Genomic DNA, 57,671 nt, shown 5'->3' with positions numbered 1-57,671 from the left:
TTGACTGGCGAAGCTTGGGCGAAGGATTTGGTAGAAGCATCGAAAGCGCAAATAACACGTGACGGCAAGCTGCTTGGCATGCCGATGAACCTTGAAGCTTATGGCTTCACGTACAATAAGGATCTATTTGCAAAAGCAGGCATCACAGAGCTTCCGCAAACGTTGGATGAACTTGAAGCTGCTGCTAAGAAGCTTAAGGACGCAGGCATCATTCCATTCGCACTTACTTCCGAGTGGTGGTCGATGGGCATTCATACGCTAAATATCGCATTCGCTAATCAAGCTGATCCTGCGGCATTTATCGAGGATGTGAAAGCAGGCAAAGTGAAGCTGAAAGATGATCCGATCATGAAGCAATGGATTCGCCTTGTGGACATTATGTTTGCGAACGGCCAAGACAACGCAATGACAACGGATTACAATACGCAGGTAGCTGAGTTCGCAGCAGGCAAATATGCGATGATTCAACACGGCAACTGGATTCAAGGTATGATTGACGAGATTGATCCAGCGCTTAACCTTGGCATGATGGCTGTACCTCTTCAAGGCAAGCCTAACGTATTTACCGGCGTACCGAACAACTGGATCGTCAACAGCAAATCCGACCAAGTGGAGGAAGCGAAAGCGTTCTTGAACTGGATGGTTACATCGGAAACAGGCAAAAAATTTATCTCAACTGACTTCAAATTTGTACCGGCATTGTCCTCTATCGAGCCGAATCCAGAAGCAGTAGGCAAAATCGGCGGCGACTTCGCGACCTTCGCGAATGCTAATCCTGAGCAAGTGAAAAGCTGGAACTGGGATCGTTTCCCTGACGGCATTACACAGCAATGGGGTGCAGCAATGCAAGAATACCTCGGCAAGCAAATTACTAGCGATCAGCTGCTTGAGAAATTCGATAAAGCGGTACAGGACATTGTGAAGAAATAAGACGTTGATTCTGTTGTTGTAAAAAAGAAGGCAGTCCTTAAGGTTATTCACCTTAGGGGCTGCCTTCTTTAGACTATACGAGGTCTCTATCCATAGCCTCAGCATCCGTATTAACGATGGATTCGGCATAAATCGCTGCCAAAGCAAATAAAAATGTAGATGATGAGCGACAGGCTGAGGCGAGGCGGGGATAGGATGATGAGAAAATGGATAAGCAGATGTACGGCTTGTGTGTTATTGCTGCTAGTAGCGGCGTATGTCGGAGTAGAGGTTATTCCCGATGTGCAGCTAGATAAGATATGGACCAAGCAGCAAGGCGAGTATATTGAAACGGTACTCATCGTCGGGATGATCGGCTTTGGAGCATTATTGATCGTATTAAGTGTATATGGTTTGCCAGATAACGACAAACGAAAGAGTGATCGCGGGGATAAAGAGCCCCCTTCCATCGAGCAGATTATAGGGGCTGCGAAAGAGGAAGGCGAATCGAACGATGCTAACCAAAGTACTGACACTGCAATGAGAGTCATCACCGGTCATGCGCAGCATATTGGTGAGCGCGAGGAGCAGCAGGATGCTTATGCTTTCTCACCGCTAGAGGATTTGGAAGCGATTAACCGGCACGGCGTGCTTGCCGTGCTTGCTGATGGAATGGGCGGATACGATATGGGGAAGGAGGCTGGACAGCTTGCGGTTCAAGTGATGCTGGGCGAATATACGAGGAAATCAGCAGAGGATTCCATACCGCGTGCTTTGGAACAGTCGCTGCATCTTGCTAACAAAGCGGTATATGAACTGGCACTGATCAACGGGCTGGAATGGAGTGTGGGAACGACGCTTATTTCCGCGGTGGTTCATCAAGGGCAGCTGTACTGGATATCGGCGGGCGACAGCCGAATTTATTTGTACCGAGGCGGCGCATTGATCCCGTTGACGCGGGATCATGTATATGCGAATCGCTTGAATGAGCAGGTATTGGCGGGCATGCTCACACAGGAAGAAGCGGATTCGCATCCGGAACGTCATTTATTGACCAGCTATTTGGGGATACCTCGTATAACCGAAATCAATGCTAACCACATCCCTCTGCCCCTTGTGACTGGCGATTTGGTAATACTTTGCAGCGATGGGCTCTATGACGATTTATCGGAGAAGCTGCTGGAGGAAGCGTCGTGTCTATACCCTCCACTCGCCGCATCGTTTATTTTGCAGCATGTCCTCGCTCAGCAGAGGCCTTATCAGGATAATGCAACCATATCGATAATAGCTTGCGTTTAGCTTTTTTGGTTAGAAACACCCAGATTGTGGGTACTATAGGGTAGATAGGATGAAGGAGGTTTTTGACATGAATAACGTTGATGATCACGATAGGCGGCATGCTGACAGTTTAGTGACAGAAAAGGATATTGATCCTGGTTTTGGTTTATTTGCTGATGATGCGCGCGAGGATGCAGTCCCTTATGCGGCGGAGCAGCTGGAGAAGCAGTACCCGCATGAGAATGCGCATGTACATGAATCTCATCTTCCTGCTGCGTTTGATTCCCGGATTGGTCTGGACGATGAGGTTGATACGGCAGAGGAAATCTCCGAGGAGCTGGCCGCTGTTCCCGATGCGGATGTAATTGCGAAGGATAGTCCAATTGATCCCGCATCTCCCGGAGAGGAATTTCATGGAACTGACTTATTGAACGGCGTCGGAAACCACCCGGAGGATGAGACGGAAGAGCTCTAATCGATCCGCATAAAAAAGCAAAATGGCAGGGGCTGTCCCAAAAGGGGTAAACTTTTTAAGTTAATTACGATTGAGTCGCCTTGAACAACTGATCCATGATATATTCGATGTACATAAGAAACCTCTCTTTATTTAGAAATGGTTGATGGTACTTCCATTCTAACTAGGGCAGGTTTCTTTTGCTTTTAAAATTTACAAGGTTCAACCAAACGGAGCAGGTCGAATGATTCTGGAGAAGCGCCAGCGGTCGCCTTTGTTCGCGGATTCCTACCTCGGCCAATTCATTCCAGGAATCCGCGAACAACAGCGATCGGAAGAACATTCGACTTCGTAGTGAATTTGGGAACCACATTTGTTCTGAATAGAAAGGTGCTATCCCATCGTCATCTTTGATGACTTTTGGGACAACCCCATTTCCCTTTAAACGACCAATTCTACACCAATAGATCTAGAAACTAGATCTATTATGCTGCCCATTCCGCCAATGCGCCTCTAAAGCGCCGGATTATCAGTAATAGGTCTAGAAACTAGACCTATTTCCCTGAAAACGCTCAATTCTACGCAAATAGATCTAGAAACTAGATCTATTACGCTGCCCATTCCGCCAATGCGCCTCTAAAGCGCCGGATTATCGGAAATAGGTCTAGAAACTAGACCTATTTCCCTGAAAACGACCAATTCTAAACAAATAGATCCAGAAACTAGATCTATCATGCTGCCTATTCTGCCAATGCGCCTCTAAAGAGCCGGATTATCAGTTATCTCCACTTTAGGGACATCTATTTTTTTGACGAGTATATGTACGGTTAGGTGGGGGCTTGTGATACAATTGAAGAACAAATGTTCTTTATGGGAGCGGTAGAAAGAATATATGTTAATGAATGATACGGTCACGATATCGGTGAGGAACTTAGTCGAATACGTATTTTTGAGCGGTAGCATCGACGTAAGACTAAATACAATCGATACGATGCATGAGGGTACGAAAGCGCATCAGAGAGTGCAGCTTACGTATGGGGAACAGGACCTCAAGGAGGTCTATGTAAAAGCGGACATCCAGATAGATGATCTGCTTTTTGTCGTGGATGGACGCTGTGACGGATTGCTTGGAACAGAGCCGATGCTGACCGTAGATGAAATCAAGTCGACAGGCGGCGACTTAGATCGGATAACGGAGGACGGTTATCCAGTCCACTGGGCGCAAGCGCTGTTCTATGCCTATATGTATGCCAAAGAGCATGAGCAGGCGGCGATGCGCGTGCAGCTTACCTATGTGCAGACGCAAACGGAAGAGGAGCGGCGGTTTGCACGGGATGTTACCTTCGCAGAGCTGGAGCAATATGTGCATGAGATTACAGCGCGATATGCACCTTATGTGCAGCAGCTTCGCAAGCATGAGAGGCTTAGGAATGAGAGCATCGGCGGACTCGCCTTTCCGTTTGAGACGTACCGAGCGGGACAGCGCAAGCTGGCAGGAGCAGTCTACAAATCGATAGACGAAGGCGTTCGTTTATTCGCGAAAGCGCCGACTGGCATAGGCAAGACGATATCTACTACTTATCCGGCTATCAAAGCTATGGGAGCAGGCATGCTTCAACGTTTTTATTATTTGACGGCACGCACGACTACGAGAGCGGCGGCTGAGGATGCTCTACTATTTATGCAAAAGAAAGGGCTGCACCTTCATGCCGTCACGATAACGGCTAAGGATAAAATATGCTTTCAAGAGGAAGTTCGCTGCGAGAAGGAGCACTGCCCCTATGCAGACGGCTACTATGATCGGATCAATGGAGCGGTGCTTGATATATTGGAGCAGGAGACGGTCATGACGCGGCCTGTCATTGAAGCCTATGCTCATAAGCACAAGGTATGCCCGTTCGAGTTTTCGCTTGATTTGGCCTATGCTGCGGATGCAGTTGTGTGTGATTACAATTATATTTTTGACCCGCGTATTTCGTTTAAGCGTCAGTATGCAGAGATGAAGAAGCGAACGGCATTGCTTGTTGATGAGGCGCATAACCTCGTCGACCGAGCGAGGGAGATGTTCTCGGCGGAGCTTACGAAGGCTCCATTCCTAGCGCTGCAGCGTGAATTGAAAGGTGTGCACAACGAGGGCTATCGCACAGCCAAAGCCATCAATGATTATTTTATCGCGCTCCGCAAAAGCAGTGACGGCGCGCCGCATCTCATACAGCGGCAGCTGCCGGAGGAGCTGGTGGTACTGGCAGATGCATTCGCTTCGGCTGCCGAACAAGCGCTGGCACTCGGGGTCAGCGGGAGCGGAGCACTTCTGGATTCTTATTTTGCAGCGCAAAATTTTGTTCGGACAGCTAAGCTGTTTGATGAGCGTTATGTCGTGTATATTGAGCTCTCGAAGAGTGATGTTCGACTTAAGCTGTTTTGTCTTGATCCGTCGCAATTGCTTCAACAGATCGGCAAAGGCTATCGCTCGCATATTTATTTCTCTGCGACCCTCTCGCCGGTCTCGTATTATATGGACATGCTTGGAGCGGGAGAAGATGATTACACGCTCGCGGTGCCGTCGCCTTTCTCGAAGGAACAGCTTGATGTGGTGGTAAAGCCACTTTCAACAAGATACCATGACCGTGATGAGTCAAAGCTGCCGATAGCGAAGCTCATCATGGAGCTGATGACAGAGCGTCCGGGCAATTACTTTGTGTTTTTTCCTTCCTATGCCTATATGAACGCGGTCTATGAGACCTATATGGAGCTTAGAGAGTGGTCCACACCTATAGGTACAGCCTCGGATGCAGAAGTACTGCTGCAAAGGCCCGATATGGCAGAAGAGGAACGGGATCGTTTTCTTGATACGTTTCAGGCGGGCAGTGAAAAGTCCTTGATTGGCTTCGCGGTAATGGGCGGCGTGTTCTCAGAGGGCGTTGATTTGGCGGGAGACCGGTTGGTAGGGGTGATCGTTGTTGGCGTAGGATTACCGCAGCTCGGGGTAGAGCGGAACATGTTGAAGGATTATTTTAACGAGCAGGGTAAGAGCGGTTATGATTATGCGTACGTTTTTCCGGGAATGAACAAGGTATTGCAAGCTGGCGGACGTTTAATCCGCTCAGAAACCGATCGCGGGACACTGGTGCTCATAGACGATCGGTATTTGCAGCCCCAATATCAACGGCTTCTGCCGGAAGAGTGGAAGACATAATTAATTGACGGATTCGGATTCTGTTTTGGTCGTTCTATTGAAAAATAACGGCAGCGATTCGAGTCGTCTCTCGACGTAAGCGGCAGCCGATAAGGTCAGCAGTAAGCCAAGGAGCGAACCGCATACGGACAAGGGAATAACCCAAAATTGCGTCGGTTGGGTGAAAAAAGGTATAAGCGCAACGGCTAGAATGGGAGGCGCATTCCATTTAAATTGATTGATGCAAAAAATGACGATGAGCAAGGTGAGAAGCAGCGATAATACCCCTGGATTCAAATAGTTTAGTATCGAGCCGATAAGTGAGGAACAGACGGCGCCAAGAGCGATTTTGCGAAGTTGTGAGTTCTCGAATGGGCGTGATATGAAGAGCAAGCTGAAAGCGCCCAAAGTAGGGAAGAACAAGGAATGCATATACGGAATATGTAACGAAATCCAGTAAATCATGATGATATATAAGCAGATTGCATAAGTTCTAATACGCATGCTGTGAGCTCGCCTTCTTTCCAAGTGGATTGCAACGGTTAACTTTACGCAGCATGTTATATTTTACTCTTACCATTCTTGTACCGTCAATCGCTAATATTTATCAATTCGAATGACAGCGTTCACTCTGTTGCAGTGAGACATTAAAATAAGCCCAACCATAAAATCGGCTGGGCTTGCTGATAAGGAGAATACGATGCAGCTGCATAAAGGACAGACGTTGTTCAATCAAGGAGAAAGCGGGTCGCTGTTTCACTTAAAGAGCGGTTTGTTGAAAATTGTTCGTGTTCATGAAGACGGCCATCCGGTTCTAGTTAATATCATCGTACCGAACGAGATCATTCCTCATCATTCATTAATTAGTCCTTTGCCTTATCACGGCACAGCGATTGCGCTTGTTGCTTGTGAGATCGAACTCGTATCGCCGAAGCTTTGGTACGACGAGCTGAAGCAGAATCCGGAGAAAAGCCTTGAAGTCGCAAAGCTCCTTCAAAGTAAGCTGAGAATGATGCAGCAGCGAATCGATCAATTAACACAAGTGACGCCTGCCGATAAGCTAAGGAAGCTGCAGGAATGGTTTGCGGCATATATTGGACCGACAGCGATAACCGATGTACTGACACAGGATGAGATCGGTCAGCTCATCGGCCTTCGCCGCGAAACGGTCAATCGGCTGCTGCGTGCGCAGCCGAGATAGGAGCAAGCTAGCTTATCGCTGCAAGCTCAAGGCTGGCTGCGGGACCGAAAAATTCATAGTGAATATCCGAATCGGCCACTCCCATTTGCTGAAGAGATTGATTAATTGCCGCCATGAATGGAGTCGGGCCGCAGAAATAAAAGGCAGCGTCAGTATCTGTAATAATGGATTGCAGCCAAGGCAGATCAATATAGCCTTCCTTATGGAAAAGCTGCTCTTTCTGGTCTCTTTCTGTCGGCTTCTCGTAGCAATAGTAGACAGAGACCTGAGGGTGTTCACTCGCAAGCAGATTCACTTGCTCCCTCATGGCATGGACATCACCGTTCTGTGCGGAATGTATAAAGGTTACCTGACGCTTCGGATCATGTTCGGTTAGTGTATTTAGCATGCTGAGCATTGGCGTCAATCCGACACCTCCGCTTATCAATACGACGGGACGCTCATCCGTCCTATTTAGAATAAAGTCTCCAGCAGGAGCGGATAACGATAAAGTTTCGCCCTCAACAATATGCTGGTGAAGGTAAGACGATACTTCGCCGGCGGAGCGGTCTAGATAAGCATCCTCGCGTTTAACCGTGATTCGATAGTAAGGCTTTCCAGGAGCGTCGGATAAGCTATATTGTCGTAATTGCGTATGTTCGGCGCCTTCCTTTTTGATCTTCACGGTTACGTATTGACCAGGTTCGTAGCTTGCAATGGGCTGGCCATCTTCTGGAACCAAGTAGAAAGAAGTGATTACATTGCTCTCCTGCACCTTTCGCTCCACTCGAAAAGCACGGAAGCCCTCCCAGCCGCCCGCCTGCGAGTGTGTATTCTCGTACATTTCTTGCTCTATGCTTATAAAAGCATCCGCAATTATGCCGTAAGCCTCCGCCCATGCATTCAATATTTCATCCGTAGCTGCTTCTCCAAGCACATCTTTAATCGCCATCAGCAAATATTTGCCGACAATCGGATAGTGCTCTGGCTTTACTCCTAAGCTGCGATGCTTATGTCCAATTTGCTTCACAACCGGAATAATAGCTGCAAGGTTCTCGATATGCAGCGCTGCTGCATAAACGACGTTGGCAAGCGCGGCCTGTTGTCTGCCTTGTTTTTGGTTAGCATGATTGAATATGTTGAGGAGCTCAGGGTGATTGGTGAACATAAGCTGATAGAAGCGTTTTGTAATCGTCACGCCGTGAACCTCTAATACAGGAACCGTAGATTTAATAATTTGAATACATTGCGTACTTAACATGAGTAACCCCTCCAATAACTATTCACATCTAATATGTTCAAGTATAGACCTTAGGATGCACCAAACTATGTGATTAAGATCACAGAAATTTTCAACGATTTGTGACATTTAGTATGTTCAACACAGAGAGTTATATTATTTTGTTTTTAAGCAATCACTATTGACAGTAATTTCATCGAATGGTAAAGTGACTAATATATTTTATCGAGAGGAGGATTGCGTTCCATGAACATTCATATGCACATTAATTTTATTGCAGCAAAGAACTATCGTTTGAACATGAATAACGTAATCCATCCGCGCGTTGTTTCACTTTGATTAAGGGTAACCCCCATCATCAGAGGCGCATGATTACGTAACCGTAATCATGCGCCTTTTCTATGCCCTCGCGAGACATGACTGTGTTCTAAGTCGCGTTTTTTTGAGGGAGGGAAGCGTGTCGTTACGGCGACACGCTTTTTTGTGTTCTCGAGAGTATATCGAAGGTAAACGAAGCTTGGATGGATAGCGGAAGGTGTGGTAGAGAAGGATGTTTAGTGTACTCAAGAAATTAAGCTGGTTTTTCAAATTGAATTGGAAGCGATACACAGTCGCTATTTCACTTCTAGTTCTAACGGGAATTATTGATGTTATTCCACCGTGGCTTATCGGCTACACGATCGATGGCATTCATCAGGATCTGCTTGGTCAAGCTGATTTTGATCGTATCCTTTACGGCTGGATCGCACTTACGGTAGTGGGCTATATCATAACGTACATATGGCACTATCAGCTGTTTGGCGGAGCATTTGTGCTGGAGAAGCGGCTAAGGTCCCGGTTGATGGGACATTTCATGCGAATGACTCCAACCTTTTATGAGCGTAACCGGACGGGTGATCTTATGGCGCGTTCGACAAATGACTTAGGAGCGGTTGCACAGACGGCAGGGTTTGGTATTTTGACGTTAATCGATTCGACTCTATTTATGATTACGATCTTGATTGTTATGGCAGGTTTAATCAGTGTGAAGCTCACCCTTGCTGCATTGCTGCCGCTGCCGCTTATGGCACTTGCGATGAAGCATTACGGCAAAAAACTTCACGAGCGGTTCATGGATGCGCAGGACGCATTCGGTGATCTCAACGATGAAGTGCTTGAATCGGTATCCGGTGTTCGTGTCGTTAGAGCCTTCGTACAGGAGGAAGCGAGCGAGGCGCGTTTCAGTGCCAAAACGAATGAAGTGCTTAACAAAAATATTGCTGTTGCGCGCATCGATGCGTTATTCGAGCCGACAATGAAAATTCTCGTCGGAATGAGTTATTTGATCGGTCTTTGCTACGGTGGTTTTCTAGTATTCCAAAACGAAATAACACTTGGGGAGCTGGTTTCCTTCAACGTGTTTCTTGGGATGCTGATCTGGCCGATGTTCGCCATCGGTGAACTGATTAACATCATGCAGCGCGGTAATGCATCACTCGATCGTGTAAGTGAGACGCTTGGTTATAAACCGGACGTTGTCGATGCAGCTGTGCCTGTTAAGGTAGAGGAGCCATCCTCACTGCAATTCCAAAATGTCACATTCCGTTATCCGTCCTCTCAAGTTGATAATTTAGTTAATATGTCCTTTAAGTTATCGCAGGGACAAACGCTAGGTATCGTGGGAAGAACAGGGAGCGGCAAGACAACTTTGCTCAAGCAGCTGCTTCGTGAGTATCCGCTTGGGAAGGGCACCATCCGTATATCAGGCGAGCCGCTTAGCAGCTTGAAGATTGATGACATGCTTGGGTGGATCGGTTATGTGCCGCAGCAGCCTATTCTATTCTCGAGAACCATCCGTGAAAATATTTTCTACGGTTTGAAAGAAGGAACGGACGAGGATTTGCAGCGTGCTCTGGAGAGGGCATCGTTCGCAAAGGATATTAAGTTTTTACCGGATGGTCTTGAAACGCTGGTTGGCGAGCGAGGCGTTGCACTGTCCGGCGGCCAGAAGCAGCGTGTCAGTATTGCGCGAGCGCTCATTGCCGATCCAGAAATATTGCTAATGGACGATGCTCTCTCAGCGGTGGACGGGAAAACGGAGTCCGAGATTATTGAGGGAATTCGTACCGAAAGAGCGGGAAAAACGACGCTTATCACGACGCATCGCTTATCTGCGGTGCAGCATGCTGACTGGATTATCGTCCTCGATGAAGGACGAATTGTACAGGAAGGCACGCATGAGCAGCTGCTCGAGAGCGGCGGCTGGTATCGGGAGCAATATGATCGTCAGCAGTTGGAAGCAATTATTGAAACGTAATAAATTGGAGGCGTGAAGGGCAATGGGTAACACAGGAAAACGATTGTTTCAATACGCCATGCTTTATAAAAAAACGATCCTGATAGCACTTCTCCTGCTCGTGCTTGCTGTATGCGCAGAGCTGGCTGGACCGCTAATTGCCAAACGAATGATTGACCAAAACATTCTCGGCATCGAGAAGAAATGGCATGAAGTCGAGGCTAAGCAGGACTTTACAGTTCTTTATAAAGATAAATGGTATAAGCGCGAGGATCATTTTGCCGCTGCAGAGCAGAAGGGCAAGGAGGTTCGCGTGCTGCAGGTTGGGCGCAATTTCTATTGGCTGGATGATGCGCTTGCGTTCGATCAGGGTAAGCGTGTCATAGAAGGAAACAGCCTTATCGTAACAAACAAGACGACGAACGAAAGCGTCACGTACCCCGTGACTAAGCTTACTTCAGAAGAGCTATACTCCTTCTATAAGCCGGAATTCCCAGCGATCATGAAGCTGGCGGTTATGTACTTTGGATTTTTATTGTTAGTTGCCGTCTTTACCTATGGACAGCGACTCATGCTACAAACCTCAGCGAATCGTATCGTACGTAAGATGCGTACAGATATTTTTGCTCATACGCAGCGGCTGCCCGTCAATTATTACGATAATTTATCAGCAGGGCAGGTTGTGTCGCGGGTGACGAACGATACAGAAGCCATTCGTGAGTTGTATGTCGCAGTTCTGGCGAATTTTTTCACAGGCATTATTTATATGGTGGCGATCTATGGAGCGTTATTTTTATTGGATGTTCGTTTAGCGCTTGTGGCGCTGCCTTTAATACCTATTCTTATCATTTGGATTATCGTTTACCGTAAATTCGCCGCCCGTTATAACCGCGTTATTCGTTCGAAGCTGAGCGAGATCAACGGCATGATTAATGAATCCATACAAGGAATGACGATTATTCAGGCGTTCCGTCGTCAGAAGGAAACGGCGAAGGAATTTGAGGACATGAATGAGCATTATTACAAGTATCAGAACAAGCTGCTCAGTCTTAACTCGCTTACGTCGCATAATCTTGTTAACGTCGTACGCAACACCTTGTTTCTTATTGTGCTTATTATGTTCTGGGGTGATTCGCTTCGCGGAGCGGTATCGGTTGGCGTGCTTTATGCATTCATCGATTACATGCACCGGATGTTTGCCCCGATTGTCGGTATCGTGAATCAGTTATCGAATCTAGAGACGGCTCGTGTATCCGCAGAACGTGTATTTAAGCTGATGGATGAGGAAGGAATAGACGTCGTTTCCGGCAAGATGGAGCGGTATAAGGGAGACGTGAAGTTCGAGGACGTATCCTTCGCTTATAAGAAGGATGAGTATGTACTGAAGAACATTTCCTTCCACGCTCAGCAAGGACAGACGGTAGCGTTGGTTGGACATACGGGCTCGGGCAAAAGCTCCATTCTAAATCTGTTGTTCCGTTTCTATGATTCGAATAAAGGCAAGATTATTGTGGATGGTACCGATGTACAGGAAATACCGAAGCAGCTGCTTCGCCAGCATATGGGCATCGTACTCCAAGACCCGTTCCTCTTTACTGGAACCATTGCATCGAACATTAGTCTGGATAACCCTGAAATCAGCAGAGAGAAGATCGTTCAGTCGCTCCGTGACGTTGGAGCATACGACATGTTCAGTCAGTTCCAGGGCGGCATTGATGCGCCGGTTATTGAGAAGGGAAGCACACTATCGGCCGGTCAGCGTCAGTTGATTTCATTCGCTAGAGCACTGGCCTATGATCCAGCCATTCTTATTCTTGATGAGGCGACAGCCAGTATTGATACGGAGACGGAAGCGATCATTCAAGAGGCGCTTGATGTCCTTAAGAAAGGCCGCACGACATTTGTTATTGCGCATCGTCTGTCGACGATTCGGAATGCAAACCAAATTCTCGTACTCGATCGTGGGGTCATTGTAGAGCGCGGCAGTCATGAGGAGCTTATGGAGCATCAAGGCAAGTATTATGCGATGTATCAGCTGCAATTCGGAGCGGCATCAGCATAAGGAATAATGCGAAAAACGGCTAAGCGGAATCAATCCCGCTTAGCCGTTTTTTTGTCATTAGGTTTTGAAACGGCCAATGGCCTCGTTCAAGCTGGCTGCTAAATTACGCAGCTGTTCGGAGGAGCTTGCGACCTCCTGCATGGACGCAAGCTGCTCTTCCGAGGACGCAGCGACACGTTGTGAATTTCCTGCTGTGATGGCTGTTATGCCTGAGAGTTCATCTAACGAAACAGCAATTTGCTCGCTGCCAGCTGACATTTGCTCCGAAGCGGCAGATACTTCCTGCACTTGATTGGAAACGTCGCGTATAGAAGTCACGATAGAACGGAAGGATTCGCCAGCCTGTGTCGAAATGGTCGAACCAAAGCGTGCGGCCTCCACCGATTGCTCCATGGATGATACAGCTGAAGTCGCATAGCTTCCAATGCTATGCAAAATCACACCGATTTGCTGAGATGATTCCTTGGAACGCTCAGCCAGCTTCCGAATTTCATGAGCAACGACAGCAAAGCCTTTACCATGCTCACCAGCGCGTGCTGCTTCAATTGAAGCATTAAGCGCAAGCAAGTTCGTTTGATTGGCCACATCGCCGATCAACGCAAGTATATTGCCAATCTTGTCGCTTTGCTCTTTGAGCTCATGCAAGGTGGTTACCGTAGCAACTACATTGGACTCGATGGTGTTCATTTGATGCAAGGTTTGATCAATGACCGTCTCACCTTTCGTAGCGAGTGCAGAAGTGTCAGCAGCCAGCTCGGATACAGAAGACGTGGATTCAGCAATTCTCTGAATGCCAATGGTCATCTCTGTCATAGCGCGTTGGCATTCTTGCAGGCTTTGCAGCTGCGAGTCGGTGCCGAAAGCAACCTCTTGGATAGCTTCGGTTACTTCTTCTGTCGCCCTGGACGTCTGCTCAGCGCTTTGCTGCATGTTAGCGGCCGATCCTGCCACCTCATCGGATGTGGTTCGAATGTTGCTCGTAAGCAGGCGGAGGCTTGCGATCATTTCATTAAAAGCTATGGAGACCTGGGCAATCTCTTTGCCGCCTTTGACGGGAACAGCAAGCGTTAAGTCGCCTTTTGCAGCTAATGAGGATACTTTCGCCAACCGATTGAGCGGCTTCAGTGCGATCCGAATAAGTACAACAATTATAGCAATGGCGATGACGGAAAGAAGAGCAGCGATCGCTATACTTTTCCATAACATAATCCTTAAATCATCATTGATTTTTTTGAAATCAAAATCGACACCGAATAAACCAATGACTTTTCCGTTCGGGTCTTTGAGCCTAGCGAAATAAGAAACCCACTGACCATACTCATCCGTAAAGACGTCAGACACTGCATGCCCGTTTTCCAGAGCGTTGCTCATACCTGCTTCCGCTACAGAATCCAGTTCATATTCCGCTCCGGGTCCAAGGCCAGTGGCAAAGAGAGCTTCGTTGCTTTGCATCATTCGTATATATTTTTTGCCATCGCGATCAATAATCTCTGGCATAAACACATAAGCATTGGCAACTATATCATTTTTGATCATGACATCAAGCTGCAGTTTGAGCAGCTCAAAGTTGTCATTGTTGGTATCGCGGCCAGCAGACAGCTCATTAAAGCCAAACGTAATCAGATTATGCCCAGCTTCTATTTGATAGCTGAGTGTTTCCCCGATTCGTTTAATTTCATTTAAGTATGATTTTTTCTGAGAGCTGTAAGATAAATACTCCGTGACGCTAATGACCATTACCAAAAGAAGGGCTAGTACGATGGAGCTGGTAACGACTAAACTTTTGTCTTTTATACGCAGCATCTAATCAATCACACCTTATAATAGAATATAAACTAAGATAAGATATCGTCGAAATATGTCGGAAAATGAATAGATCATTAACATCCATTTTATTACATTAGATAGAGCGATATTCGTATTCAGAATAACAAAATTCTATAAAAATGATGAATTGAAAGAGAGGACGGTCCATGAGAAAGGTTCCAATGGAAAAAACGATTGCGGCGATTAAGAGTCCAGGCCAATAGCCGAATATGCGTAAGCCGAGAAGGATAAAAAGACTCGTAAGGGAAAAGGTAATGCCGTATAAAAATTGAAAATGATTCGAATCTGCTGCTAACGCAAGAAGTGTGACACGATCTTTTACTTCAAAACAAAAGGGTGCCGAAGCACCCTATGTACGGAACGTTAATAATAAATTTTTTAATTTACCTATAATTATACAAATTTTCCTGAAATACTTCTTGCTTCAGGAGGAAGCTTCTACGCTTTTAGAATATCATGATCCACATACCGCTCGCCGTTAAGCTCACTTATAATGTTAATAGCTGCTTTTGCGCCGTCCCCTGCAGTGACGATCGCGTGAACGCTAACGCCTGCTACAGTTCCTGCTGCCCAAATATTATCGATATTCGTTTTTCCTACCGCATCAACTGAAATAATGGTTTTAATACGAGGCTCGGTACCTGGTTTCGTGATGAGTCCAATATGCTCTGCAAGGTCGATTGAAACACCTGTCGCAATAAGCACATGTTTAGCTTCATAACTGCCGCCTTCGGTTTCTACTCGTAGACCGTCATTGATGGCAACGATATTTTGCACCGTTTCCTCTTTGATCTCCGCGCCGAATTTCTCCGCCTGTCGTTTACCTGTATCGACAAAGTCAGGACCGCCGATTTCCATAACTCCGTAATAATTCTCGAACCAGGCACGCTTTGTCATGCCCTTGTTGTTTTCAAACACGAGCGTTTTTTTGCCTGCTTTGGCAGTGAAAATGGCTGCGCTTGCCCCTGCGGGACCAGCACCAATAATAACGATATCGTACATACGACAAACCTCCAATAATTAATATTTGATTACTATAATAGTATATAAATGGATGTTGATAAAAAGCAAATAGCTTGTCTGCTTTTCACTTCCTTTCGTTCACAATTTGTTCTAAATTAAGGAATTGCTTTACATATATTCCTTTGATATAGTTCTACTGTCGAACTATTGCATAATAGAATTAATTTCATGACTATTTTCAGCTGCATAGAAAGGAGGACATCGGTGTGGATCGAGCGTCACTAAAACAAATAATCGATCGATACGAGGCGGCAAATTTTCTCGTAAACCGTCGGTTAAATGCGATGATCCGCGAGTTAATGCCGGAGGATCTAACGGTGGACCAGTTTGCTACGCTGCGTTATTTGCGGTCGAGGGAAATGAGCACGTCTTCCGAATTAGCGGATATATTCTGCGTGGGCAAAAGCTCAATAACAGCAATCATTACGCGATTATTTGATAAGAATCTCATTCAAAGACTGCCTGACGAGAAGGATCGGCGCGTCATCTACTTAGCGCTGACCGAGGAGGGCAAGCAAGTTTGTGATCATATGGAAGATAAGATTCATGTACTTTTAGCAAAGTATATCAATCGTTTTGAAGAGCAGGAGGCATACTGTTTTATTGAAACCTTCGAGAAGCTTGCAAAGGAAATGATGGATTCTTAGTTCTATTTTATTTGGAGGGAGAACAGTGATGAGAACTGTATTGAAATTCAGATGGCTGGTATTGATGGTGTGGCTTGCTGCCGCGGTTGGCCTAATGCTTAGCGCGCCAAATATGGAAGAGCTCGTTCGTACGAAAGGGCAGATTAATGTACCTGATGGTTATTCTTCTTCAGTTGCTAGCGAATTGGAGGAGGCTATTGGGGGAAGCGACGGTGCCAGCACGAGCAGCGGAATGGCGACTGTGCTTGTCTTTCATAAGGATGGCGGTTTATCAGACGCTGATTTCGTGGAGGTAAAGCGCGGAATCGATAAGCTGAAGAGCGAAGCGGAGGCAATCGGGGTACTATCTGTCACGACTCACTTTGATACTAAAGAGCTGGAAGAGCAAATGCTGTCCAAAGATGGAAGCACTATTCTTGCGCTCGTCAATGTTGAAGCTGGTGACCGGGAGCTTTCGGAGTTGAGAGACGGACTTTATGAGACGATCTCTGATGTGGAGGTGGAGCATTATTACACCGGCAACTGGCTGATCTCGGAGGATGTTGTACAAAGCTCGCAGGAAGGGCTTAAGAAAACAGAATTCATTACACTTGGTTTTATTTTGATTATATTATTCGTCGTATTCCGTTCGGCGGTTGCGCCGCTCGTACCGCTTGTAGCGGTTGGCTTTACTTATTTAATATCACAATCAGTCATCGCATACTTAGTTAAATACTTTGATTTTCCGCTTTCTAACTTCACGCAAATTTTCTTGGTTGCCGTATTATTTGGAATCGGTACCGACTACTGTATTTTACTCATTAGCCGCTTCAAGGAACAATTAACACATAACGGCGGAGATAAGACAGAAGCCATTGTGCAGACTTACCGGACTGCGGGAAGAACGGTATTATTTTCTGGATTAGCTGTTCTCGTAGGCTTCTCCGCAATCGGATTCTCGACGTTTATGCTTTACCGCTCGGCGGTTGCCGTTGCAGTCGGAGTAGCTGTTCTGCTTATCGCATTGTTCACGATCGTACCGTTTTTTATGGCGGTACTGGGCACGAAGCTGTTTTGGCCGGCGAAAGGATCACTGGAGCATAAGCCGAGCAAGCTGTGGGGTACGGTAGGTAAGTTTTCATTAAAAAGGCCTTTATGGGCGCTCGTTATTTTGGCGGTTATCATCGTACCTTTCCTTACAGCGTACAAAGGCACGATCTCCTTTAACTCGCTTGATGAGATTGGCGACAAATATGATTCGGTTAAAGCTTTCAATATTATTTCGGATAGTTTTGGGCCTGGTGATTCGTTGCCTACAACGGTTATTGTCAAAGCTGATAAGCCTCTCGATACACCTGAAGGGCTCGCTGTACTAGAGCAAGTCAGTCGTGAGCTTGCAAATACGGGAGGTATTAAAGCTGTTCGCAGCGCAACTCGTCCAACAGGAGATGTGATGGAGCAGTTTCTTGTGTCCGATCAAGTCGGCACCCTTGAGGATGGACTTGGTCAAAGCGGCGAAGGCCTCAGCAAAATCGGAGACGGTCTCTCCGAGGCGAGCAGCGCCTTAAGTGAAAATGCACCGAAGCTGAATGAAGCTGTGAACGGCGCAGGTCAGCTCGTTGATGGTACGAATGAGCTGAAGGCAGGTATCGAACAGCTTGGTACAGGTCTGAAAAAAATCCAGCAGGGGCTGGAGGATGGATCAGCAGGTGCAGGAGAGCTTGCCGAAGGATTAAAGCAGGCACAAGTTAGCGCTGAACAGCTAGCAGGTGCTAGTGATAAATTGCTTAGCAGCTACGAGCAGCTAGGCGGCGGGCTTGGTCAGCTAACGGGCGCTTATCGTGCGATAGCTGCCGAACAGGAGAAGCTTGCGGGCGGTTTATCAGGCGTAGAGCAAGGTCTGACAGGGCTGCAGGAGAGTTATCCTGAACTGCAAAACGACGAGACGTTTAAGCAAACACTTCTTGCTCTTGGTCAGCTTCAAGAGGGAGCTGCTGGCATCAGCGGGCAATTGTCGCAGCTGAATGATCAGCTAACGGGCATCTCGGCTGGCATGACGCAGGCGAATGCAGGTTTCTTGCAAGCAAATGAAGGGCAATCTGCACTAGCTTCAGGACTTAGCAAGCTTGCTGCAGGGCTTACCGGGCTGCAAAAAGGTATTGAGCAGGCAGCAGCAGGTCAAGGTCAAATTGTCTCGAAGCTGCCGGGTGTCACACAAGGCTTTAATGAGCTAACAGACGGGCAGAAGGAGCTTCAAGCCGGCTTTGCATCTTTAAACGATCAACTAGGTGAGTTGACTAGCGGCCTTGATCAAAGTGTTGACGGCTTATCTCAGGTAACGGATGGGCTGACTTCTGCTGGCGGATACTTGAACAGCCTTGCTGAATCTCCAAACAAGCAAATGACAGGCTGGTATATTCCAGATGAAGCGATTGCGAACGAGGAATTCCAAGCTGCACTTAACGTTTATATGTCAGAGGACCGCAAGACAGCGAAATTTGATGTCGTATTTAGCGGCAATCCGTATGCACAAGAAACAATGGCTCAGATCGATGGACTTGAAGCAGCTGTTAACCGTGCTATTCAAAGCACAGAGTATAGCGGAGCACAGGTAGCTATCGGCGGCGTCACCAGTATGAATAACGATTTAAGTAATATTTCAGCATCTGATTATTCTCGTACGGTCATTCTCATGCTGATCGGTATTTCGATTATCCTTATTATTTTGTTCCGCTCGATCGTCATGCCGCTGTACATGATTGCATCGCTCCTGGTTACTTTCTATTCCTCAATGGCGATTGCTGAGGTTATATTCGTAAGGCTGCTTGGGCAATCAGGCATTAGCTGGGCGGTGCCATTCTTCGGATTTGTTATGCTGGTGGCGCTCGGAATTGACTACAGTATTTTCTTGATGGATCGCTTTAAGGAGTACCGTCATTTATCGCCGCAAGAAGCGATTCTCGAAGCGATGAAAAACATGGGTACTGTTATTATGTCTGCAGCCGTCATTTTAGGCGGAACATTCGCTGCGATGCTTCCTTCAGGCGTGATGTCGCTCCTGCAAATTGCGACCATTGTGCTGTGTGGATTGTTCATCTATGCACTGTTGATGCTTCCATTGTTTATTCCAGTCATGGTTCGTACTTTCGGGCCTGCGAACTGGTGGCCGTTTATGGGACGCAGACCGGACGCTAAGTCAACAGATCGTGTCCATGGCAGTCAACCGCTTAAAGGACATCATGTCTCACACGATTCTACACATTAATTGATGAAGAAGGGTTATCTGTGGTCTTTCTAGAAAAGGCCATGTGGTAACCCTTTTTTTGTTATAATTATCGTCTAGCCCAATCATAGCGATCCGCTTCTGTACGATCAGCCTGCTTGGGACCAGTGAGGAATGCACTGATTTGCTGCTGCTGCTCATTTAGTAGACGTAGAAGTTTTTCAGTTTGCTCCGTACTGGCTGATGCTTCTTGTTCGGCTCGTGTTAACAGCTTGAGCAGGTTAAAGGATTCATTCGCTAGTCCGAGCTTACGGTGAATCTTCTCATTACGGAACGAATCGTTTTCGGTTGACGAGGGGCCGTCCTCGGTTGCGTCACGCCTTACTTTATCGGGAAGCAGCAATAGTGCTGAGCTGCCTTGTTCTGTGATCATATAGATCTTTTTGCCGCCGTCTTCTTCTTGAACGGTTACAAATCCACATGCCTCAAGCATTTGAAGCGTGGGATAAATGGAGCCTGCGCTCGGCATATAAAGCCCGCCAGACTGCTCCTTCAGAGCCTTCATCATCTGGTAGCCATGCATAGGACGATCCTTAAGCAGATTGAGCAGAGCAGCTTTCACGCCGCCTCTGCCGAAATAACGTTTGCTGCTAGGGCGCTGATGGGCGCGGGGTTCTTCCTTGCTATGTTTGGGAAGCTCTTTAGAGACATCGTTTTTCGAAATTATCACATTAAGTCACCTCAGTCTTTATCTAAAGGGGTTGTCCTGTATAACCAATCGTTGCCAAACTAAATCTAATCGCAACACTTTAATCATAGGCTGCTGCTTGCTAGAAACTTGCTACTCTTACAGCATTGACAATGATTATTATTATTATTTACTCATCGCAAAATAAAATTGTTTATTAAGGATGTGAGCGCTCATGCCGCAACAACCGAATCAAACAAATCAAACAAAGTATGGTGTAATGTCTTATATTGGCACGGAGGAGATTAAACTCCCGTCATTGCAGCAAATGCATCTGATCAATAAGGAGGAGCAATGCTTTGCTTTCGTGCTTCAACAGAAGGTGAAGGTTGCCATTGTAAAGAATGGACAAATTACAGCTAATAAGGCGGTTGGAGGGGAAATATTTCTCATTCCCGCGCATTGCGAATGTACGCTGAATAATGAGGGGAAACAGCAAAGTGAAATTGTACTGATCTATTTCCGGAGCGAGCTTTCAGCTGCTGTAACCGAGACTCTTCCTTACCGAGACGGTGTAGGTCTAAAGCTGCTGCGGATGCCACAAGCTAGAAGCTGGCTGCAAGACTTTCAAAGCGATTCAGGTGCTGATGATGTAGGTTTATACTATCAGCTGCAATCGCAGCTTTATGCAATAGTCGCGGCGCTCATTCAATCGATCCAGCAGCCCAAAGAAACCGAGGCTGATTTAATAAGCTACGTCGAGCAGGCAAAGCAATTCATGATCGAGCAGTTAAGCTCTCCGATGGATATGGAGGAGCTTGCAAGATCCTCGGGCGTAAGTACAAGTCGGTTTTATCAAGCCTTTCGTGGCTACACGGGACTTACTCCGCTCAAATATATGACTAAGCTTAGACTGGATGCTTCTTTGCGTATGCTCTCAGGTACGTCCTCTTCGATTGTCGATGTAGCACATGCTGTAGGTTATCCGGACGAATATTATTTCAGCAGGTTGTTCAAAAAGCATATGGGACTAGCGCCTACAGAATATGCTCAGCTTGCGAAGAAAAGAGTTGCGACGCTTGTATCTGTTTTTGCAGGGGATTTATCTGCCATTGGCATGCCTGTATGTGTGTCCTTTATTCGTGTGAGCACTCAGCAGCCTGAGCATGTGCTTCAGAAGCTGCGCGAAGCGGAACCGGATCTCATACTGGCAGGAATGCTTGATGAGGAAATGCTAGCAGCATGTTCGGCTATTGCGCCGGTTCTGATGCTCGATTGGAAGGCCTACTCTTGGAAGGAGAGGCTGATCGAGATTAGCGATGAACTGGGCTTGTCCACGGTAGCAGAGCGCTGGCTATCCTATTATGAGGCGAAAGTGCAAAACGCACGTGTTCAGCTCCAAAGCTGGCTGGGCAATGAGCCGATCCTGCTCGTGCATGCTGGAGAAACGGGCTTTCGCATATTCGGTCCGCGCCGCCGCAAGATGAAGGATTTCTTTTATGACGATCTGCAAATGACATTTCCCAAATCGGCAAAAGAGATTGGGTTTCTCGATACGAAATCGCTGAGTGAGATCGCCGATCTTGGCTGCAGCAGCGTTCTATTTCTTGTGCCAGCGGAAGCTTCTCGCGATTTCTGCAATCAGCTGGAGGAGCGCTGGTGTGCTCTAAACAAAATGGATCTGCAAAGAAGATGCATATTTATCGGCTACCATGACCGGCTGAATTATAATCCGACTGTGCATGATGGGCTCATCGATGAGACCGTTAGGCATCTGATGAGTTATGAGTAATTCATTTCCGAAAAAACAAGCTGTATCGTTTGTCGAGTATTAAACCGATAAGTAAAGTAATGGTTATGTATCATTATTTTTTTGATTGGGAGGCATCTGATGAAACTCACTCAAACGGGCGAGGTAATATACCCGCTCTCGTTGATCATCATGATATTTATCTTAAGCGGTTGTTCGCACAATAATGATATGTTGGAGAATTCTCAGCAGTCAGCTGCTCCCAATAAGGTGACTTTAAAGGTTGTTGAGAGCCTGACGACGCCGCTGCGAACAGTGGAGCTTGAAAGATTAATCGCACAATTTGAAGCGGACTACCCGAGTATTGAGATTGAACTGGTATCGCCGGAAAATGACACAGCAGATCAAACGATAATGACGATGCTGGAGCAGAACGAAGCGGTAGATATCGTGGAGGTACAGGACGAAAGGGTGCATCAATATGTATCCAGCGGCCATCTTGCCAGCCTGGAGAGTTATATTTCATCATGGAGCAATTATATATTGCTCAATAATAATGCGATGCTGTTGTCCAGAGATGTATGTGATATAACCTATTACATTCCGAACAGTCTGTATCAAGTGCAGCTCTATTACCGAAAGGATTGGTTCGATGCGAAGGCGCTTCAAGTTCCAGAAACATGGGAACAGCTTTTCTTTGTGGGGAAACAGTTGACGAAACCTTACGAAGGGAGATATGGCTTTTCCTTTCGCGGCGGCAGGGGTGCGGCTAACCCGCTGTCTATGATTATTCAAGACTATAACGGAAAGAATGTCACAAACGACGATTCTATGTTTAATTTAGATGGCTCAACTATATTTTCAGGTAAGAGTGCGGTAGAAGCGCTAGAGCTTTACCGGAAGATTTATATTGAGATATCAGATCCGAAGTCCATCGATTGGGGCTTTAATGAGCAGGTGGAGTCATTTGTGAATGGTAAGGCGGCCATGCTTATTCAGGACTCAGATGCGATTGGAATGATTCAGGACAAGCTGAAGGACAGCCAGTGGGCAACAGCGCCGCTACCTGCTGGACCTGATGGGATATCGTATTACAATGTGGGTGCAGTAGGTTGGGGAATTGCTTCTAAGTCCGAGCATAAGGAAGAGGCTTGGACATTCATTGCCTATCTTTCATCGCTTGAGAACAATCGTGCCTTCGCTGACGCGTCAGGGGCTATATCGATTTACAACAGAACGCTTGAGGAAGAAAAGTATACTACAGGTCCGTATGCTCCTTATATGCTGATGGCAAATGATCCTGTTCGCTACAAAGGTGTCAAAAAACCGAGCAATTACAAAAATTACAGTGAATTTTTTCAAATGGCAACGGATGTTGGAGCGCAATATTTGCAGGATCTCATTACGGTGGAGGAGCTGCTGAAGCAGTTCGATGAGTTTTGGCTGCAGCAAAGAGCCATGGTAGGAGATTCATGATATAGGAGGATGCTAAAGGCCTACTATCTTTCGTATGAAGCGGATCTGACAGGGCAATCTAATAAGAACCAACTTGTTCCTTGACCTGAATATAGCACCGCATATACGATAGTATCATTCTTCTTGATTTATTAACAGGCTGCGATAGTAAGACCGTAAGGAGGCACAATTTTGAAAAAGTTATTAGTTGTATTTACAGGCGGGACAATCGGAAGCAAGAAGCAAGGACAGGGCATAGATGTGGATAGTTCGGGTTCATACGCGCTTATCGATGATTATAGCAATAGTGACAGGCAACGAGACGATATTAAGCTTGATGCAATACAGCCGCTTAATTTGTTAAGCGAGAATATGACGACAAACGATTGGATCACGCTGGCAGAAGCTTTACGAAGTGTAGATTTAGACAAGTATGCTGGTTTAGTTGTCACGCATGGTTCGGATACGCTAGCCTATAGCGCTGCAATGATCGGTTATTTGTTTGCAGATACAAAAATCCCCATTGTACTGACAGCAAGCAATTATCCGCTCGCTGATGAAAGAAGCAATGGACGCCGTAATTTTGCAAACGCGATTGATTTTGTTGCAGATACGCAGCTGCCTGGCGTTTTTGTCGTATATGAGGACGACAAAGGCACTTCGCTTGTATATCTCGGAACGAGAATTACACAAGCGATATCCTTTACCGACCAATTTGGAAGTCCATACGGCATTCCTTATGGATCGATGATAGACGGGCAATTTCAATGGCTGCAGCATGAATGCAATCCGAGTATGGAAGCGCTGCGGCTTGCGCCGGAAGCGGTGTTTTCATGGGAACCGAAGACACTTCAACTCGATTCCAGCATCGTGTATATTCGGCCTTATCCGGGCTTGAACTATTCGTATTATGATTTTGCAACGATACGGCCTAAGGCGGTTCTTCATGATCTTCATCATTCGGGTACGGCGAGCGCAATAGAGGAGGGGCCATATTCACTTCCACAATTTATTGCGAGCTGCAGAGCGCTTGGAATTGACGTTTACATATGTCCGATTAGAGATCGTTCAGATGCGCTTTATTCATCGTCGCTGCGTCTTATCGAAGCGGGTGCTATCGTCATAGAGAAGCTGTCTGTGGAAGCTGCTCTTACAAAGCTAATGATCGCATATGGACGATATGATGACAAAGCAGAGGCAAAAGCATTCGTCACGGAAAGTGCTTTGTATTACGAGCATAACGAGGATAAAAATTGATTAAAGAGGAGCATGAGGGGCCATGGGAGATTATTTGAAGGTTGGAGATCAAGTGCCGAATTTCAAACTGCAGGCATCAAATGGCAAGAATGTGGAGCTGGCGGATTATTCGGGCAAGAAGCTCGTTATTTATTTTTATCCACGTGATATGACGCCTGGCTGTACAACAGAATCCTGTGATTTCCGTGACTTTAACGGTGAGTTCGGAGCACATAACACGGAGGTAATCGGAATTAGCCCAGACGATTTGGCTTCTCATGAGCAATTTGTAGATAAGCATGAGCTGCCGTTTCTGCTATTGTCGGATACGGAGCATACGGTTTCTGAGCTGTTTGGCGTATGGAAGCTGCGGAGCTGGAACGGCGAGGAATTTATGGGTATTGAGAGATCAACCTTCTTGCTGGATGAGCAGGGTAAGCTCGCTAAGGAATGGCGAAGTGTAAGTGTAGACGGCCATGTCAAGGAAGTGCTCGATGCTGTGAAAAACGGTTAGTAGAATGAACTATAAAAAAAAGGCTCCCTTTGAAGCTGCATTACTGCGCTTTAGAGAGAGCCTTCTTTAATAGCTTATTTTAATTTCCAAGTTGGCAACTGATTAACATAGCTGTCGGATAGATTGAGCAGCTCGAGTGCGCGCTGGTACTCATCCTCAGTTGCTGCTTGTTCCGTGATGCCGTCGCCGGCTAAGGAGTAATGAGTGCCGTCTTCGAAACCGCTGCCTGACATGAATAGCTCCTTGCTGCTTAAGAATGAGCCTGTCGGGAGATAATAACGCTGTGGCAGTACGTTATACGTTTGATTAAACAAGTCTTGGCCGAAGTGGATATGATCATCCAAGGAAATACCGAGCATATTAGCAATCGTAGGCAAAATGTCTACTTGACCGCCTAGCTGATCGAATACTTTTCCTTCAGTTAAGCCTGTCGAAGCTACGACGAGCGGAATGTTGATCATATCTGTATAGCCGTATTCATGGCCGTAAATTTCAGCCATAAGCTCTTTGTCATTACGGTCGAGTGAGTATACCGGAAGACCAAGATGATCACCGTACAGCAAGATCAAGCTGTCATCCCATATACCGCGTTCCTTCAAGTCTGCAATGAACTCGCCAAGCGCGGAGTCTGCATAGTTTTGTGCGCGGATATAATCACCGACGAAAGTATTTTCATAACGCTCAGGGAGTGTCATTTTGTACTTCTCCGGCGGTATAGTGAAAGGATGATGTGCTGTCATTGAAATAACATGTGAGTAGAAAGGTTTTCCACTTTCACTCATGCGTGCCATTTCAGCAGCTGTTTTCTTGTAAAGCTGTTCATCAGAAGCTCCGAAAAATACGGTATCGTCTTCACCAAAAAACTTTTGATCATAAAAACGGTCAAAGCCAAGCGCCTTATAAAGCTCGCCACGGTTCCAGAACTCAACCACATTCGTATGGAACGTTGAAGTGTCGTAGCCTTGTGCCTTCAGTAATTTCGGTAAGCTTGGAAGCTCTTTATCCGCATAGATCATCGTTGCCGCGCCGCGCGGCGGAATATAGAAAGAAGTATTGACGACGAACTCGGCATCGGATGTATTGCCTTGGCCTACTTGCTGGTAGAAATGTTTGAAATAATAGTTTTCATTGACAAGCTTATTAATATTAGGCGTAATTTCTTGCCCATCAATTTTTAAGTTGACGAGGAAATTTTGAAACGACTCCATTTGAATAATAATGACGTTTTTGCCCTCTGCCGTTTTCCAAAGCTGTGGAGCGGCTGGAGTTTCAATTTTCTTGACTGTATTGATTTTTTCTTGTGTAATTTGGTTCGGATCAACAAAATCAATCGTTTTTTTCTTGAAAATCATATAAGCCTCGTAATTGAGTATGCCCATTTGCTCTGCTTTGACGATTTCATTCATACTCGCACGGTTTGGCAAAATATTAAACAAGCAAAGTGCGACCGAAATGCTGAACAACGCAATGACGAGTCGTTTACTTTCCTTAATCGAACTTTTCTTCTTCCAGTCCAAAGCTTTTTTTGGTCTAAATAGCAGCACAGCCATGATGATAATATCTGTAAAAATAAGCAGGTAGTAAGGATCCATAAGTGAGAACACGCTATTTTTGACCGCTGTCACTTGATTTACCTGCTCCAGCGCGAGATAGGTCACAATAACGCCGTAATATTTGTAATACATAATGACAGCGAATAATATGAGTGTCATTACTAGGTTAGCTATTAAATAGTAGATAAGCTTGCGTTTGGAAGCGAACCATTCTATGAGACAGTAAACAATCAAGACAAACGGAATTTCTTTCAAAATAGTGGTCCATGAAAAACCATCCTCAAAAATGACCATCCATGCCAAGTAGCTTTTGAGAAGCATAATGAATGAGAAGAATAGGATGGGACGAGTGCTTAACAATCGTTTTGGTGTTAGAAATGTCATATAACCGCCTACCTTTCACAGCAAAAACTGGCCATCTCTCAGAGGCAGCCAGCCTGCTAATCTTAATATACGTTCGCTCTGTAAATTCTTTATTCATTATGCTCCTAATTATAGTCGAATGTCAAAAGGCAAAAGGCTCCTCCCTACCCAATCAAAATATTTGTAAATAACGAAAAAATAAGATGTTTTGATTATTCTTATTCAAGACAACATTTCTAGCCCTATTAGATTGAAACATTTCAGCCTTTTTAGTAGTCTATTATTTAGCTGCTATGAAACAAACGATGAAAACAATTATGACTTTTTGAAATATATGTAAAAATAAGGTTGGTGAATTAATTTGAAAAAAAGAAGAAGCAGGTTGTTTCTGTTTATTATTGTATGCGCGGCAATGGTGTTTGGTTACTATTTATTTAATAAGGAAGGGTCAACAACGGTTTTGCCGAAGCAAGCAGCTGATGGCTCCCTTGAAAGCGGCGGCGAGGTAACGGGCAGTGTCGGTTCAGAGCCTGAGGGTGAGAATGGCGGCGAAACACCAGACGCTGCTATAAAACCGCCAGCTGCTGAACAGCCGGACTCGAGCAATGGGAATCAAGGCGAAGCCGGTGCTGGAGAGGCAGAGAAGACAGAGGAAGGCATGGAAGTTATCGCAGACCCTGCGGATATTGCCGTCCTTGTGAATAAGCAGCGGAAGCTGCCAGAAGATTATAATCCAACGGATCTGGTATATCCAGACGTTCGTTTTATTTTTTCTGAGAAAATCGAGAAACGCAAGATGAGGCAAGATGCAGCTACAGCGCTTGAGAAGCTGTTTGCAGCAGCAGAGGTTGATAATATCAAGTTGGCAGGCGTTTCGGCTTATCGCTCGCACAGCACCCAAAAGAAGCTGTTTGAGAGATATGTGAAGAGAGATGGTCTTGAAAAGGCGAGAACATACAGTGCCTTACCTGGGACAAGCGAGCATGAAACGGGCTTAGCGATTGACGTGTCGGGCAGTGATGGCAAATGTGCAGCAGCTGATTGTTTTGCAGACACGAAAGAATCGTTGTGGCTTGAGGAGCATGCGCATGAGTACGGGTTCATTATTCGATTTTTAAAGGGCAAGGAAAAAATTACAGGTTATCAATATGAACCTTGGCATTTACGTTATGTAGGCAAAGATGTGGCAACTGAAATGGCTAAGAGCGGAGAAGTTCTTGAAGAGTATTATAATGCAGTTCCTGTAGCAAAATAAGGGCAATAGCAGCAGCGCAAGCGGTTCTTTACCTATTCAGCAGATCGTGAGCTGCTGGAAATGAGTGCTTGCGCTGCTTTCTATTTGTAAAGTAATCCGTTAAATCTTTGCTTCAAACGTTTTGCAATCTGTTTCTTCGGAGTTGCTGGCTTGCTTACCGCGATTGCTGACAACATAAATAGAAGAAGCGCCGCAGTGATTTCCTGCAGCCCAGAACTTGCATGAGTTCACTTCGCATAGTACATCCTTTGCCATTGACAATTCACCTCCTCCTCTATAGGATGGACAAGCGATATATCGTTTTATACTTAAGGAGGATGGATATATATGGGAGTTAAACTTTACTTTAATCATGACGCCGGCGTAGACGACCTGGTATCACTATTTCTTCTGTTGCAAATGAAAGATGTTGATCTGCTTGGGGTATCTGTTATTCCTGCAGACGGCTATTTGGAGCCTGGCATGAAAGCCAGCTGCAAAATTATTGACCGTTTCGGTGATCCTGCGAAGACAAAATCAATTGAAGTCGCTCGGTCAAATTCACGTGGTGTAAACCCATTCCCTGCTGAATGGCGGATGCATACTTTTTTCGTAGATGCGCTTCCTATTCTTAATGAATCAGGAACGATACACACGAATGTTTCCGCGCTGCCAGCGCATCAACATATGATTGAGCAGCTTCGCAAGTCCGATGAGAAGGTCACTTTGCTCTTCACAGGACCGCTTACTGACTTGGCAAGAGCTTTGGATGAAGCTCCTGATGTGGAAGAGAAAATTGAAAAGCTTGTCTGGATGGGCGGTACGTTTAATGAAAAGGGCAATGTTTCGGAGCCTGAGCATGACGGTACTGCAGAATGGAACGCTTTCTGGGACCCAGAGTCGGTAGATCGCGTATGGGCAAGCGGCATCCCGATCCTGCTTGTTGCACTGGAGAGCACGAACAAAGTACCGCTAACGACCCAAGTACGTAATCGCTGGGCATCCCTCCGCAAGCATGAGGGTCTTGATTTTGTCGGTCAATGTTATGCTGCATGTCCGCCGCTTGTTTATATGGAAACGAATTCGACCTACTATTTGTGGGATGTACTTACAACAGCTGTTGTAGGCAATCCGGATCTTGTTGAGATTAAGACAGTCCATAGCGGTGTGATTAAGGATGGTCCTAGTCAAGGCCGTACGGTTGAGCGTGAAGACGGACGTCCGGTTAGCCTTGTTTATGATGTTGATCCCGTTCGATTCTTCGATTATATTACCGACCTCTCAGCAGGTGCGGTTAGCTACAATATAGATCGTGATTAAGCACTAAAAACAACAAAGCGCAGCAGTGAATGAGGTTAACTCAATCGCCGCTGCGCTTTGTTTGTACTAATCCATCTCATAAATCGATCCTGACTTACTGGCGTAAAGCTCAGCGTATACTTTCTCGGCATATGCATCGGTCATGCCTGAGATATAATCCGCAACAAATCGCGGCCAGCTCCATTTGTTCTTATGAAGCTCATAATTCTCGATCCAGTCCGGCGGGATGATGAGGCGGCCGTACTCGGGCACTTTAAAGCTATCCCAAAGCCGTCTGATCATAATTTCACTGCGCATTTGCAAGCGCTGAACACGGAAATCCTTAATGAGCGTCACCCAAGCAAGCTTCTTCAATATTTCCATCGTTCGCAGCAATTCAATGTCCTGCTGCCCATTGTTCACAAAGGTAACCTTCTTCCAACTTCGGGATGTATCGTCAATGATGCCTACCTTGCCTGCGAACAAGCTGACCCAGCGTGCCTTCATTTCTCTCCTCGTACGGGAGGCTTCGCGATCGCAGCTAATGTATAGCGCTTGCCACTGCTCGAAATAGGATACGAGTACACGCTTCACCATTGCAGGGATGTCAACCTCTCCCCAGCCGATTCCGGTATTGCCTTTATCCTCTACAATTTCCTGAACGACATGATCGATCAGTCTGCTATCCTCAAAAAAGGTACGGTTCATTTGAATTTTACCGGCACGAATACCGTCTTCAATGTCATGTGTGGAATAGGCGATGTCATCGCAAAGGTCCATCAGCTGTGCTTCCAAAGTAGAGCAGCCATCTGGAATTTGCCATGAACGGCGAAGTTGATCGATTTCTCCCCACTCTGTGCTATATAAGCCTTTGAGCCTGGCGGGCTCACTGAGACTAAATGGGTATTTGTTAATAGCGAGCAAGACGGCGGCGGTTAAATCAAGACCGCTTCCGCTTCCTGCGCGTTTCTCTAGAAACATCAAAATGCGAAAATTTTGTGCATTGCCCTCATAAGGTATTCCATACTCTTCCATGAGCAGGCTGTTGAGCACTTCTTCGCCTTTATGCCCAAAAGGAGGATGTCCCAAATCATGCGCGATCGCAGCAATCTCTACGACGGCGGGATCTAATATAAGCCCAGGATGCTCGCGGCGAGTGAGGAATTCATATTGCTTGCCTAGTCTGCGAGCAACCTCGCGCGCAATTTGAGACACTTCAAGGGAATGGGTTAGTCTCGTTCTATAATAATCACCAGAACCTGCGCCAAACACTTGTGATTTGCCCTGCAGGCGGCGAAAAGCGGGTGATTGAATAAGTCGCGCATAATCACGTTCATACTCATCTCGCTCTTCGCTGAAAGTACTGCTCGCTTTCTCGTCCAGTCTAAACTTGCGTATGTCCATCCGAATTCCTCCAGTGCCAAGTATACGGGGGTGTTATTGGAATAATAGGCCCAACCTTTATATGTTGATGATAGAGGATTTTGCCTCTCGTATTAGGAATAAGCCGTTGCTGCTTGAATTGTAGCATATAATCAGGCTTGAACATACATCGTGCTTGGAGTATGATCGCATTATCTTTTACATAAAACTGAGGTGTTATTATTCAAATGTCTATCTTACAAAACGCATCAGCAATTATTATGTTACTTAATATTTTTCTAGCGATTACCGTTATCTTTCTCGAACGGCGCAGCGCTAGCACCACATGGGCATGGCTGATGATCTTATTTTTCATTCCAGTCTTTGGGTTTATCTTGTATTTGATTTTAGGGCAGAAGATACGGAGGCGTAAGCTATATAAGCTGCTTGGTGACAACCAGCGTATTATCGAGCACACGGTCGAGAGGCAAATGCGGCAGCTGCGCGACGACGAAATCGTACATAATGATCCAGCGATGCGCAGCTATCAAGATATGATTTATATGAGTTTGAAGACGAGCTATGCAGTCTATACGACCAACAATGATGTCGAGGTCTATACGGATGGTAAGCAAAAGTTTGACAAACTGCTTAAAGATATAGAAGCCGCTCAGCATCATATTCATCTGGCCTATTACATCGTCCGCGATGATGAGCTTGGCAGAAGATTGGTGAAGGCGCTTGCTGCGAAGGCAGCAGAGGGCGTTGAGGTTAAGTTTTTATATGATCATATAGGAAGCTCCAGTTTGCCGAAGCGGTTTTTTCGGGAGTTGGTCGCAGCCGGCGGGCGTGAGGCAGCTTTTTTTCCATCGCGAATTCCTTATTTGAATTTAAAAATCAACTATCGCAATCATCGCAAGCTCGTAATTGTTGACGGTCAAGTCGGTTATATTGGCGGCTTTAATATCGGTGATGAATATTTGGGTTTAAACAAGCATTTCGGTGAATGGAGAGATACACATCTCAGGGTTCGAGGCAATGCCGTCATGCAAATGCAAGCACAGTTTTTGATGGACTGGAATCTTGCTGCTTCCAGCCGTATAGAGCTTAACGAGCTATATTTCCCGATAATGGGCGATGATGTAGGAACGATAGGGATGCAGCTTGTGGCGAGCGGTCCGGATACGGAATATCAGCAAATTAAAAATGGCTATATTAAAATGATATATTCCGCTCGAAAAACGATCAGCCTGCAATCGCCATATTTTGTTCCGGATGAAAGCCTGATGACCGCTCTAAAAATCGCTGCTCTTTCTGGGGTTGATGTACGTATAATGCTGCCGAGCAAACAGGATCACTTCTTTGTATACTGGGCAACGCATTCTTATTTGGGTGAGCTTCTCGCAGGAGGAGTCAAATGTTATATGTACGAGAAGGGGTTCCTTCATGCCAAAACGCTTGTCATCGACGGTAAAGTGGCATCCGTTGGAACGGCCAATGTTGATATTCGCAGCTTTAAGCTTAATTTCGAGATGAACGCGTTTATCTATGATACGCAGACATCGGAAAAGCTGCAACGTATTTTTGATGCTGATGTTGAACATTGCACGCAGCTAACGGAAGTCATTTATGCTAAGCGGCCTCTTATGAATCGTCTGAAAGAATCAATATCCAGGTTACTCAGTCCAATCCTATAGACATACATAAGAAGGGCTTCTGCTTATCTAAGATAACCAGAAGCCCTTCACCTGCTTGGTAGAGAAATATTCAATTTATTCTAACGCTCCAATCCGCTGTTTGCCTCTTCTTCGTCCTTTCGAATTTGTTACAAACCTTATCGACTTCGATCCTAGCTTTATTGACCTCGATCAACTTCCTTTCGATTTGTTTCAAATTGTTACTTCCTGTAAGTATTTGTTCTCCAAATGGTAAATTACATTGGCTTTCGTTATTGTCCCCGCATGTCCTCTTGTAATTGTATTACTCCTTCCCGAGATCGTGAGACATGCATCGCTAACTTACTTCAATGGGCTATCCCCTCTCGCTTAAGATAGGCTTAGTATACACCTTTGTTTGAATTTTGTAAATATTCAGTTTATTCATATCGACAAAAAATTTAATATTATTTTTTTAGAATAAGGATGATTTAGGAAAGCTAGGAAGGTTGACCGTTTCCCGTCGCTCAATTTATACTTAGTCTAAAATCAGTCATAAAAGGGATGATGTTCTGTTGAACAAAATTAACTTAACGATACAGCGTAAGGCCATATTTGAAGTGGTGCAGCATGCGTCTGATCATCCAACAGCAGCGGATGTTATTGATCGTTTGCGGGATAAAGGCTTCAACTTTGCTTACGGTACTGTTTATAACTCATTGCGTTATTTGACGGACGTGGGGCTCATTCGAGAATTAAAGCTTGGTGAGGCTGTTAGCCGCTATGATGCGCGAACGGATGAGCATCAGCATATTGTTTGCTCCGTGTGTGGCAGAGTGGATGAGGTGATAACCGAATTGCCGAAAGAGTGGTTGGAGAAAGCGTCTTCGGAGACGAAGTATAGAATTGAGCATGTACAGGTCGTATTAGAGGGGGTTTGCGAACCATGCGCGACGAAACAATCATAACAGAGAATGAACCTATAAATGAGGAAGTGCTGCTGGGCAAGAGTGCAGCGGCTGATTATTCAGAGGAGGAGCTGTTTCAAAATGGGATGCTTTGCTCGATTACGCAGCGGGTCATGATTATCAGCCCGCTTCCTGATCGGGTCAAAAGCCTGCTCATCGCTTTGTCATCTGAATGTTTTGATGTGTTTTCACTGCATGATTTCAATAAAAATATGCTGCAGAGCTTGCAGCCGGAGCTCCTCGTATTTGATGCGATCCCCGTCGCCCATGCTGCTGCAAGCCACACGCTGCAGGCAGGTGCAGAATTGTTGGAATCTGCTGAGCTTCACGCGGTTCCTGTTCTCATTCTAATGGATCAGAAATCATATGATAGTCGCGCGACCTTCTCTCTCGGCGCAGCGGAGCTGCTGGTATGGCCGGCTAAACCTGAGCAAGCGATAAAGCAGATCAATCGGATGCTCGAGAATAGACCGACACCCGCTGCAAAAGCTGATAGCGATGTACGAACGTTTAAAGACATTTCGGTTGATCTCAAGAAAATGACTGTTGATCGGGATGGTCAGCGCATTGATCTCACGAAGACGGAATATGATTTGCTGCTGCACTTTATGTCCTCAGACGGCTCTGTTCTTACGCGTGAGTCGTTACTTGATACCGTGTGGGGATTGCAATTCTTTGGAGGCAGCAACTTGGTTGATGCTCATATTAAGAGCCTCCGCAAGAAATTAAAGGACAGTGCTGTTTCGCCAAAATATATCGTTACCGTGCGCGGTGTAGGCTACCGCATTGCAGATATTCGCGACTAATCGTTAGTCGCGTTTTTTTTATGTCTTAGTGAGTATAAGTATGTATGCTTCATGAAACATTCATTTATCTTTCATGATGCATTCATGACAGTCAGCTGGTAATCCGATATGATTATTTTAAAGATTTAGATCAAGTCTAAATATATAAAATAATAGATGAGGTGCTACCATGAAAAACGACATGACAACGAATCAAGGAACACCGGTTGGCGATAATCAAAACTCACGTACTGCGGGTCAGCGCGGACCTGCGTTAATAGAGGATTATCATTTACTTGAGAAGCTGGCACATTTCGATCGGGAGCGTATCCCGGAGCGTGTTGTACATGCACGAGGATCGGGCGCACACGGCGTATTTCGTACCGAGGCTAGCATGAAGGAGTATACAAGTGCTCACTTTATGCAGCAGATGGGAACAGAGACTCCGGTATTTGTCCGGTTCTCAACGGTGATTAACGGGACGGGTTCACCGGAGACGGCGCGCGACCCACGCGGATTCGCAGTGAAGTTTTATACGCAGGAAGGCAATTATGATATCGTTGGCAACCACTTGCCTGTATTTTTCATTCGTGATGCGATGAAGTTCCCTGATATGGTGCATTCCTTAAAGCCAGCGCCGAATACCAATGTTCAAGAGCCGGCACGCTACTGGGATTTCATGACGCTCTCGCCTGAATCGACTCATATGCTCACTTGGTTGTTCTCCGATGACGGAACGCCAGCAACTTACCGTGAAATGGACGGATTCGGCGTACATGCATTCAAATGGATTAATGAGGAAGGTAAGCCGACCTACGTCAAGTATCATTGGAAATCGCTGCAAGGGGTAAGAAACTTTACCGCTGAGGAAGCGAGTGTTATGCAGGGGAAGGACTTTAACCATGCGACACGTGATTTGCATGATGCGATAGAACTCGGCAACTTTCCAGAGTGGGCGCTTCATGTTCAGCTTATGCCAGTTGATCATGTGGAACGGTATGCATTCGACCCGCTAGATCCGACAAAGGTATGGCCAGAGGATATGTACCCGCTGCAAAAGGTTGGTACGATGACGTTAAATCGCAATCCATTCAACTATTTCGCAGAGGTTGAACAGTCGGCGTTCTCTCCAAGTGCGCTAGTGCCAGGAATCGAGCCTTCGGAGGACAAGCTGCTTCAAGGTCGTTTGTTCTCTTATCCAGATACACAGAGGTATCGCCTAGGAGCAAACTACTTGCACATTCAGATAAACTGTCCATATGCACCCGTTCGGAACCATCAACGAGACGGTGCGATGACGATGCAGGCAAATCCTTCTCCAGTGAATTACGAGCCTAACAGCTCATCTGAGAGTCCGAAGGAAGCACCGGTTTATGTTGATTCTTTTGCACACTTACAAGGTACGGCGGGTCGCCAAAAAATCGACAAAACCGACGATTTCTCACAAGCAGGCGAGCGCTACCGCTCACTTCCTGCGGAACAGCAAGCGAATCTTATTGCCAATCTAACTGGTGAGCTGCTGCAGACTAATGACGATATAACGCTCCGTGCTATTTGTAACTTCTTCCGTGCCGATCGTGAATTAGGAATGAAGCTCTCACAGTCGCTTGGCGTTGATATCCGCAAGTTTATACCACAGGGTTAAAATGGCAAGCGAGCAGGGTGATATAAGCGTTAATTTCAAAGTGGAAAGCTTATCGCCCTAAGATAAATAACCAAATGAAGATTTGCAGCGGCCGCGAACCTGCACTATAACGCAATTCACTCCTAAGCGTAAGTTTGCGCTGTTTATGGTTTTGAAGTACGATGGAATAAAGGGTAATGACAAAGGAGAAGTTCGCGGTGCTGCTGTCAACGCAAATCATTCAAGTTGGCTCAATTATAATATCGGCTTTGGCGGGGCTTACACTTATTGTCTTTCGTATGCGCGCTGGAAAACGCCCGACCTCATTGCGTAAAATCGTTATACCGCCGTTAGGCATGGCAACAGGATTCATCATGTTTGTCTTCTCCCCGACTCATATTGCATGGTTTTGGGGGCTGACCGCTTTCTTAACGGGCATGTTGATCTTTGCATTCCCGCTTATCGTTACGACAAGATTGGAGCGTGTTGAATCAGACATCTATGTCAGGCGCTCGAAGGCGTTTATTTTTATTATGCTGACGCTTTTTGTTATTCGGCTTTCTCTGCATGGAGTCGTTGAGCAGTATATGTCGATTCCGCAAACCGGGGCTATTTTCTATTTGCTGGCTTTTGGCATGATAATACCTTGGCGTTTAGCTATGATTAGTGATTATATGCGACTGCAAAAAGTAGAATTATAGGTCAATGGGGGAGAATATATGGATCCGAAGCTGACAGAACGAGTAAAGCTAACCCAGAACAAACTTAGAAGACGGACATTATCTGCTATTTTTCAAGAATTTGATCAAAAAATTATGAAGCTTGAGCGCGGCAAACGTGAAGAGAAGTATCTTAAAATGTCGGAAACGGCATTTTCCTTCTTTCGCGGCAGCGCTTATTTGTTTTATTTTGACGCATCACGGATATGGTTTCCTTATCATACGCCAATAGACCGTCCTACGTGGATTCAGGGTGATTTGCACTTTGAGAACTTTGGAGCTTTCCGCAATGAACAAGGTACGCTTGTCTATGACGTGAATGATTTTGATGAAGGCTACTTGGGCTCGTATTTGTACGATTTGATGAGAATGTCGGTAAGTATAGCACTCGTCGGCAGAATTAAGGGGCAGAGCCACGCTAATCAGATCAGCTCAATTGAAGCTTATCTATTGGCCTATTCAAAGCAGATGCGCCGATTCGTAAAGGGTAAGGATGACCCCAGCACGTATATGATTGATATGGAGCGGGCGGAGGGCCCAGTTAAGAAACTGCTCAAAAAACTGCAAAAGCGCAAGGAACAACATTTCCTCGAAAAGGTAACGGCGCTCGTGCAGGAGCATCGGCAGTTTGCAACGACAGATGAAATTGTTTCGCCAACGGATGAGGAACGGGAAGCATTACTGGAAGCTTGGCCGATGTATCTGGAGACAGTAGCGGCGGATGACACGGAGGAATTGCGTCATTTTCAGGTGAAGGACATTGCGGTGAAACACGGCTCTGGAACGGCATCCATTGGGCTAGACAGGTTCTATATTTTAATTGAAGCGGGCGAGGATGCTCTGGATGAGGATGATATTGTGCTCGAGGTGAAGGAGGTACGCGTACCTGTTCCAGCGTACTTTATGCCGTATGACGAGACATTTTGGTCCATGTTTGAGCATCAGGGAAAACGAGTAACGATGACACAAAGAGCGATGCATCATGAATCAGATCCTTATCTAGGATGGTTATCGATGGGTGATCGGCAGTTTTATGTGCGTGAGCGATCACCGTATAAGAAGAGGCTTAAGCTCGAAGCTCTTAATACGGCAGGCGATTTGTTGCCAGTCACGACGAGTATGGGAAGATTGACTGCCAAGATGCATGCGCGTGCAGATGCGGATGTTGCGGAAGGTATTCTCGCATATCATAGTGAGATTGAGATCGTACAGGCGATGGGCGACGACGAGGATGCTTTCTGTACATCTATTGCGAATTGGGCGCTCTCCTATGCGGATCAAGTCGAGCAGGATTATGCTTTATTCACGGAATGGCTGATCGGAAGAAGGAAACAACCGCAATCATAAATAAGATAATTAGATTAGGACTGCACTCAGGGCGTGAAGGAACTCGCATGAGAAGCAGTCCTTTTGTATGTCAGATAGAAGTATGTGATATTTTTTTCAAAACGATGTGTGATTCCTTTAAAAAGTTAAGGTTTGACAATGCTCTGTTTTTAATGGTATTCTACTTTGGTAATTAAATTGTATACAATTTAATTTATTAAAACTCATACAAACTAGAGGAGGCAAATAACAATGAGCATTTACTCACATGAGCTGGAGAATATTAAAGGTGAACAAGTAAGCATGGAACAATATAAGGGCAAGGTGCTAATCGTCGTCAACACAGCCAGCAAATGCGGATTTACACCGCAATACGCAGATTTGCAAAAACTATATGTGGAATATAAAGATCAAGGCTTGGAGATTCTTGGTTTCCCAAGCAATCAATTTGGCGAACAGGAGCCTGGTGCGAACTCAGATGTGCAACATTTTTGCCAGTTGAACTACGGGGTTACCTTCCCTCTCTTTGCGAAAACAGACGTACGGGACGAAACAGCTCACCCTCTCTTCAAGCAATTAACGGAGGAAGCACCTTTCGATGGTTTTGATACCACCACCCCTAGCGGTAAAATGCTTAATGCTTTCCTTACAGAGAAGCTGCCGCATTTCCTCGAGGGCAACTCAGTCAAATGGAACTTCACAAAATTCCTCATCGATCGGGAAGGCAATGTAGTAAATCGGTTCGAATCGACCGATGAGCCTTCGGATATGAGAGCCAATATCGAGCAGCTGCTTTAGTGCTCCCTCACTAAAAAATGAAATAGATGCGGCTTCCCGGCGAAAAAAAGCCCATTTAATGGTTGATTTGGTCGTTTTGCAGGGAGAATTAGCGTTTGTTGACGAAAAGAGCCTTGCGAGAGCTGGGGGCTGTTCGGAGAACGACTCCCTGAATACGTTAAATAAGATGATGCGTCATAAGCTTGACTTAGAAACAGTCACTACGATGCAGCTGGGGTGCAGAAGCCGTAATCTATTGTGAAATGGTATTGCAACGGAGGTCGTAGCGTAGAGAGCTTCACCATGGCACCACCCGCTCCTGCACTCGTGGAGTCCTTAATGCAGAAAATGAGTGACGCCACAGAAAGTTAGAAAGTCGGGGCATCAACTATTGGACGTGCTTTCTATTTCACTATGTGCTCTATTACCTCATTTCCCTTCTGAATGAATGCCGCTTTTCATATATTCGTTTGTTTATATAAAGGGTTGGAAATGGACAGAAACGATTAAATCGTTCTGTCCGTTTTTTTGTGGTTCTTTAGGGAGGGATAGTAGAATTCTTGATAGTTACAGTGTGTAAATAAAGTTTAAAATGTGCAATTAATTTTATGGAAATTGAGTGAGGTGTTAGTATATTCCCTTTATTAATTAGTTTTTTATTTTATTTGTATAGTTTTATTGAAAAATTGATAGGGTTTTATTATGCATAAAAGATATTGAGGATTATGCTCCGATGAGATCAAATTACATGGATAATAGCGATGGCTTAGCTGTAAATAGTATGTGTGAAATATGCTTTGTTTTATGAGGTGGATCTTCCTGTGGAAGTTGATCTAATTACTAAATACATCTGATTCTAATGTGCCTTATTCAGAGCAAATCACGGCACATTAACTCGTCTGTTCAGTTAATGTGCTTTGCTATTTTTCTCTGAAATTTCATAACGGGTGCAGTTACCATTACAAGTTCTCCCCAATTACTTACTATTCCATCCGGCTGGGCTTTTACCTCTCCCAAAATATCCAACCCGTCGTCTTCTTGCCCATCCTCCCATGCATGCAGCTTGGATCTTGTGTTCGCTTTTTATGAAGCCTATGCACGGTTTGCATGTACGCATGCAGATATATTTTTCAAAAAAGGTTATACTACCCATCGGAGCATTTGATAAGTCGCAGACAGCACAGACTACAGGAGGAATGACTTATGAAGGATCAAAATCAAGGAGGACCCCCGCAGAGCGGGGAAAGTGGTACAGGGGAGAGATTTACGTCCTCAGGATTTATTTTGGCAGCAATTGGCAGTGCGGTTGGGCTTGGGAACATGTGGAAATTTCCATATCTTACGGGCAAATATGGAGGAGCGGCCTTTTTCCTTCTCTTTTTTATATGCATGCTGCTCATTGGACTGCCGGTGCTACTCGCCGAGCTATCAGTAGGTCGAGGCGGCCGCGGCAATGCGTCCTCTTCGTTCACTCGGCTGGGTGCTCATAAGATGTGGAGCGGTTTTGGCGCTATTATCGTACTCGGGGCATTCGTAATATTGTCCTTCTATGCGATAGTCGCTGGTTGGACTTTGCATTATGCGATGCTTTCCTTTACGGGGCAGCTATTTGAAAACAATGATTTTGCTGGGCAGTTCAGTGATTTTAATTCAAGCTGGATGCCTGTATTCTGGCAATTCATCGTCATGCTTTTGACAGGTCTTATCATTATTCGAGGTGTATCGGCCGGTATCGAAAAGGTCAATAAAATTTTTATTCCAGGGCTGCTTATATTGCTCATTGTCCTTTGCGTACGAGTATTGTCATTAGAAGGGGCTGGAGAGGGCGCTGCTTTTTTCCTAATGCCTGATTTTAGCAAGCTGACAGCGGAGTCTGCATTCGTTGCGCTTGGTCATGCCTTTCTTTCTTTATCGCTTGGAATGGGGACCATCATCACTTATGGGGCTTATGTAGATAAACGGCAATCGCTTGGAATGGCAACGGCAGCAGTAGGAACAGGTAATATCATTTATGCTCTTCTTGCCGGCTTGATTATTTTTCCTACAACGTTTGTATTCGGATTTGAAGAAACACAAGGACCAGGTCTCGTATTCGTAGCATTGCCGGCCGCTTTCTCAGCGATGCCGCTAGGTTGGCTGTTTGGGGGATTGTTCTTTGTTATGATTGCCTTTGCTTCGTTGACATCGACGATCTCGCTTCTTGAAGTGCCGGTTGCTTATGTTCGTGAAAAATTTGGTTGGAGCCGCAGCTTCTCGGTTGTTTTGTTGACGTTTCTATGTTTCCTTATCGGTGTGCCATCAGCCTTATCTCTTGGAGATAAAGTGCCGTGGCTCACGTTTAACGGCAGGTCTTTTTTTGATTGGGTTGATTTTGTATGTACAAACATCGTGCTTCCGCTTGGCGGACTGGTCACGACTATATTTGTTGGATATGTATGGAAGGGCGGATCTGAGGAGTCAGGTTTAACTGGATGGCTGCTGCGGTTATGGTTATTCATGCTGCGATATGTAGCTCCTATTTTGGTATTGCTCGTATTTCTCTACTCGTCTGGTATTATCGGATTTTAACGCTTCCGGTCTGCTAGGTTCACCAGCCTTCTTACGAAAGAAGTTGATCTATACAGAGTATTATAATTTCACGGGAATTTGTGTATTATAAGAGGATAAATATTTTCCGTGGGAAAGGTTGGTCGCAGATGGAGAATGCAGTAGAGAATAAGTCCTCATCCTCGAATTTCATAAAAAACATAGTAGTCGAAGATTTGAAGAGCGGCCATGTGCAAGAAATTGTCACTCGGTTTCCGCCAGAGCCTAACGGCTATTTGCATATTGGACACGCCAAGTCGATTTGCCTGAACTTTGAGCTGGCAGATGAATTCAAGGGCAGGACAAATTTGCGTTTTGATGATACGAATCCATTAAAAGAAGATACTGAGTACGTGGAATCCATACAAGAGGACGTTCGCTGGCTTGGTTTTGAGTGGGACGAGCTTCGTTTTGCTTCGGATTATTTTGAAGAGCTTTACAATCGTGCAGTGCTGCTTATCCAGAAGGGTAAAGCCTTTGTTTGCGATCTAACGGCTGAGCAAATGCGCGAATATCGCGGTACGCTTACAGAGCCGGGCAAGGAAAGTCCGTTTCGGAACCGTACTGTAGAAGAAAACCTTGATTTATTCGCGCGTATGCGCGCGGGTGAGTTCAAGGACGGAGAAAAGGTGCTGCGTGCCAAGATTGATATGGCTTCACCAAATATCACTTTGCGTGATCCGGTTTTGTATCGCATTTCGCATACGCATCATCACCGTACGGGCGACGCTTGGTGTATCTATCCGATGTATGATTATGCTCACCCTCTAAGCGATGCAATTGAAGGTATTACGCATTCGATTTGCACGCTAGAGTTTGAAGATCACCGTCCACTTTACGATTGGACGATAGCAGAGTGCGAGATGGCAGCTGCGCCGCATCAATATGAATTTGCCCGTCTGAATGTGACTAACACGGTCATGAGTAAACGTAAGCTCAAGCAATTGGTGGATGAAGCAGCTGTTGACGGCTGGGATGATCCTCGTATGCCAACGATTAGCGGCTTGCGCCGTAAAGGCTACACACCGGAATCTCTGCGTGCTTTCTGTCGTGAGATCGGCGTGTCAAAGAGCAACAGCCTTGTGGACGAGCGTAACCTTGAGCATTTTATAAGAGAAGACTTGAAGCTGAAGGCGCTTCGTACGATGGCAGTATTACGCCCGCTTAAAGTGGTCATTACGAATTATCCGGAAGGCCAAACCGAACTGCTCGATGCTGAAAATAATGCAGAAAATGAAGCGATGGGTATGCGCCAAATCCCGTTTTCACGAGAGATTTACATTGAACAGGACGATTTTATGGAAAATCCTCCAAACAAATATTTCCGTCTCTTCCCTGGTAACGAAGTGCGTTTGAAGCATGCTTACTTTATTACGTGCCAAGAGGTTATCAAGGATGCAGAGGGTAATGTGATCGAGCTTCACTGCACGTACGATGTGAAGACGAAGAGCGGATCAGGCTTTAACGAGCGTAAAGTTAAAGGAACGATTCATTGGGTAGAAGCTTCTCAAGCGGTTGCTGCGGAGTTTGGATTGTTTGAACCGCTTATTACGAGTGATGCAGAAGAGGAAGGCAAGCCTTTCATGGAATGTATCAATCCGAATTCTCTTGAAGTGCTTCAAGGCTTCGTGGAGCCCAATATGAAAGATGCAGCAGGCGGCGATAAGTTCCAATTTTTCCGCCACGGCTATTTTAATGTAGATCCAAAGGATACGACTGGCGAGAAGCTTGCCTTCAACCGAATTGTTTCACTGAAGAGCTCGTTCGATCCGTCCAAAGCGTAAGATGAGCAAATCAAAGAAGCCTGCCTGCCTAACCGCTTGGCAGGCTTTCTTGCTATTCAGAGGGAGGGCGGAGAAATGGCGAACCAGAACGTTAATGGATTGATACTAGCTGGCGGGTTAAGCTCTCGGATGGGGACCGATAAAGCGCTGCTGCTCATAGAAGGAAAGCCGCTGCTATATAGGCTTGCAGAACAATTAACGGGACTTGTGCAGCATGTGGTTATTTCAGTTGGATCGTTGCAGCGTGAGGAGCTTTATCGTGAAAGCCTCGGCGAATTAGCGGATAAGGTAAGCTTCGTGACGGATCGTTATCCAGAGTGTGGACCGTTATCTGGACTTCATGCAGGTTTGTCCTTCATAGCCGAAGGTTACGTGTTTGTTATGGCTTGCGACATGCCGAGATTGTCAGAAGAGCTGTTAGCAAAGCTGGTGGCTCACGCGGATGGCGAATCAGAAGTCATCCATGTACCCGGTCAGCCGTTCCATGCTCTCTATCATGCTGGAATTGTTTTGCAAATAGAAGAAGCGCTCAAAACGCAGGATTATCGGTTAATGGGGCTGATTCGCAGCGTGAAAACGCAGGAGGTTACGCCGCATGAGAAGCTTGGCGCTTCGATCTTTACTAATCTCAATACGCCGGCAGACTACAATAGATTTATAGCTGAGTAAGGTTTATGGATAGGTGCTTAAACATTATGCGTTGTGATATAATTTGTCAAAGTTAGGAGAGGCCTATATGCGGCAGTATCCATTATCGACATAGAAGGATTAGAGGTGGCGAGCATGTCTAGACAGCTCCAATATGAGATTATTGATGCACAGCTGGATGATTTGGAGCGAATTGTTGAAATTTACAATTCTACCATTGCAAGCAGAATGGTAACAGCGGATTTGTCGCCAGCGACAACAGCCAGCAAAAAAGCTTGGTTTGATGATCATTCTCCTGATTTTAGGCCGCTGTGGGTACTGCGTATTGATGGGGAAATCGCTGCGTGGTTTAGCTTTCAATCGTTTTATGGACGGCCAGCTTACAACGCAACAGCTGAAATAAGCATTTATATAGCGGAGCAATATCGCAAGCTTGGCCTTGGTTCAGTTCTGATCCAGAAAGCGATTGACGAATGTCCACGCCTAGGGTTAAGTACACTGCTTGGTTTTGTGTTTGGACATAATGAGCCAAGCTTGGCGCTGCTGCGTAAGTTTGGATTTGAGGTGTGGGGTCATTTACCTAAGGTTGCGATTCTCGATGGCGTAGAAAGAGATCTGGTGATCTCGGGGAGGCGTATATGAAGCGAACGCTGGTTATTAGTGATATTCATGGTTGTTATACACCGTTTAACGATTTGCTTGCACTTATGAATTATTGTCCTGGAGAGGATCAGCTCATGCTGCTCGGCGATTTTGTCGATCGCGGTCCACAAAGCAGAGAAGTGGTGGAGCAGGTCATCGACTTAGTTCAGAAGGATGGAGCGATTGCCATTCAGGGCAATCACGATGAGAGGCTCGTTGATGTTATGCTGGAGCGAAGCGAGCAGGCGCTGCTCAAATTTGCTAGTCACGGCGGCAGGCAAACTGCTGAGAGCTATGCCGGAATCAAGCAGGGGCCGGTTGAGTACGTTATTGATCAGGCGAAAACAGCGGTTCAGGAGAAATACTCGCATCATATGACTTTTCTAGATAACCTGCCTTATTATCATGAGGACGAGCACTTTATATATGTTCATGCGGGTCTTAATCCAAATTACTTGAATTGGAAGGAGCAGCCCGCCAGAGATTTTCTTTACATAAAGCAGCCGTTCCTTGTGAGGCCGACCAATGTGAAAAAAACTGTTATTTTTGGTCATACCAAAGCAATAGATATTCATGGGAATCCAGAAATATGGTTCGGTCAGGGTAAAATTGGCATTGACGGCGGATGTGCTTCAGGACATCAGCTTAATGGACTAGCGATTACAGGAGCAGCAGAGTTTAACGTCTATTCTGTACCTTGGAGGCTGTAGGCGATGCGGAGGGATACGAATGCCATATTCAGAAGCTCGCTGCTGAATATGTTGATTACCGCCCTTGCTCTTGGCTACGCATTAATGATGTGCTGGCTGTTGTTTTACCGTCATCGTTATTTTGGCGACGGCTACAACTATAATATAGTTCCGTTGTATACGATAAAAAAATATATTGTTCATTATGATCATTTTAACTTTGATATCTGGTTCAAAAATTTATTCGGTAACATCGTTTTGTTCATCCCGATTGGCATGTTCTTGCCCTTATTAAATAAGAAATATTTGAAAGTAATTAGACTTACCGCTGCCTCCATCATGCTGATCACGATCGTTGAGCTGACTCAGATGCTGACACGAGTGGGCAGCTTCGACATTGACGATATCATTCTTAATACATTTGGAGCGCTGCTCGGATTGTTGATGACTAAGCTTGTCGTTCGCCGGACTCTGTAATTCAGTAAACCGTTAATGATAAAATAAAAGAAATGTCTTTACGAAAGGAAGAATAACCATTGAGTAAATTTTGGAGTCCATTGACCGCTTCGCTGGTGCCCTATGTTCCAGGCGAACAGCCTAAGGATAAAACGTATATTAAGCTGAATACGAATGAGAATCCGTATCCGCCATCTCCGAAGGTGATCGAAGCCATCAAGGAAGCGGCAAATGCAGATTTGCGGCTATATCCCGATCCTACATGTGAGGATCTTGTGGAAGCGGCGGCCTCCTATTATGGATTGCGGCCTGAGCAAGTATTTGCAGGCAACGGTTCCGATGAAATATTAGCTTTTGCGTTCGCAGCTTTCTTTGATCCAGCTAAGAAGTTACTGTTCCCTGATATTACGTACAGCTTCTATAAGGTGTATGCAAAGCTGTATGGCTTGCAAACAGAGCTTATTGAACTGGACGAGCAGTTTAATGTACAAATCGAGGCATTTCATCAGGACAACGGCGGCATTATTATACCGAACCCGAACGCGCCAACGGCTCAATTGCTTCCGCTAGAACAGATCCGTACACTGCTTGAGAGCCATCCGAATCAGGCTGTCATCATTGATGAGGCATATATCGACTTCGGAGGTCAATCAGCGGTTGAACTAATTAAGGATTACCCGAACTTGCTAGTCGTCCAGACGCTCTCCAAATCACGTTCATTGGCAGGACTTCGCGTCGGTTTTGCGCTGGGCAGCGAAGAATTGATTGATGGACTGAATCGGATCAAAAATTCTTTCAATTCCTATACGATTGACCGACTTGCTTTAGCTGGTGCTATCGCTTCGTTCAAGGACGATGCCTATTTCCGGGAAACGACAGAAAAGGTTGTTGCGACACGTGAGAGAGTAACGGAACAGCTTAAGGAGTTAGGTTTTGTAACAACGGACTCGAAGGCGAACTTCGTATTTATTTCGCACAAGACGATTGCAGCTAACGATATTTTCCAGCAGCTGCGAGACAAGGGAGTGCTCGTTCGGTACTTCAATCAGCCTCGCATTGATGAATATTTGCGGGTAAGCATCGGAACGGATGAAGAAATGGACGCTTTTATTCACGCGCTGCAAGAAATCGTAGGCGAGTAATGGAAGAGGTCACGAGGGAGCAGGTGTTAATTCGGCAGTCCATGCGATGGGTGCTGTTATTGAGTGCCATTTATGCTGCAGTAAGCAATATGTTTCTGTACACAGCTTATTTCTATAGTAGAATTGTGGGGATGAGTGAAATCATTAGCGCGATGCTGATTATTGCATTTGCTCTGCCCATCGTAAAGCTATTTCGAAATCAGCATTGGTATTTTCCAATCTTCATTTTCTTGTTCTGGATTCCATTTAGCGTTTTGCTTGCATTTGTGCTGAGCCAGATGCTTCCATTATCGGACAATACGGTTGATTTTGGACTGCTGCTCGTCTATTTTCTTATTTTAAATGTGATTATTACGCTGCTTGGCATCGCATTAGGCATGATCGTTAATGCAGGTTTGGTGCTGTGGAAGAGATTCAAACGTTCGCAAAATCTGTAATTCATAAGCCAAACATGATCTCCGATGAACTGGAGCATGTTTGGCTTTTTTTAATATAGGAAAGTATAAGTTTCACGCTTATACCTACGCCTATCTTGACTTTTTGCTAATTCCGTCTTAAAATTCGTTAAACTAACGTTCGTTAGGTAGATGCGAATAATACGAACGGTTAGATCGGAGGGGGAAATATGAGTGTTGAGCCGACTACAGCGGAACGAATTAAGCTGGCTGCGCTGACGATGTTTACGGAGTCGGGTTACGAAGGAGCGTCCTTGTCAGAAATTGCTAGGGAGGTTGGCATTAAGACGCCGTCCATTTATGCGCATTATAAATCTAAAGAGCAGCTGTTCTTGCAGTTAATCCAGGAAGTGATTGTTGAAGAGCATAAACAATTTATAGAGCTGCTTCAGAACATGGAACAGGAGCCGGTTAAACAGCAGGTGTATCGATTGTTTGCGTTTTTCACTGATCTCGATCAATTAACGACGGGTCAGGCTTTTTTGAAGAAGACGATGCTCGTACCTCCAAGGCATTTGAGGGAGCAGCTCAAACGTGATTTTTTGCAATATGAGTATGAACTGAATAAAGGAATTATTAGCGTGCTGGATAAAGGCGTCTCACAGGGGCTGTTTGACCGTGAGGAGGAAGAACGATTTATTGCTGTCTTTTACGCTTGCGTGGATGGCATTCTGGTCGAAAATCAAATATATGACGCAGAGCTGTTTGAAAAAAGGAAGCAACTGGTGTGGCAATCACTATGGCAGCTTTGGACGATGACAGCAAGAAAGGATTGATTGATCATGCAGTGGGTCTATTTATTGTTAGCGGGGTTTCTTGAGGTAGGCTGGACGTTTGGACTTAAATATTCTGAGGGCTTTACCGTACTCGTTCCAAGCATCATTACCTTAGTGCTTATTGTCATAAGCTTTATGTTGTTTGCCCGCGCAATGCGGACGATCGAAATCGGCGTCGCTTATGCCATGTTTACAGGAATCGGAACGGTGGGTACGGTTATAGCGGGTATCCTTGTGCTGAACGAGCCAGCTGACTTCTGGCGCTTGTTCTTTATCGCAATACTAGTAGGCGGCATCGTAGGACTTAAGCTTGTATCCAGCGATAAGCCTACACCTGATACAACCCCAGTAAGCGCAAGCGGCACAGACCATGAAAAGGTGGGTTCATAAAATGGCTTGGATCTTTTTAATCATATCAGGCTTAGGTGAGGTCGCTGGAGTTACCTTTATGAAGCTCTCCGATGGCTTTAAGCTATGGAAAGGGACTGTAGGAGCGATATGTGCTGGTTTCATAAGCTTCTTCTTTCTATCTAAAGCCTTGATGACGATCCCAATTAGTACAGCGTACGGGATCTGGACGGGAATTGGCTCCATTGGCAGTGTGGTGCTCGGCATGATTATTTTTGGCGAGTCGAAGAACTGGCGCAAAATGTTGTTTTTAGCGATGATTATTTCAGGAGTGATCGGATTAAAAGTTGTAGGCGGCGGACATTAATATGAAGAACATTAAAGAGACTGTGCTCATAAGCTGAAAAGCTTCATGGCACGGTCTTTATTTTTGCGGCCGCTGGTCTTACAATGAAAGGAAAGCAGGTATGCAGATAGGGAGAAGAGGAGTATTTACTATGGAGGAGAAGCAGTTGAATGCGTTTATTGCTCTGATGGAGCGGTCATTGCTCTCAGAGCTTGTGCTCGACAGCGTAGACCCTACTAATCCAATTAGAGTTGCGGAAACGCCGCATGGCTGGAAGCTGCTTGGGGCTGGCAATTACGCGGGTGTATTTACACATCGCGATCACTCGGATATTGCTGTGAAAGTTTACGCGCCAGGCCGAGACGGCTGGGAAAGCGAATGTGAGGTTTATCGGCGAATTGGCAATCATCCTGCCTTTTCAACTTGTTACCATGCTGGAGAGTATAATGGTCATTATTATCTGATTCTAAAGCGATTAAAAGGAAAAACCTTGTATCAATGTATAATTGATGGAGCAGCAATACCAACCAAAGCGATAGAAGATATTGATCAAGCACTGGATTATGCGAGGTCGCGCGGCTTGTTTCCGCATGATGTGCATGGGAAAAATGTAATGATCAAGGATGGACGGGGCATCGTGCTCGATATTTCAGATTTTTTGAAGGAAGAGCCCTGCACGATGTGGGACGACTTGAAAAAAGCTTACAATCGCATTTATATGCCTTTTCTTTCTAAAAAACCGATTGCTGTTCCTGAATGGGTGCTGAATGGCGTCCGCAAAGGCTACCGCTTTATGCGAAACTCTTCAATTGTAGGACGCTCGTCCTAAACGAAAGCGCCAAGCAGCGGCTGCCCTGTGGGAAGCCGCTGCCTTGGCAAAGCTTTGCCGTACATTATTACTCTTCGTCAAACGCGTCAAGCAGCGTCTTGGCGCGGTCGGCATCCTTTTTAAGCACATGAATCCGTTTCAAGGAATTGCCTTCATCGGTGATTTTGGATTTCAATCCATTTGTTTTGAAATGGGCATGTAACCGGTCAATGAGCTCTGATCTAGAACCTCCTTCGGTACGAACAGATATCCATCGATTCCAAAATAAAGCCATTATTCGTCACCTCCTTAAAGCTTTACATCGTAAAACTAGTGTAGGAAGCATCATATGTCCTTCGGTTTCAAAGGATCAAACCAAAAAGGATCCACAGTTCATATTTATTCAGTGGACACATTCAAACATGACAGAAGACGAAAAAATAGTTTGCCAGCTATCCAAAATCTGAGGGCGAATAACGATATAAGCGATGCCGTATCCTAAGGTAGCGGGAGGGTGACCTGACTATTGACAAACTTAACTGTAACGGATAAAATTACAGTACAAAGCAGGGAGGCCCTTAAACAGTGAACAGCGAATTTACGATTGCCGTACACAGTCTCGTTTACTTGGCTTATTTACCGGAAAGAATGGCTAGCAGCGACATGATTGCCGAGAATGTCGGCACGCATTCTGCTCGTGTTCGCAAAGTAATGGGTGGTTTACGCCGCAGTGGGTATGTAGATACGCGCGAAGGCTCAGGAGGCGGCTACAGGCTGACGATTGATCCGAGTGTGGTAACACTGGCTGATATTTATCGAGTGATGGCACAAGGCTCACTTATTCCGAGCTGGTGCTCGGGCAATCCAGAGATGGATTGTGTCGTTGGATCGAACATGAATCAAGTGATGTTTGGTATATTTTGTACGGCAGAGAAGCAATTGGAAAGTCATTTTAGCGCGATAACTATCCAGGATGTGTTGAAGCAAATTCATGCATGCGGTTAGTAAATGATGTTTCAATAAACGGTGAGACGGGTATTCCCTTTATCATACACATTGTTTGGAGAGGATGATTGAAATGGCAGTAGCATTGACGAAAGAAAACTTTAACGAGTCCATTCAAAACGGCGTTTCCCTTGTAGATTTCTGGGCACCTTGGTGCGGACCTTGCAAAATGCAGCTTCCGATCGTTGAGGAGCTTTCAGCTGAACTGGAAGGTCAAGCAGTAATTGCTAAAATTAACGTTGACGAACAGCCAGAGCTAGCTTCGCAATTCGGAGTTATGAGTATCCCTACATTGATTTTGTTTAAAGACGGTCAACCCGTTGACAAAATGGTTGGCGTACAATCGAAAGACGCTTTGAAAGCAAAAATTTCCGGCCAAATGTAAGCAACATTTTGAATAAAAGTTCCGTCTTAATATCGTCTGGTATCAGTGAGTAGCTGGTGTCAGACGATATTTTTTTTCTGAAAGCTATCATTTTCGCTTAAAAAATATTGGTAGAATAGTAATTAATTGTTTATGGCGATCCCAACCTGATTAAGCGAAACTTAAGGAAATATTAAGTGAAAGTACCAACCTTATCTGTTGCTTTATACTAATTATGTTAGTAGAATTAATATAATTGTACGCAGAAGCGTACCCAACTTTGATTTATGGAGTGGTGATGTAGTGAACGCAGTTAGTACGAAAAAGGACAAAACGGTTACCGGCGAGTCCCTGCGGCAAGGTCTGACATCTTCAAAAATATTGATCATTATTCCTGCCTATAATGAAGAGCACAGCATAAGTAATGTTATAGATGATGTTAAGAAGCATTGTCCGTCTGCTCATATTTTAGTAATTAATGATGGCTCGAAGGACAGGACTCGTGAAGTAGCCGAAGCAAATGGAGCGTCTGTCGTTACACTTCCTACCAATTTGGGAATTGGCGGCGCTATGCAGACGGGATATCGTTATGCACATCGTTATGATTATGACGTAGCCGTTCAAGTGGATGGCGATGGTCAGCACAAAGCAGAGCAGCTTCATCTTATTTTGGATCCGGTGCTTAGCGGCAAAGCAGACCTCGCGATTGGCTCGCGATTTATTGAACAAACGGGTTTCCTGTCCTCAGCGACACGGAGAGTCGGAATAAAGATTTTGTCGACAATTGTAAGTGCAATGACACGCAAGCGTGTACTAGATGTGACATCTGGTTTCCGCGCCGCAAATAAACGAGCGATTGCTGTATTCCAAAGCGATTATGCGACAGACTATCCTGAAGTCGATTCGATCGTTCTTATTCATCGCAGCGGACTTCGTACAAGCGAGGTAGCTGTTGTCATGGAGGCTCGCACGGGCGGAACTTCATCTATAAATGCAGTGCGTTCAGTGTATTATATGGTTAAGGTTACTTTGTCGTTGTTCATTCGCAGCTTGAAGGCAACGAAGCCAGTCGAGGTTCAGTCATAAAATTGCTTACGATGTGAGTTTGCTTCTAAGATATGCAAACTTTAAGGAGGATACACCATGCAAGCCTTGTGGATTATCACAAGTGTAGCTTTTTTGTTCGTGCTCATTATGTTAATTAACCGGAGATTGCTCCGTGAGCAATATTCCATGCTGTGGCTGTTGTTCGGTGTAGTCATGCTGATATTATCAGTACGTGTTCAAATTATCGATACGTTAGCTCATGCAATTGGTATTGCTTACGCGCCGGCATTGCTATTTTTGGTCGGTATTTTGTTTTGCATTATGCTTATTTTACATCTTACAGTTATCGTATCGAAGTTATCCGAGAAAGTTATACGTCTAACACAAGAGCTTGGAATTTTGCATCACGAGCTACATGAACGCAAAAGGTCGGATTCATAATGGCATATATCGTATTACTTTTGAACATTTTATTGCTTGTGTCAGGCCAATTGTTATGGAAAGCCGGAATGAACAAGTTGGATACGGCGAAAGGCGACACTTGGATATCTTTATTGTGGTCGCCGCATATTTGGTCAGGACTTGTTTTGTACGGAATTGCCACAGTGTTGTGGCTGTACGTGCTCAAGAAGCTGCCGCTCAGCTTAGCCTATCCGCTGCAAAGCTTAGCTTATGTCATCGCGCTGGTTGCAGCTGTCTTTATATTTAATGAGTCGGTGCCGTTGCAGCGTTGGATTGGCGCGGCAATTATTCTGACGGGTGTAATCGTACTCGCTTGGAAATAAGCCGTTTTATTTATTGAGGAGGATCAATTTACGTGGTCGAATGGGTTAGGAAAAACAAAGCATGGACGATAGCGATCGTTCTTATTTTTTTGCTTGCCCTATGGCTTAGGGCAGACTTTCTTACTTCAGTCAAACATAATATATCGCATGATTCAAAGTATTACGATGAGATGGTGCATCGGCTGCTAGATAAAGGAATATATGCCTATAAGGAAGAAGTTCCTAATGCGCGCGTAACGCCTGGATACCCATTGTTTATGACTGCTATGTACGTAGTCGCTGATCAAATAGGCGTAGAACCGTTTCCGCTCATACGCTGGGTTCAAGTGCTATTCAGCTTAGCGACATTGGCACTTATCTATATGATTGCGATGCAGGCGACGAAGAACAAATGGGTTGCGATCGTTGCTCTTTTTATTAGTGCGGTTTATCACCCCTTTATTTGGGCGAACGGAGCCATTCTGACAGAAACGCTCGCATTGTTTTTCTTAATGGCTTACCTATCTATGCAGCTGTACGCATTTCATACGGAACGCAAGCGTGATGCTGCATTCGCAGGTATATTATTAGGCCTTACAGTGCTTATTAGAGCGGAATTTCTACCTATATTTGTACCGTTGTACGGTTTGTTTCTTCTTCAAAAATGGTACAAGAAGAAATCAGGTACAAGAGCAGAGGCAACAGACAAGTGGGCAATATTCAAAAAAGTATTATTGCTTGGTGTTATTACAGGGCTTTGTCTTTCGGCTACGATGCTGCCTTGGTGGATTAGGAACGTCGTTACATTAAATGAGTTTGTTTTGACAGCTTCACAAACCAATCCATTCAAAGCGGGCACTTACCCGAATAAGGATTATACGGACAAGATCGTTGATCCAACGGGACTGACGCAGGATGAAGTCGCTTGGGCGCGTATTAAAGCAGGCTTCACACAGGAAACCTGGAAATACGTAAAATGGTATACAGTCGGAAAGCTGAAATATACGTACACGCATATGTTCTTTGGATCAGGCCATTCTCCAATATATAATGCCTATCCCAAAGTAGCTGCTTTGCACCTTCTGATCATCTACAGCGCTATTATTCCGTTGCTGGCGCTTGTGTGGAGATGGAGACACCCAGCTGCAATGCTGGCCGTGGTCATCTTCGTTATGACGATGATTAGATTGGTATTTGTGCCAGAGTATCGTTATAACTTTACTGTTATGCCGTTGTTTATTATTTTGTCCACTTGGCTTGGTATTTATATTTTACAAAAAATATGGGCTTATATCGGACGTGGAAAAACGGCTTAGCAGCTTTAAATGTACAATAGTAAGAGACTGACTTTTGGACATATGTCCGGGTCGGTCTTTTTTTACTTATTCTGCAACTTCCATAATGTATGGTGCGTCTAATTTATGAATAAATTGGAAAAGCATTGGAGGGTGAAGCAGTGAAGAACAATAATCGAAAGAGGTTTGCAGTCATGCTGTCAACAGCGATGCTGATGAGCATATTGCCGTCATCGGTATTTGCTGAGAGCGCAAGCAAGTCTATAGGGGCGAGCACAACAGCACAAGCAGTGTCTTCGTCGGAAGGAGATAAGATGGAAGAAGTATTTGCAGCTCCGGTTGATGTAGCGATAACGAAGGAGAAGGCAGAAGCACTGGCGAGGCAGTACGTCAGCGTTCCTAAGGAGTACGTGCTCCAAGGAGCTAGTCTCAATATGGAAGTGATGGCTGAGGGCAAACGCAACGCTTGGGGACTCGACTTCGTGAAGAAAGTGAACGGCAAGCATCTGGGAAGCATTTACGTTCGTATTCATGCGGACAACGGTCAACTGCTCGAGTTCAACTCTTATACCGATAATCCTTCTGCCAAACCTACGTATCCGCTTAAGGTTGAGCGTGATGCAGCGCAGCAAATTGCGCTCCAATTCATTGATAAAATAGCAGCCGGTTATAAAGGGCAAATTCAATATAATTCAGATTACGGTGTTCAGCTGCTTCCTCCATTAACGGGAGAAGTTGTGCATTCACTTCGATATGATCGCTTGGTCCACGGTATTCCCTATGTAGATAACTACATAGAGCTCGAAGTAGATAGCGAAGGGCATGTTCGGAGGTTCTCGTTGCAATGGGATGATACGATTAGCTTTCCGAAGATGGATGTGAAACTTACCGCTGAGGAGGCAAATGACAAGCTGCGGGCGATTGCTGCTCCGCTGCTATCCTATATTGTGCCTTACAATATGCAGGGGAAAAGAAAGCCGCTGCTGAGCTATGAGCTTCAGCCCATAACCATTGATGCTGCTACTGGTGAGCAGAAGGAGCAATGGAGCGATTATTACCGGTCAGGAAAGATCTCTGAAACAGCTGTGTCCGAGAAACCGCTGGGTGAGGAGCCTAAGTCGGGAGCAGTTACGGAGAAGCAAGCTATTGATGCGGTAAAGGCTGCTTTTAAACTGCCTGCCGGAGCGGAGCTGAATGGCTCCAATTACAGTGAAAATAATAATGAAAATTCCGGAGTGACAGAAGCCTATTGGCAGCTGAATTGGACGGTAAAAAAGGAAGGTAAGGAGATTGGCTCAGCTTCTGCCTCAGTTAACGGACGCACGGGAGTTGTTCGTCAATTTTATTCTTATCTTTATAATGGGCAGAATAAGTCCGCGCCTCCAGCGGTGACACTTGAACAGGCTTCTAACGCAGCGGTAGAGGCTGTGAAAAAGCATTTGCCATGGTTGACCGATGAGCTCTATTTCGTGAAGCCAGATCCGAAGCAATTTGAGGGGCTTGATGCAGGGGAACCCCGTCGCTACAATTTCAGTTTCATACACAAGATTCACGGGGCGTCGATACAATATGACAATGTTAATCTGACCATCGATTCAAGTACAGGAGAGATTGTTAATTACGATGCACAGCTGTCGAGCTTTGATTATCCAGCTCAAGCGCCTGTTTTAATAAAAAAGGAACAGGCTGTTGCCAGCTGGCTCGATTATTATCGCACGCAGCTCACGTACCGACTTGTGCAAAATTATACATTTAACGGGCAACCCATCCCGATCGAGAAGTATAAGCTGATGCTTGCTTCAGGCGAAATACGAGGCGACGAGGTGGGCAAGACAACAGAAGCAGAGCTTGTCTATCAACTTGTACCTAGGCTGATTGATGAGCAGCTATTTCTTGATGCAGAGTCGGGGAGCTGGCGAAATCGGGAGTCGGGTGAAATTACTCAGCTAGTGAAGCAGAAGGCTCAGGATATTGAGGGACATTTTGCGCAGCGTCAGCTTGAGCTTATGGTGGCATACAAGGCGCTTGATGTGAAAGATGGTCTAGTGCGTCCGAACGAGCCCGTTACACGCGGCGAGCTTATCAAAATGCTGGTACTTGCGCGCAGCAGCGGACGTTCGCCGAGCACGATGTCGGCTAAACAGCTTGCTGGTGAAGCATCATTTAATGATGTAGCTGCTGACTCTAGTTTTTTCCTTTATGTAGAGAGCGCTCTGGAGCAAAATTTAATTGATGTTGGCGACGGCTCCTTTAATCCAAGCGGTAAAGTATCGCGTGATGAAATGTCGGAACTGATCGTACGAGCGCTTGGTTATAATGCACTCGCGAATTACGATCATATTTTTAAAGCATCATTTAAGGACTCCGCTCAAATTGAGAACAAGGGCCAGGCGGCAATTGTCGTTGGTCTCAAGATTATGAGTTTATCAGACGGCAAGTTTTTGCCTAAGAAGCAGGTGACGCGAGGCGAAGCTTCGGTAGCATTCTTCCGTTATCTTCAGTCACGCGCTGAACTTCAGGAGGCTCCGCTCCGAATGTAATATCATATCCAGAGGCCTGGATTCTGCGAGCGAAGCGGTAAGCTGCTTGCAGAATCTAGGCTTAATTTATTTAAGGAATTTGGCTAGAGTTACATGCATGTGTTTGTTTCACTGGACTAAAGGGATAAACTGCTGTTAATCAGTTTTTTTCTTTTTCGAGGAAAAATTTGTGACAGACTTCGCATCCTCGATCGTATCATTGACGAAAGCCATATCCTGATTTTTTGCTTTCATATTCGTCGTTCCTTTGTAATTCCCCTTATGATTCTGATTTTCCATAAGATTGCCTCCTCTAATTTTTAGTGCTCCTACGCACGGTTTAAGCCAGCGCTACCATAGTATTTCCGCAGCCCGGGTAATCATTCTGGGCAGATGGCTTGATCGCGGAAAGCTGCAAACCACATGCCGGATATTTGTTCTAAAAATGGCTAAATAATCGGTAAGGATGTATATAAATCCGCTTTGTTATTTTTTAGTGAAAAGCGATCAATTGTCATTGAAGTCGGTAAATGCCGTTTGTGCTTGAAGGATGGCACTTTCAATGTAGGTGACGCTGGGGTATAATAGCTGGAGTTGTTTACTTTCGGGAAAATAGGGGTGTCTTATAGCATGGCATTGAAAGCTGGAATCGTCGGTTTGCCAAACGTAGGCAAATCAACATTGTTTAACGCAATTACACAAGCAGGGGCAGAATCTGCCAACTATCCTTTTTGTACAATAGATCCTAACGTCGGCGTGGTTGAGGTGCCGGATGAGCGTTTGAACAAGCTGGTTGAGCTTGTCGTTCCTAAGAGCATTGTGCCAACGGCATTTGAATTTGTTGATATTGCCGGTTTGGTTGCGGGTGCGAGCAAGGGCGAAGGCCTAGGCAATAAGTTTTTGGCGCATATCCGTGAGGTAGACGCAATCGTTCATGTGGTTCGCTGCTTCCAAGATGAGAATATTACGCATGTATCGGGTAAAGTAGATCCGATCAGCGATATCCAAACGATCAATTTGGAGCTTATTTTGGCGGATATTGACTCCGTAGATAAGAAGATTGAACGCTCTCGTAAAAACCTTAAAGGTGGAGACAAAAAGGTTGCTCAAGAAATCGAAGTGCTTGAACGCATCAAGGAAGCGTTGTACAACGATATGCCTGCGCGCAGTTTAGAGCTGAGCGATGATGAGAAGCTTCTTGTTCGTGATCTGCATTTGCTGACGATGAAGACGGTATTGTATGCCGCTAACGTAAGCGAGGAAGAGGTTTCGGATTCTGAAGGCAATGAGTATGTGCAAAAGGTACGCGAATTCGCGGCTGCAGAAGGCGCAGAAGTTGTGCCGATCAGCGCGAAGGTTGAAGCGGAGATTGCTGAGCTTGAAGGCGAAGACAAAGAAATGTTCCTTGAGGAGCTTG

At 45.5% G+C, this 57,671-nt stretch carries 52 protein-coding genes (2 of these 52 running past the window's edge); 42 read left to right on the top strand and 10 right to left on the bottom strand.

Going from position 1 to position 57,671, the window contains the following annotated elements:
* The 4 genes from AC0YN6_RS15935 to AC0YN6_RS15920 all read left to right on the top strand — a co-directional run.
* A protein-coding gene (locus AC0YN6_RS15935) for an ABC transporter substrate-binding protein (protein ID WP_475748022.1) crosses the window boundary here: on the top strand, positions 1 to 930 show its 3' portion. 384 nt of this gene lie to the left of the window's left edge; the window shows 930 of its 1,314 coding nt (coding positions 385-1,314); its start codon lies beyond the left edge, outside the window; its stop codon occupies positions 928 to 930.
* 195 nt (positions 931 to 1,125) lie between these two features.
* Entirely contained in the window at positions 1,126 to 2,208 is a 1,083-nt protein-coding gene (locus AC0YN6_RS15930; protein ID WP_475748021.1) for a PP2C family protein-serine/threonine phosphatase, read from the top strand.
* Between the two features lie 67 nt (positions 2,209 to 2,275).
* Positions 2,276 to 2,662, top strand: coding sequence for a hypothetical protein (locus tag AC0YN6_RS15925; protein WP_475748020.1), 387 nt, complete (start codon positions 2,276 to 2,278; stop codon positions 2,660 to 2,662).
* An 877-nt stretch (positions 2,663 to 3,539) separates the two neighbouring features.
* The gene (locus AC0YN6_RS15920; protein WP_475748116.1) at positions 3,540 to 5,837 is read left to right on the top strand and encodes an ATP-dependent DNA helicase; all 2,298 of its coding nucleotides are present in this window, start codon (positions 3,540 to 3,542) and stop codon (positions 5,835 to 5,837) included.
* On the opposite strand, the gene AC0YN6_RS15915 is transcribed toward AC0YN6_RS15920, so the two are convergent.
* Positions 5,838 to 6,320: an HPP family protein gene (locus AC0YN6_RS15915; RefSeq protein WP_475748019.1), complete on the bottom strand. Its 483-nt coding sequence runs from the start codon at positions 6,318 to 6,320 to the stop codon at positions 5,838 to 5,840.
* Positions 6,321 to 6,516: 196 nt separating this feature from the next.
* On the opposite strand from AC0YN6_RS15915, the gene AC0YN6_RS15910 reads away from it, so the two are divergent.
* Entirely contained in the window at positions 6,517 to 7,017 is a 501-nt protein-coding gene (locus AC0YN6_RS15910; RefSeq protein ID WP_475748017.1) for a Crp/Fnr family transcriptional regulator, read from the top strand.
* Positions 7,018 to 7,024: 7 nt separating this feature from the next.
* Here AC0YN6_RS15910 and hmpA read toward each other — a convergent pair whose 3' ends face one another.
* Entirely contained in the window at positions 7,025 to 8,257 is a 1,233-nt protein-coding gene (gene hmpA / locus AC0YN6_RS15905) for an NO-inducible flavohemoprotein (RefSeq protein ID WP_475748016.1), read from the bottom strand.
* A gap of 529 nt (positions 8,258 to 8,786) precedes the next feature.
* On the opposite strand from hmpA, the gene AC0YN6_RS15900 reads away from it, so the two are divergent.
* Both AC0YN6_RS15900 and AC0YN6_RS15895 read left to right on the top strand, forming a co-directional pair.
* Positions 8,787 to 10,532 (top strand): ABC transporter ATP-binding protein, encoded by a 1,746-nt coding sequence (locus tag AC0YN6_RS15900; RefSeq protein ID WP_475748014.1) that lies wholly within the window; start codon positions 8,787 to 8,789, stop codon positions 10,530 to 10,532.
* A gap of 22 nt (positions 10,533 to 10,554) precedes the next feature.
* The gene (locus AC0YN6_RS15895) at positions 10,555 to 12,573 is read left to right on the top strand and encodes an ABC transporter ATP-binding protein (protein ID WP_475748013.1); all 2,019 of its coding nucleotides are present in this window, start codon (positions 10,555 to 10,557) and stop codon (positions 12,571 to 12,573) included.
* Between the two features lie 57 nt (positions 12,574 to 12,630).
* Here the strand turns inward: AC0YN6_RS15895 and AC0YN6_RS15890 are convergent, their stop codons facing one another.
* Together AC0YN6_RS15890 and AC0YN6_RS15885 are read right to left on the bottom strand one after the other, a co-directional pair.
* Entirely contained in the window at positions 12,631 to 14,376 is a 1,746-nt protein-coding gene (locus AC0YN6_RS15890) for a methyl-accepting chemotaxis protein (RefSeq protein WP_475748012.1), read from the bottom strand.
* A 462-nt stretch (positions 14,377 to 14,838) separates the two neighbouring features.
* Positions 14,839 to 15,402 (bottom strand): FAD-dependent oxidoreductase, encoded by a 564-nt coding sequence (locus tag AC0YN6_RS15885; protein WP_475748011.1) that lies wholly within the window; start codon positions 15,400 to 15,402, stop codon positions 14,839 to 14,841.
* Positions 15,403 to 15,629: 227 nt separating this feature from the next.
* On the opposite strand from AC0YN6_RS15885, the gene AC0YN6_RS15880 reads away from it, so the two are divergent.
* On the top strand, positions 15,630 to 16,070 hold the full coding sequence (locus AC0YN6_RS15880; protein ID WP_475748010.1) for a MarR family transcriptional regulator: 441 nt from the start codon (positions 15,630 to 15,632) through the stop codon (positions 16,068 to 16,070).
* A gap of 28 nt (positions 16,071 to 16,098) precedes the next feature.
* Positions 16,099 to 19,314, top strand: a complete 3,216-nt coding sequence (locus AC0YN6_RS15875) for an efflux RND transporter permease subunit (RefSeq protein ID WP_475748008.1) — start codon at positions 16,099 to 16,101, stop codon at positions 19,312 to 19,314.
* Between the two features lie 67 nt (positions 19,315 to 19,381).
* Here AC0YN6_RS15875 and AC0YN6_RS15870 read toward each other — a convergent pair whose 3' ends face one another.
* Positions 19,382 to 20,002 (bottom strand): PadR family transcriptional regulator, encoded by a 621-nt coding sequence (locus AC0YN6_RS15870; RefSeq protein ID WP_475748007.1) that lies wholly within the window; start codon positions 20,000 to 20,002, stop codon positions 19,382 to 19,384.
* Between the two features lie 193 nt (positions 20,003 to 20,195).
* Here AC0YN6_RS15870 and AC0YN6_RS15865 point away from each other — a divergent pair, with 193 nt between their 5' ends.
* The 4 genes from AC0YN6_RS15865 (at position 20,196) to bcp (ending at position 24,915) form a co-directional block, all read left to right on the top strand.
* A complete protein-coding gene (locus tag AC0YN6_RS15865; RefSeq protein ID WP_475748006.1) occupies positions 20,196 to 21,752 on the top strand; it encodes an AraC family transcriptional regulator in 1,557 nt (518 codons plus the stop codon).
* 99 nt (positions 21,753 to 21,851) lie between these two features.
* Complete coding sequence (locus AC0YN6_RS15860; protein ID WP_475748004.1) at positions 21,852 to 23,186, top strand: ABC transporter substrate-binding protein; 1,335 nt, start codon at positions 21,852 to 21,854, stop codon at positions 23,184 to 23,186.
* Positions 23,187 to 23,357: 171 nt separating this feature from the next.
* A complete protein-coding gene (locus tag AC0YN6_RS15855) occupies positions 23,358 to 24,422 on the top strand; it encodes an asparaginase (RefSeq protein WP_475748002.1) in 1,065 nt (354 codons plus the stop codon).
* Positions 24,423 to 24,444: 22 nt separating this feature from the next.
* The gene (bcp, locus tag AC0YN6_RS15850; RefSeq protein ID WP_475748001.1) at positions 24,445 to 24,915 is read left to right on the top strand and encodes a thioredoxin-dependent thiol peroxidase; all 471 of its coding nucleotides are present in this window, start codon (positions 24,445 to 24,447) and stop codon (positions 24,913 to 24,915) included.
* 74 nt (positions 24,916 to 24,989) lie between these two features.
* On the opposite strand, the gene AC0YN6_RS15845 is transcribed toward bcp, so the two are convergent.
* The gene (locus tag AC0YN6_RS15845; RefSeq protein WP_475748000.1) at positions 24,990 to 26,852 is read right to left on the bottom strand and encodes an LTA synthase family protein; all 1,863 of its coding nucleotides are present in this window, start codon (positions 26,850 to 26,852) and stop codon (positions 24,990 to 24,992) included.
* A gap of 340 nt (positions 26,853 to 27,192) precedes the next feature.
* Here AC0YN6_RS15845 and AC0YN6_RS15840 point away from each other — a divergent pair, with 340 nt between their 5' ends.
* A complete protein-coding gene (locus tag AC0YN6_RS15840; protein ID WP_475747998.1) occupies positions 27,193 to 28,086 on the top strand; it encodes a M15 family metallopeptidase in 894 nt (297 codons plus the stop codon).
* Between the two features lie 99 nt (positions 28,087 to 28,185).
* Here AC0YN6_RS15840 and AC0YN6_RS15835 read toward each other — a convergent pair whose 3' ends face one another.
* Positions 28,186 to 28,341: a DUF1540 domain-containing protein gene (locus AC0YN6_RS15835; RefSeq protein WP_076266302.1), complete on the bottom strand. Its 156-nt coding sequence runs from the start codon at positions 28,339 to 28,341 to the stop codon at positions 28,186 to 28,188.
* Between the two features lie 72 nt (positions 28,342 to 28,413).
* Between AC0YN6_RS15835 and AC0YN6_RS15830 the strand changes: the two genes are divergently transcribed.
* Positions 28,414 to 29,385, top strand: coding sequence for a nucleoside hydrolase (locus AC0YN6_RS15830; RefSeq protein ID WP_475747997.1), 972 nt, complete (start codon positions 28,414 to 28,416; stop codon positions 29,383 to 29,385).
* Positions 29,386 to 29,451: 66 nt separating this feature from the next.
* Here AC0YN6_RS15830 and AC0YN6_RS15825 read toward each other — a convergent pair whose 3' ends face one another.
* Positions 29,452 to 30,768 (bottom strand): deoxyguanosinetriphosphate triphosphohydrolase family protein, encoded by a 1,317-nt coding sequence (locus AC0YN6_RS15825; protein WP_475747996.1) that lies wholly within the window; start codon positions 30,766 to 30,768, stop codon positions 29,452 to 29,454.
* Between the two features lie 206 nt (positions 30,769 to 30,974).
* Between AC0YN6_RS15825 and cls the strand changes: the two genes are divergently transcribed.
* The 19 genes from cls to AC0YN6_RS15730 all read left to right on the top strand — a co-directional run bounded on the left by cls (position 30,975) and on the right by AC0YN6_RS15730 (position 49,281).
* The gene (cls, locus tag AC0YN6_RS15820) at positions 30,975 to 32,423 is read left to right on the top strand and encodes a cardiolipin synthase (RefSeq protein ID WP_475747993.1); all 1,449 of its coding nucleotides are present in this window, start codon (positions 30,975 to 30,977) and stop codon (positions 32,421 to 32,423) included.
* A 533-nt stretch (positions 32,424 to 32,956) separates the two neighbouring features.
* Positions 32,957 to 33,349, top strand: a complete 393-nt coding sequence (locus tag AC0YN6_RS15815) for a Fur family transcriptional regulator (protein WP_475747992.1) — start codon at positions 32,957 to 32,959, stop codon at positions 33,347 to 33,349.
* Positions 33,328 to 34,155, top strand: coding sequence for a winged helix-turn-helix transcriptional regulator (locus AC0YN6_RS15810; RefSeq protein ID WP_475747991.1), 828 nt, complete (start codon positions 33,328 to 33,330; stop codon positions 34,153 to 34,155). Before AC0YN6_RS15815 ends, AC0YN6_RS15810 begins: the two co-directional genes overlap by 22 nt.
* 169 nt (positions 34,156 to 34,324) lie before the next feature.
* Entirely contained in the window at positions 34,325 to 35,779 is a 1,455-nt protein-coding gene (locus AC0YN6_RS15805; RefSeq protein ID WP_475747989.1) for a catalase, read from the top strand.
* 197 nt (positions 35,780 to 35,976) lie between these two features.
* Positions 35,977 to 36,459: a CcdC family protein gene (locus AC0YN6_RS15800; RefSeq protein ID WP_475747987.1), complete on the top strand. Its 483-nt coding sequence runs from the start codon at positions 35,977 to 35,979 to the stop codon at positions 36,457 to 36,459.
* An 18-nt stretch (positions 36,460 to 36,477) separates the two neighbouring features.
* The gene (locus tag AC0YN6_RS15795) at positions 36,478 to 37,824 is read left to right on the top strand and encodes a DUF2252 domain-containing protein (RefSeq protein WP_475747986.1); all 1,347 of its coding nucleotides are present in this window, start codon (positions 36,478 to 36,480) and stop codon (positions 37,822 to 37,824) included.
* 231 nt (positions 37,825 to 38,055) lie between these two features.
* A complete protein-coding gene (locus AC0YN6_RS15790; RefSeq protein ID WP_475747985.1) occupies positions 38,056 to 38,601 on the top strand; it encodes a glutathione peroxidase in 546 nt (181 codons plus the stop codon).
* Between the two features lie 1,182 nt (positions 38,602 to 39,783).
* Positions 39,784 to 41,148 (top strand): sodium-dependent transporter, encoded by a 1,365-nt coding sequence (locus tag AC0YN6_RS15785; RefSeq protein ID WP_475747984.1) that lies wholly within the window; start codon positions 39,784 to 39,786, stop codon positions 41,146 to 41,148.
* A gap of 128 nt (positions 41,149 to 41,276) precedes the next feature.
* Positions 41,277 to 42,950, top strand: a complete 1,674-nt coding sequence (locus AC0YN6_RS15780) for a glutamine--tRNA ligase/YqeY domain fusion protein (protein WP_475747983.1) — start codon at positions 41,277 to 41,279, stop codon at positions 42,948 to 42,950.
* 75 nt (positions 42,951 to 43,025) lie between these two features.
* Positions 43,026 to 43,619, top strand: a complete 594-nt coding sequence (gene mobA, locus AC0YN6_RS15775) for a molybdenum cofactor guanylyltransferase (RefSeq protein WP_475747982.1) — start codon at positions 43,026 to 43,028, stop codon at positions 43,617 to 43,619.
* 114 nt (positions 43,620 to 43,733) lie between these two features.
* On the top strand, positions 43,734 to 44,240 hold the full coding sequence (locus tag AC0YN6_RS15770; RefSeq protein ID WP_475747980.1) for an N-acetyltransferase family protein: 507 nt from the start codon (positions 43,734 to 43,736) through the stop codon (positions 44,238 to 44,240).
* Positions 44,237 to 44,950, top strand: coding sequence for a metallophosphoesterase family protein (locus AC0YN6_RS15765; RefSeq protein WP_475747979.1), 714 nt, complete (start codon positions 44,237 to 44,239; stop codon positions 44,948 to 44,950). The genes AC0YN6_RS15770 and AC0YN6_RS15765 overlap by 4 nt, the downstream gene beginning before the upstream one ends.
* A 3-nt stretch (positions 44,951 to 44,953) precedes the next feature.
* The gene (locus AC0YN6_RS15760) at positions 44,954 to 45,406 is read left to right on the top strand and encodes a VanZ family protein (protein WP_475747978.1); all 453 of its coding nucleotides are present in this window, start codon (positions 44,954 to 44,956) and stop codon (positions 45,404 to 45,406) included.
* A gap of 59 nt (positions 45,407 to 45,465) precedes the next feature.
* The gene (hisC, locus tag AC0YN6_RS15755; RefSeq protein WP_475747976.1) at positions 45,466 to 46,527 is read left to right on the top strand and encodes a histidinol-phosphate transaminase; all 1,062 of its coding nucleotides are present in this window, start codon (positions 45,466 to 45,468) and stop codon (positions 46,525 to 46,527) included.
* Between the two features lie 23 nt (positions 46,528 to 46,550).
* Complete coding sequence (locus AC0YN6_RS15750; protein ID WP_475747974.1) at positions 46,551 to 46,964, top strand: hypothetical protein; 414 nt, start codon at positions 46,551 to 46,553, stop codon at positions 46,962 to 46,964.
* Positions 46,965 to 47,152: 188 nt separating this feature from the next.
* A complete protein-coding gene (locus tag AC0YN6_RS15745; RefSeq protein ID WP_475747973.1) occupies positions 47,153 to 47,758 on the top strand; it encodes a TetR/AcrR family transcriptional regulator in 606 nt (201 codons plus the stop codon).
* A 6-nt stretch (positions 47,759 to 47,764) separates the two neighbouring features.
* On the top strand, positions 47,765 to 48,148 hold the full coding sequence (locus AC0YN6_RS15740; RefSeq protein WP_475747972.1) for a DMT family transporter: 384 nt from the start codon (positions 47,765 to 47,767) through the stop codon (positions 48,146 to 48,148).
* 1 nt (position 48,149) lies between these two features.
* Positions 48,150 to 48,473, top strand: coding sequence for a DMT family transporter (locus tag AC0YN6_RS15735; RefSeq protein ID WP_475747971.1), 324 nt, complete (start codon positions 48,150 to 48,152; stop codon positions 48,471 to 48,473).
* A 130-nt stretch (positions 48,474 to 48,603) separates the two neighbouring features.
* On the top strand, positions 48,604 to 49,281 hold the full coding sequence (locus AC0YN6_RS15730) for a serine/threonine protein kinase (protein ID WP_475747970.1): 678 nt from the start codon (positions 48,604 to 48,606) through the stop codon (positions 49,279 to 49,281).
* A gap of 67 nt (positions 49,282 to 49,348) precedes the next feature.
* Here the strand turns inward: AC0YN6_RS15730 and AC0YN6_RS15725 are convergent, their stop codons facing one another.
* The gene (locus AC0YN6_RS15725; protein ID WP_475747968.1) at positions 49,349 to 49,555 is read right to left on the bottom strand and encodes a hypothetical protein; all 207 of its coding nucleotides are present in this window, start codon (positions 49,553 to 49,555) and stop codon (positions 49,349 to 49,351) included.
* A 290-nt stretch (positions 49,556 to 49,845) separates the two neighbouring features.
* Here AC0YN6_RS15725 and AC0YN6_RS15720 point away from each other — a divergent pair, with 290 nt between their 5' ends.
* From AC0YN6_RS15720 to AC0YN6_RS15690, 7 genes are all read left to right on the top strand, one after another.
* Positions 49,846 to 50,265: an RrF2 family transcriptional regulator gene (locus AC0YN6_RS15720; RefSeq protein WP_054025489.1), complete on the top strand. Its 420-nt coding sequence runs from the start codon at positions 49,846 to 49,848 to the stop codon at positions 50,263 to 50,265.
* 73 nt (positions 50,266 to 50,338) lie between these two features.
* Positions 50,339 to 50,650: a thioredoxin gene (gene trxA, locus AC0YN6_RS15715; RefSeq protein WP_054025488.1), complete on the top strand. Its 312-nt coding sequence runs from the start codon at positions 50,339 to 50,341 to the stop codon at positions 50,648 to 50,650.
* A 282-nt stretch (positions 50,651 to 50,932) separates the two neighbouring features.
* Complete coding sequence (locus AC0YN6_RS15710) at positions 50,933 to 51,715, top strand: glycosyltransferase family 2 protein (protein WP_475747967.1); 783 nt, start codon at positions 50,933 to 50,935, stop codon at positions 51,713 to 51,715.
* A 57-nt stretch (positions 51,716 to 51,772) separates the two neighbouring features.
* Positions 51,773 to 52,117 carry a DUF2304 domain-containing protein gene (locus AC0YN6_RS15705; protein WP_475747966.1) on the top strand — a complete coding sequence of 115 codons (345 nt, stop codon included), beginning with the start codon at positions 51,773 to 51,775 and terminating at the stop codon, positions 52,115 to 52,117.
* Positions 52,117 to 52,461 carry an EamA family transporter gene (locus tag AC0YN6_RS15700; RefSeq protein WP_475747965.1) on the top strand — a complete coding sequence of 115 codons (345 nt, stop codon included), beginning with the start codon at positions 52,117 to 52,119 and terminating at the stop codon, positions 52,459 to 52,461. Before AC0YN6_RS15705 ends, AC0YN6_RS15700 begins: the two co-directional genes overlap by 1 nt.
* Before the next feature lie 32 nt (positions 52,462 to 52,493).
* Complete coding sequence (locus tag AC0YN6_RS15695; RefSeq protein ID WP_475747964.1) at positions 52,494 to 53,756, top strand: phospholipid carrier-dependent glycosyltransferase; 1,263 nt, start codon at positions 52,494 to 52,496, stop codon at positions 53,754 to 53,756.
* Positions 53,757 to 53,896: 140 nt separating this feature from the next.
* Entirely contained in the window at positions 53,897 to 56,275 is a 2,379-nt protein-coding gene (locus AC0YN6_RS15690) for an S-layer homology domain-containing protein (protein ID WP_475747963.1), read from the top strand.
* A 135-nt stretch (positions 56,276 to 56,410) separates the two neighbouring features.
* On the opposite strand, the gene AC0YN6_RS15685 is transcribed toward AC0YN6_RS15690, so the two are convergent.
* Positions 56,411 to 56,554 (bottom strand): hypothetical protein, encoded by a 144-nt coding sequence (locus AC0YN6_RS15685; protein ID WP_475747961.1) that lies wholly within the window; start codon positions 56,552 to 56,554, stop codon positions 56,411 to 56,413.
* Positions 56,555 to 56,884: 330 nt separating this feature from the next.
* Here AC0YN6_RS15685 and ychF point away from each other — a divergent pair, with 330 nt between their 5' ends.
* Positions 56,885 to 57,671, top strand: the 5' portion of a protein-coding gene (gene ychF / locus AC0YN6_RS15680) for a redox-regulated ATPase YchF (RefSeq protein ID WP_475747959.1). It continues 314 nt past the right edge of the window; only the first 787 of its 1,101 coding nucleotides appear in the window; its start codon is at positions 56,885 to 56,887; its stop codon lies beyond the right edge, outside the window.

This window comes from Paenibacillus sp. J22P15 (assembly GCF_056269345.1).
The sequence above is the reverse complement of the archived record's forward strand: the minus strand, read 5'-3'. Positions and strand labels throughout refer to the sequence as shown.

Coding starts and splice junctions, on each gene's coding strand:
- AC0YN6_RS15930 (WP_475748021.1), top strand. CDS start 1,126: ATGATGAGAAAATGGATAAGCAGATGTACGGCTTGTGTGTTATTGCTG.
- AC0YN6_RS15925 (WP_475748020.1), top strand. CDS start 2,276: ATGAATAACGTTGATGATCACGATAGGCGGCATGCTGACAGTTTAGTG.
- AC0YN6_RS15920 (WP_475748116.1), top strand. CDS start 3,540: ATGAATGATACGGTCACGATATCGGTGAGGAACTTAGTCGAATACGTA.
- AC0YN6_RS15915 (WP_475748019.1), bottom strand. CDS start 6,320: ATGCGTATTAGAACTTATGCAATCTGCTTATATATCATCATGATTTAC.
- AC0YN6_RS15910 (WP_475748017.1), top strand. CDS start 6,517: ATGCAGCTGCATAAAGGACAGACGTTGTTCAATCAAGGAGAAAGCGGG.
- hmpA (WP_475748016.1), bottom strand. CDS start 8,257: ATGTTAAGTACGCAATGTATTCAAATTATTAAATCTACGGTTCCTGTA.
- AC0YN6_RS15900 (WP_475748014.1), top strand. CDS start 8,787: ATGTTTAGTGTACTCAAGAAATTAAGCTGGTTTTTCAAATTGAATTGG.
- AC0YN6_RS15895 (WP_475748013.1), top strand. CDS start 10,555: ATGGGTAACACAGGAAAACGATTGTTTCAATACGCCATGCTTTATAAA.
- AC0YN6_RS15890 (WP_475748012.1), bottom strand. CDS start 14,376: ATGCTGCGTATAAAAGACAAAAGTTTAGTCGTTACCAGCTCCATCGTA.
- AC0YN6_RS15885 (WP_475748011.1), bottom strand. CDS start 15,402: ATGTACGATATCGTTATTATTGGTGCTGGTCCCGCAGGGGCAAGCGCA.
- AC0YN6_RS15875 (WP_475748008.1), top strand. CDS start 16,099: ATGAGAACTGTATTGAAATTCAGATGGCTGGTATTGATGGTGTGGCTT.
- AC0YN6_RS15865 (WP_475748006.1), top strand. CDS start 20,196: ATGCCGCAACAACCGAATCAAACAAATCAAACAAAGTATGGTGTAATG.
- AC0YN6_RS15860 (WP_475748004.1), top strand. CDS start 21,852: ATGAAACTCACTCAAACGGGCGAGGTAATATACCCGCTCTCGTTGATC.
- bcp (WP_475748001.1), top strand. CDS start 24,445: ATGGGAGATTATTTGAAGGTTGGAGATCAAGTGCCGAATTTCAAACTG.
- AC0YN6_RS15845 (WP_475748000.1), bottom strand. CDS start 26,852: ATGACATTTCTAACACCAAAACGATTGTTAAGCACTCGTCCCATCCTA.
- AC0YN6_RS15835 (WP_076266302.1), bottom strand. CDS start 28,341: ATGGCAAAGGATGTACTATGCGAAGTGAACTCATGCAAGTTCTGGGCT.
- AC0YN6_RS15830 (WP_475747997.1), top strand. CDS start 28,414: ATGGGAGTTAAACTTTACTTTAATCATGACGCCGGCGTAGACGACCTG.
- AC0YN6_RS15825 (WP_475747996.1), bottom strand. CDS start 30,768: ATGGACATACGCAAGTTTAGACTGGACGAGAAAGCGAGCAGTACTTTC.
- cls (WP_475747993.1), top strand. CDS start 30,975: ATGTCTATCTTACAAAACGCATCAGCAATTATTATGTTACTTAATATT.
- AC0YN6_RS15810 (WP_475747991.1), top strand. CDS start 33,328: ATGCGCGACGAAACAATCATAACAGAGAATGAACCTATAAATGAGGAA.
- AC0YN6_RS15805 (WP_475747989.1), top strand. CDS start 34,325: ATGAAAAACGACATGACAACGAATCAAGGAACACCGGTTGGCGATAAT.
- AC0YN6_RS15795 (WP_475747986.1), top strand. CDS start 36,478: ATGGATCCGAAGCTGACAGAACGAGTAAAGCTAACCCAGAACAAACTT.
- AC0YN6_RS15790 (WP_475747985.1), top strand. CDS start 38,056: ATGAGCATTTACTCACATGAGCTGGAGAATATTAAAGGTGAACAAGTA.
- AC0YN6_RS15785 (WP_475747984.1), top strand. CDS start 39,784: ATGAAGGATCAAAATCAAGGAGGACCCCCGCAGAGCGGGGAAAGTGGT.
- AC0YN6_RS15780 (WP_475747983.1), top strand. CDS start 41,277: ATGGAGAATGCAGTAGAGAATAAGTCCTCATCCTCGAATTTCATAAAA.
- mobA (WP_475747982.1), top strand. CDS start 43,026: ATGGCGAACCAGAACGTTAATGGATTGATACTAGCTGGCGGGTTAAGC.
- AC0YN6_RS15770 (WP_475747980.1), top strand. CDS start 43,734: ATGTCTAGACAGCTCCAATATGAGATTATTGATGCACAGCTGGATGAT.
- AC0YN6_RS15765 (WP_475747979.1), top strand. CDS start 44,237: ATGAAGCGAACGCTGGTTATTAGTGATATTCATGGTTGTTATACACCG.
- AC0YN6_RS15760 (WP_475747978.1), top strand. CDS start 44,954: ATGCGGAGGGATACGAATGCCATATTCAGAAGCTCGCTGCTGAATATG.
- AC0YN6_RS15745 (WP_475747973.1), top strand. CDS start 47,153: ATGAGTGTTGAGCCGACTACAGCGGAACGAATTAAGCTGGCTGCGCTG.
- AC0YN6_RS15740 (WP_475747972.1), top strand. CDS start 47,765: ATGCAGTGGGTCTATTTATTGTTAGCGGGGTTTCTTGAGGTAGGCTGG.
- AC0YN6_RS15735 (WP_475747971.1), top strand. CDS start 48,150: ATGGCTTGGATCTTTTTAATCATATCAGGCTTAGGTGAGGTCGCTGGA.
- AC0YN6_RS15730 (WP_475747970.1), top strand. CDS start 48,604: ATGGAGGAGAAGCAGTTGAATGCGTTTATTGCTCTGATGGAGCGGTCA.
- AC0YN6_RS15725 (WP_475747968.1), bottom strand. CDS start 49,555: ATGGCTTTATTTTGGAATCGATGGATATCTGTTCGTACCGAAGGAGGT.
- trxA (WP_054025488.1), top strand. CDS start 50,339: ATGGCAGTAGCATTGACGAAAGAAAACTTTAACGAGTCCATTCAAAAC.
- AC0YN6_RS15705 (WP_475747966.1), top strand. CDS start 51,773: ATGCAAGCCTTGTGGATTATCACAAGTGTAGCTTTTTTGTTCGTGCTC.
- AC0YN6_RS15700 (WP_475747965.1), top strand. CDS start 52,117: ATGGCATATATCGTATTACTTTTGAACATTTTATTGCTTGTGTCAGGC.
- AC0YN6_RS15685 (WP_475747961.1), bottom strand. CDS start 56,554: ATGGAAAATCAGAATCATAAGGGGAATTACAAAGGAACGACGAATATG.